The following is a 57,671-nucleotide window of genomic DNA, read 5'->3' on the forward strand; positions in this document are numbered from 1 at the left end:
AGTCATCCTAAGTGGAGCTGACTTACGCCAAGCGGCGCTGACAACTGCCAACCTCAATGAATCAGATCTTAGCGGTGCGTGTTTAAATGATGCAGACTTGTGTGATGCTAGTTTGCACATGGCATCACTCAGCGCAGCAAATTTGCAGGGTGCGAATTTGAGTGGGGCAAAAATGGGTGGAGTGAGGATGTGGAAAGCAAATTTGCAATGGGCAGATTTAAGTGGGGCTGACTTAAGCGAAGCAAACCTGAGCGAGGCAAACTTGACTGGGGCGAATCTCAATGCCACAGATATGAGTGAAACATTTATGACGGGAACAATTATGCCTGATGGCTTTATCCATCAGTAAATTATCCTTATTTAACACAGTGTCTATGGGTAGTTGCCAATTTCCGCAGTTTGGGTTTCTGCATTCACCTAGATTAACCAAGCGATCGCAGGTTCACTAGAGTAATAGTTAGTATTCTCCTAGGAGTTCGTAAATGCTTTGTGAACCACTAAGACACTAAGACACAAAGAAGAAAATAGTTTTTTCTCTTAAAATTTGGTTTATTGATTATCTTCACAATTAGTTACAAATAGGCGCTCAAAATTACACAGTTGATAGGAAGATATGTCAGAATTCTAAAATCATTAGACTGCTGGAACTATGAATTTGAGCCTGTGCATGATTGTGAAAAATGAAGCAGCGACACTGCCTAAATGTCTCAGCAGTGTGAAAAATGTAGTAGATGAAATTGTCGTTTTAGATACAGGTTCGAGCGATCGCACTCCAGAAATCGCTACAGCACATGGCGCAAAAGTCCATCACTTCCAATGGAATAATAACTTCAGTACGGCTCGTAATGAAGCTCTAAAATATGTCACAGGTGATTGGATTTTGGTGTTAGATGCAGATGAGACATTAAAGCCAGAAATTGTGCCACAGATTCGTTCTGCTATCCAAAGTGAAGAATACCTACTGATTAATTTAATTCGGCATGAGGTAGGTGCAGAACAGTCCCCATATTCTTTGGTTTCCAGACTTTTTCGCCATCACCCAGAAATTCGGTTTTCCCGCCCTTACCATGCTTTAGTTGATGACAGCATATCGGAGATTTTAAAGAAAGAACCTCACTGGCAGATCGGCTACTTACAAGGAGTAGCAATTCTGCACAAAGGTTACCAAAAAACTGCGATCGCTCAAGGTAATAAATATGCTAAAGCCCAAGCAGCAATGGAACAGTTTATTGCTAGTCATCCTTACGATCCTTATGTTTGTAGTAAGTTGGGAGCTTTATATGTAGAAACTGGGAAAATTAAGGAAGGGGTAGAACTGCTAAAAAGAGGAGTTAGGACTAGTCAAGAAAACTACGAGATATTGTATGAACTCCATTACCATTTAGGCATTGCCTACAGTAGGTTACACAATCCTCAACAGGCTAGCATCCACTATCAAGCTGCAATTAAGTTACCTATTTACCCCATTCTTAAGTTAGGAGCATATAACAATCTTGGTAACTTACTTAAAGCAGCCGGAGACTTAAAAAATTCCAAAAAAGCTTATCAAACAACTTTAAAAATTGACCCGAATTTTGCTGCCGGACATTACAATCTTGGGATGACATTGAAAGCTATGGGTTTATTTACAGATGCGATCGCTTGTTACCAAAAAGCAATCAAGTTAAACCCCAGCTATGCAGAAGCTTATCAAAATTTGGGTGTAGTGCAGCTAAAAGTTGGCAATCACCAAGCTAGCTTAACAGCTTTTAAAAATGCGATCGCCTTGCACCAAGAACATAACCCTGAAGAAGCGAAAAGACTTCGTCAGGGTTTGCAAGAGATGGGGTTAATGTGAGCAGGGAAGGGAGATGAGGGGGATGAGAGGGACAAGGAAGCAGAGGAGAAATAACTAATCTTACTCAATGCCGGCAGTTGCTACCCTGCGGGAACGCTTTCAGCGAACAAGCCGACGGCACTTCCTACAAGTCGGGGAACCCGCCCAACAGAGTGCCTTGGAAACCCGTCCAACGCACTGCCTCCCCAATGCCCCATGCCCAATGCCCAATAATACTAAATCCTAGATCTGACAAACTTTTCCAATCTATCCATTCCCTTTTCAATAGTTGCCATATCTGTGGCGTAGGAAAGACGAATGTTGTCATCAGCACCAAAGGCAATTCCAGGAATTACTGCAACTTGATGTTCTTCTATAAGAGCATCACAAAATTCTAAGGATTTTAGACCTGTTTTGCTGATGTCAGGAAAAAGGTAAAAAGCACCATCAGGTTTTGCAGTACTCAATCCTGGAATAGCGTTGAGTCTGTCTAGCATTACCTGTCGCCGTTTAGCGAACGCCTGGCGCATTTCTTCTACACAGTCTTGGGAACTTTCCAAGGCCGCGATCGCACCATATTGAGCAAAGGTGCACACATTAGATGTACTATGCCCTTGAATAGTACTTGTGGCTTTAATTATTTCCACTGGCCCTGCCAAATAGCCAATACGCCACCCTGTCATCGAGTAAGCTTTAGCAAACCCGTTGCTAATCAAGGTACGGGCGAAAATTTCCTTCCCTAAAGAACCAATGCTAATATGCTCTGCACCATCGTAGAGAATCTTCTCGTAAATTTCGTCAGAGACAACAAAGATATCTGCATCAACTACTACTTCCGCCAGTGCTTTAATTTCTGCTGGCGTATATACCATACCCGTAGGGTTAGATGGCGAATTGAGGATAAATAGCTTGGTTTTTGGCGTAATCGATTTTCGGAGTTGTTCTGGAGTAATTTTATAACCAGTTGAGGCATCTGTAGGCACAATCACCGAGACTCCACCAACCAAAGTCACCATTTCGGGGTAACTTAGCCAGTAGGGAGCCGGGATAATTACTTCATCTCCGGTATCGATCAGGGCCACGATCAAGTTGTACAGAGAATGCTTTCCACCGTTAGTGACGATGACATTTTCTGCTTTATAATCTAGACCATTATCAGCTTTGAGCTTGCGGGCGATCGCTTCCCTTAACTTTGGCTCTCCTGCGGCTGCGCCATATTTGGTTTTGCCTTCATCCAAAGCTTTTGCTGCTGCTGCCTTGATATGCGCTGGGGTATCAAAATCTGGTTCTCCAGCGCTAAAACTACAAACGTCCACACCCTCTGCTTTCATTGCCTTAGCTTTAGCTGCGATCGCTAAGGTTAAAGAGGGTGTTACCTGACTTACTCGTGCTGCCAGCTTCATTCTTAAATTTATTTGGCGAATCTCTAACTTATTTAACAATATCCCACAATCTTGATCGAGAATTGTCTTTTCAGAATTCCTTAGTCAGCCTAGTTAGCAAATGCTGGCATCTCAAAATTTCTTATAGAGTCTAGTTTGTAAATATTTGTACCAGTTAAATGTAACAGTTTTTTCTGGTTTAAATTTCCTAACGTACTTTGCTATCTACGGCTGTGGCTATGTTAGTAATATTTCAATAACAGTGAAAAAGCAAGTAAGTAAAACAAAATGCTACCGCAGTTAGTATATTCTTTACCTGAAATAGCAGCAGACTAACTAGCGATTTTCTAATTATCTAAATATTTCGGCTATTCTGGGATGGTTCTAAATAGTATCACTTTAGAAAGCAAAAGCTGGGGCACATAGCCTGATATAAATTTCTCGTTTTTCATCTGAGAAAGCTCTTCTTCCATGAAGTACTCTTGTATTATCAATCATCAAGATATCCCCTTTCTGCCACGCAATCTCTGTGGTTATTCTCTCAGCAATTTCATTTACTTCAGACATAACTTCCTCAGATATCTCTGAATCGTCTTCAAATCTAATAAGGTTTGAATATAACTGCTTGGCTGGCAATAAGCTATTGATAAAAACCCGATATTTTCTACATCTGCTGGGTATAATTGCCGGACTGATGTATTCAGTAAGTATTGATTTATCTTCGTATATTGTTAATTTAATATCATTATGTCTACATATTTCTTGTAGTTGATTTAGATTATCGATTTTGTATTTTTGCTGCCAAGCTTCTTCATTCATAGGCACAGTAAACTTGAGCTTCTTATTACTGAATAACTCTTTGGTAGAATTACTAAGCTCATTAAATAATTGCCTGCCATCACAAACTATTGTTTCACCTTTTTCTGCGGCTGGATTAGCACAGAAAAACCACAACATCAGTGGTACGTTTTTCTGATAATACATTTCTCCATGCAGCTTAATCTCAAAATTAAAATCATTTACGCTTAAAACTGTTTTATCATTCTTAATAATTCTTCTATTAAATGCTCCTCCTGAATAATCCATAAAATCAGTACTTAATAAGTTGCTAAACTCTGTAAATATTTCGGTATTCGTTTCAAATCCTCTAAAAAGCAATACTCCATATGATTTAAATAAGCTGATAATTTCTTCTTGAGCTAATTGGAAAATGCTATTACTATCAATACTAATAATTTGTTGACCTATACTGTTTGATATTGGCTGTAGCAGGAGGTTCATAGTAATTAATAAAAATTGACTAAACTTTTCATTTGTCTAGAATTAGCCCTATATAATTTAACATAAACTTATTTACTAAAAGTAGAATATTATATGGTAATTCCTACCAATAACATAAATATTATTAATATAATTTAAATTTATAGACATTCAATCTACTTTTAAAAGTCTCATTTAAATTAGGCTCTAACTCGATCAGTTAAGATGTGAGCTATAAATAAGACATCAGTGTTATTATTGGTGTCCTAAAACCGAAGCAGATTAGGACAAATAAAGTGAAGAATCAAGCATTGAAGCTAGCTACAGGATTAGCACTTATATGTACTAGCGTAGCTATCAATACTGGCATAGCTAATCAAATGGTCTTAGCAAAATCAAAAAATCCAGAAAAGTGTAATATTTATGCTTACGTGAATGTCTCAGCTTCGCAAGCTTTAAATGTGCGCAGTGGAGCAAGTAGCAACAATAAAGTTTTAGGGCAAGTACCTGTTAATGATACTGTTCAGGTTGTTGGTTTTTTGCCAAATTGGGCAAAGATTACTAATGCTAGTGGTGGTTTTAAAGGAACTGGGTGGGTATCTTTGGCAAAGTTAGGTCTATCGACAAGAGGCTATGGTACTAAAGGTGTGAAGCTTTATGCCAAAACTAATCAGAAAAGCCAGGTAATCGTACGAGTCCCACCTAATACAAATGTTAAATTATTAGGCTGTCAGGGAGGATGGGCATTGGTTGAATATAAAGCTATTAAAGGTTGGTTGGTAAGAGAAGATCAATGTGGTGCTGCTCTTACCAGTTGTTCTTGATATCTTACCAGTACACGCCAGTGATGATGGCGCTGCACTATCAAATTTTAGTTTGTTGTGGCGATCGCCATCCTGATGCAGAATTATATTTTGCATTCATTGCAACAGATGCGATCGCCTTTTTTCAAATCTGAACTAGCTTTAAAAAACCTCAAAAACGTTAGAATTTCCGTACCCTGACTTTAAACCACCGCCTGCAACCCAAATTTCCCCACCATAGACTACAGGGAAAATGCCATGCCTAGCGGTTGACATAGGTGTACCAACTCGCCAAGTATTGGTTTGTGGGTTGTAAATATCAACGCGATCATAAACATGATTGCTAGTTGCACCTCCACCATTTTGAGTTTCGCCACCCATCACATAAAACTCACCGTTGAGATAAGCAGCTTTACCTGTCCCACCTCGTGCTTGTGGCAGAGGTTTGAGAGATGAGCCAGCATCCAGGCTAGATATCCAGGTGTTCGTTGCAGGATCGTAGATTTCCACAGTATTGAAGCCATTGGCTACAACATTCGCGCCATCACGACCACCAAATACATATAGCTTACTGCCATCCGTACCTGATGCTGAGTGGTTAAGGCCCTGTTTCATAGGTGCTAACACCGTCCAAGTATTAGTTGACGGGTTGTATTTAGCTACTTGATTAGTCGTAGAAGAACCAATAATTCCACCAGCTACATATATTTCCCCATTAATTACAGCAGATGAACTAGAGCCTGCTGCAAAAGGCATATTAGCACCTAAACTCCACTTGTTAGTGGCTGGATCGTAGATTTGTACCTTGCCATCGGCACCACCACCTAACCCTCCTAGTAGATAGAGTTTTCCATTTAAAACTTCGGCTGCTTGGTGATTGCCTACGAATGGTCTAATAGCTACAGTACTCCAGGTTCCAGTCGCCACATTGTAAGCAAGGGTGGCATTATTAGCTTCACCTACAACATAAACTATGCCGTTAATTACTCCCGAACTCACTTCACCTAAGGATATGGGCATTTTTGCAGCCGAATCCCAAACACCTGGAGTTGTTGAAGGATTCCCGGAAGTAATGTTGACTGTAAATGTTCCTAAAGTGCCGCTTTGGAGATAGTTATTGCTGGTGTCGCTAACTTGATTAGCCTGTACTGACACAGTATAAGTTCCGTTATCAGCCGCGTCCCAGCTACCACCAGGAGCAGCAATTTGGTAGGTTGCTGTTCGCGGTGTACCGTTAGTGTTAGTATTTACACCCACCAATGTTACAGAAGGCTTAACTCCATTGGGTCCAGTCACTACGATATCTTGAGAATTCAGAGTAGATACATTTACTCCGACATTATCGGCATAGGACACCGTCAAGTTTTGACTTGTACCACCACTGGTAGTGATGTTTGTCGCAGATAAACTTGCCGTTGGTGGTGTCGAGTCTGTTTGGTTAGGAGAGAGAAATTCAATGTAATCAAACCTTGCGTACTCTCCCTGGTTCTGTGTACCTGCGATCTGAATTACATCTTTAGCATTGATTGCTAGCCCAGTCGCAACAGTTCGACGCACAAAAGTCTGGGTGGTGGCTGCATTACTGCCCAGATTCTGGTCAAGATTCCATGCATCTACCTGCTTACCGCCAATATTTACGGCAAAATTACCAACTCCGTCGTTCTCGTCATAGTAACCAACTACGACATTATAAGTACCAGCAGCACCATTAAACGTAGTCGTGGCTGTGCCTGTTGCAGCAACCGCACCAGAAAGACTAACGACCTTTCCACCAGAAGCAGTAGTATTTGACTCAACGCCGTAGTTAGTTAGCGTCATAGTTTCCGCTTCTAAACGAATCGGTGTTGCTTGTGGTGTTGGCTGTGAGCTAGGAATAACCTCAATATCGGAAACTTTTGCATTGTCTACACTAGCCAAAAAGTCTAGATTGAGTATCCCATCTGTAACCTGAACGTCTACTGATTTTCTCAGTGCCGTATTTACCCCAGCTTGAGCAACGATATCTAGGTTTTTGATGACAGATGCACCCTCAATATTGACATCAAAAACTCGTTGCCCTGGACTAGACCAAAAAATCTCTGCAAAGTCTAGATTTACTTTGTAAGTACCACTGGATATGGGGATATTGTACGAAAATTGTTTTCCCCAACGTTCTGTTTGATATAGTAGTGGGTCGCTGCTACCACTAATAGGTTTGTTTGTCGCATAAGTATTGCTAGTACTGTAATTAGCATCCTTTGCCCAGACATTGCCTGAGAGATCCGTATAAGTATCTCCACCAGCATTAATCCTTATTGGCATATTTTCCACAGGCATTTCTCCTTGAGATAAGTTGTTTTGACAGAAGAAGCGGTTCAATTACTCTTTAGTCATCAACACTGAGATGTGAAGAATTAAGCTTTTGATTTCCACCTGCCTTACAGAACCTTACTGTTCTATATACTGAAGTATCATGTAATATTAAAATCCTATTAGGTAATGATTTTGAAGATATAAAGAGACTATGTTTTTTTGGTAAAGCTTAAGTACAACTTTTAATAAATTCTTAGCCGCTTAACCGAATGCAAGGTAAGAGGCATAAACTTATTTTTTATTTAAAGAAGAATATCGCAGTGCCATACTTATATACTTTGGCAACAAATAAATTTAAATAACTAACTTAAAATGCAATGCTTGCTAAAACTCTATTTACAATTTCTGATAGGGTCTGAAGTTGAGCGTAGAGATAGTATTGTTTTCTCTAGATGTGGCAAAAAAAGGATAGATAGTACTGTGGATTTATTAATGCCTTTCTAAAAGAAATAGAAGAAATTTAATATTAAAAATCTCCTACTAGCAAGAACGAAATTTCTAATAAATACCCAGCTTTAAAGGATTGTTATTTATAAATAATCGCAATAAATTTATATACAAATTTTACTCTTTAGAGAGATGTATTGTTTACAGGATAATATTTTGATACATATTATTTGGGTTTTGAGTTTTAATTACAAACCCTATCACTCGATGTTACAAATTATTTATGACTTACGATAACCGCGCGGTGGTACGCAAGGTTCTAGTTATCACCCTACTGTTAAACCTGTTTGTGATGGCATTGAAAGCAGTAGTGGGTTACTCAACAGGTTCTCTCAGCTTGCTAGCTGATGCTTTACATAGTGTTACAGATAGTGCCAACAATGTTTTAGGATTGATTACTAGTAGGTTTTCATCCCCACAACCCGATCGCGAACATCCATATGGACACCAAAAATTTGAAGCTGTGGGAGCTTTAGGAATTTCTGCATTTTTAGGAATAGCTTGTTTTGAAATTCTTCAAGGAGCAATCGAAAGAATTCTTAAAGGTGGTCAATCTGTCACAATATCAGCGCCAGAACTGTGGTTATTACTAATTGTGCTGGGTGTAAATATTTTTGTAACTTTTTACGAACGTAGTGTCGGGAAGCGGGTTGGTAGTCCAATTTTGATTGCTGATGCTACTCATACTATGAGTGATGTCTGGGTAACTATTACTGTAATAGCTGGACTAATTGGCGTTTGGCTAGGTTATCAATGGCTGGATGTAGTTTTAGCTTTTCCAGTTGCTTTATTGGTATTTTGGAGTGGTTGGTCAGTTTTAAAAGAAAATTTGCCTTCGCTAGTTGATGAAATGGCGATCGCACCAGAAGCCATTCATGCGATCGCGCTTTCTGTTCCTGGGGTAATTAACTGTCATGACATTGCTTCTCGTGGAGTTTTGGGCCGTCAAGTCTTTATTGAAATGCATTTAATCGTAAATGCAGCAGATGTAGAAACTGCCCATCGCATCACTGAAGAAGTAGAAAGCCAACTAGAAGAAAGTTTCAGGCCTGTAAGGATTCTCATTCATGTAGAACCACCAGCCTACCAGTCTGAAAAAATTACCTTTGAATCTGGTTCAAAATAGCGTCACTCAAATCAGATAGCTATAATCTTTTTTTAATAAAGAGAATATCTTCAAATCATGAAATCTTCCTTTCCAAAAGCCATATTCTCTCAACACTCCTTCCTCGACAAATTGTAATTTTTTTAATAATTGCATAGAAGCAGTATTATCTAGCATTACCAATGCTTCAATTCGATTTAAATCCAATTGATCAAAACCCCATTGGATAATAGCGCTTAGAGCCTCTGTCATGAAACCTTTTCTCCAATGCTCTCTAGCAAGTTCATATCCAATTTCTGCCTGAAAGCGATTTCTAATGCTATAGCCACAGGAACCAACGATCGCATTGTCCTCTTTCCTCGCTATTCCCCACCGAATAGCCTCTTGGTTGTGAAAGCGTTCTGCACGGCGCTGAATAAGAAACTGGGCTTGCTTTACACTGATGGCGGTTTCTACGTCATGATACTTAGTTACTTCATCATCTGCAAAAATCTGAAAAACTTCTGGCGCGTCATTTATTGTTGTTTCCCGCAAAATTAAATTCTCAGTTATCAGTTGCGGAAAATTTTGGAAAGCAGCATTGATGCACATTAGACTTCTGGCATAAGTTAATTTTTAGGATATCTAACCCCAGATAAACACAGCGAAAAATCTCTTACGAGGCTTGCTCCGCTCAAAATTTTTCAAGATAGATAAACGCCGATATTTATCTGTGTCCATCAGTGTTTATCTGTGGTTTTTTATTCTTATTCCTATTTTTGTAAAAAGTTTATTGCTGAGTTTAGCTAAAATTCATCATAAAAGAGAGTTATGAGCTTTTAGTGCTTGCGACTTCAAACTCATAACTCGTAATTTCTCATTGAGACCTCTTGCATAAGTCGATTGTTTGGATATTGAACCATAGATAAACATCGGTGTGCATCTGTGGTTTTTTTATTCTTCTTGGGATTTTGCAAGCAGTCTATTCAGAACTTAATTATTCCCATTCGATGGTTCCAGGCGGCTTTGAGGTGATATCATAAACCACCCGATTCACACCTTTCACCTCATTCACAATCCGGTTAGAAATTACTTCCAACACATCGTAAGGTACACGCGCCCAGTCAGCAGTCATGCCATCTTCGCTGGTGACAATCCGCAAAACAATGGGGTAAGCGTAGGTACGTTGATCGCCCATCACACCAACACTGCGAATTGGTAGCAACACAGCGAATGCTTGCCAAACATCGTGGTACAAACCACGTTGGTTAATTTCTTGGCGAACAATCAAATCGGCATCGCGTAGGATGTTTAATCTGTCAGCAGTGACTTCACCTAAAATCCGAATTGCCAAACCAGGTCCGGGGAAAGGTTGGCGTTGAACGATTTCTTCTGGTAACCCAATAGAACGTCCCACTTTGCGGACTTCATCTTTAAAAAGTTTCCGCAATGGTTCTACTAATTTAAATCGCAAATCTTTTGGCAATCCGCCGACATTATGATGACTCTTGATTTTTACCGCTACTCGTTCACCAGTTTGGGGATCGACATTGGTATCAGCAGATTCAATTACATCTGGATATAGCGTACCTTGGGCTAAATAATCAAAGTGACCGAGGCGTTTAGATGTTTCTTCAAATACACTAATGAATTCGTGACCAATGCGACGACGCTTTTCTTCAGGATCTGTTACACCAGCAATTTTAGCTAGGAAGCGATCGCGGGCATTTACATACTCTACCGGAATATGAAACTGCTCTTGGAATAGCTTTACCAATCGCTCTGGCTCATATTTACGCATAAAGCCTTGATCGATAAACACACAAGTTAGCTGATCGCCGATGGCTTTATGTAATAAGAAAGCAAGAGTAGAAGAATCTACTCCGCCAGAAAGCGCTAACAACACTCGCTTATCACCGACTCTGGCGCGAATTTCCCGAACTGATTCTTCGACAAAAGCTGCTGTTGTCCAAGTGGGTTCGCAGTCGCAGATATGGTAAACAAAGTTGCGGATTAATGCCAAGCCGCCAAGGGAATGTACTACTTCTGGATGGAACTGTACACCATAAAGTTTTTTCTCGTGATCGGCGATCGCCGCACAAGGTGTATTTTCTGTGTGTGCTAGTAATTCAAACCCAGGTGGCATTTTAGTGACGGAGTCTCCATGACTCATCCACATCGTCGTACCATCTTCGACGTTCGTTAGCAAGTCTGTGGGATCATCTATATATAATGATGCTTTACCATACTCACCGCGATCGGCCTTTGCTACTTCCCCACCAAGCTGGTTCACCATCAGTTGCATACCATAGCACACACCCAAAATGGGAACTCCCAAATTCCAAATTTCTGGGTCACAATGGGGAGCGCTATCCCCATAAACTGAACTTGGACCACCAGAGAGGATAATTCCTTTAGGATTAAGTTGCCGTAAATGTTCAGCTGTCGTACGATAGGACAGGACTTCTGAGTATACTTGTGTCTCGCGGATGCGACGGGCAATTAGTTCGGAATACTGAGAACCAAAGTCCAAGATCACAATTATTTGGCGATTGAGCTGTCCCCAATTTTCATTTGCTTGGGGTGCTTGTTCAGTTAGTAGAGTCACCGCTGTATTCATGATGGTGAGATTGTGTCTGTTAGGATAAATCGTCGCTCTGTGGTCTAAGTGTTACCATTATCTCTGCCTAAGTTAGGTTCATAATGGTAAATAAATTTCCTACTAACGCGCTTGTTTAACGCGTCTGTTTAGCCTATGAATTTGGCATGGTATTAAAAAGACAAAATTACCCTAGTTGCGCTACTGAAAAAGTTATTTATTTGGATTATTTATGATTATTCATATTAAGTTAACATAATTTTCCGGACAACATACAAGCAGTTTTGCTCTTCATGATAATTTTGCGATCGCGGTCAAAAAGAATTGAGCCACAAACTATAGCAGACGTGCCATTTTTGCTATGGCTTTGAATGTATTTTTGGGAACGGTCATCAATAGCTTTGGCGATCGCACTATAAACTTTATTTACCCAATCACTGCCTGTTCTAGCATCTAGCGATCGTAAGTATGTGAGTGCAGCTTCAGCAGTGGGGCTGTCAAAAATTGCTTGTATATCTGACTGCTTTAATCCAGCTAAACTACAGTAAGTGGTAAGAATCTCCCGACGTCCATCAGCAAGGTGATGATGGGTATGAAAAATTCCCCCTGCCAATTTCATGAGTTTTCCATGATACCCAAATAATAAGATTTCTTTAACACCCAGAACATCAGCTTCGACTAACATTGGCCCTAGCCAGTTAGCAGTTTTTACCAACTGTTCGGGATTAATACCGATTTTTCGCGCTAAATCTAAGCCATTCTCACCAATACAAAATACCAAGCTGTCAAATTGACTGGCTTTGCGTTGTAAATCAGCGCGGAAAGCTGTCAGTTGCTCTGGTGTACTTAACGGTTGAGAAATTCCTGTGGTTCCCAACAGAGAAAGCCCTTCAACCACACCAAAAGCGGCATTAGAAGTACGAACAGCAAGCGATCGCCCGGAAGGTAAAATAATTGTGACAGTAATTCTTTCTTTTGGTGCTAGCGATCGCTGCAAGTTCTCTTGCAATAGCCTTTGAGCATAAGCGTAAATAGCCGCTTTGCCTTCACCATTCTCCTGCTTACCGATCCCTTCTCCCCCTTGAATAATTACCGCTTCTCCCTCTCCCTCCTGCCATTCCACCAATGCCCAAATCGGTGTATTTTTAGTTAAATCGAGATTATCACCAGGATCGCTGCGGGTAATTGCTAAAGCCATGTTCTCAGATAATCCTGCGACCTGTTCAATTGGGATTTCAGCGATTTGGGCTGGTTCGAGCAAATCTACCGAGACTACTGTTAAAGGTTGACGATGACGCAACCAATGTAAAGCTGCAATGGCAGAAGCACAGGCAAAAACGGGAAGAGTGTAGCCAGAACGGGACATTGGGAATAGCTAAAAGTTAAAAGAATAATTAAACTCCTACTTCTGATAATAGAGCTTGCATGTCTTCCCACAATAGTTCTTGTTGGATATAACGAGGTGCTTCCGGATTGTAAGGAGTAGCTACTCGGTCAATGCTGAGAATTTTAGCCTCATCTGGCAGCACAGGTATATCTGGATCAAATGCGGTTGGGCGCATAAGCGAACTAGAAAAGCCCTTGAATATGGCAATTGTGTCTTCTTCACTACCAACTTCCACCTTGACTAATAAAACTTCTTGGGGTCGTTTGGTAGTGTATTGTTCCAGTTGCTTACCAATAGAATTCATTTTTGGAAGTTTGAATCTTCTAGACGACCGTAGGAGACTTTCAATTTAAGCACAGCGAGGATTACTGTTGTGTAGCTGAACGTCCCTGCTTACCTAGCTTAATTAAGACAAAGTAGCTTAAATAAAGTACGTAAATCACTAAGCTCATAATGCCAAGAAAGCCTAGAAATGCAGGTTTGCTATTGGCATGAAAATATTCTTTAAATAGCAACGGAGCTTCTAACCAGACTCGACAATAGGAAGACTTGAGTGCAGTGGGAGAAAAAGCACAACCCAAAAAAGGTATAAAGGCTATGGTGCCTAAAATCCCATAAATCGTCATAGCCCAACGCCAAGAGGTAAAAATTAGTTTTAGCGGTCCGGTAGCTTGATACTCAATTTCATCATTTAGATCCACCCAGAACCACAAGGAAACGGGGATCAAGATCCGACCAATCAATCCAGAGAGAAAACTTACCCCAAACCCACCAATCATCAAGTAAATGGTAATGACCAGCAAACTGGATACTCGCCAGTAAATAGTTAATAAGCGTTGTATTCCTTCTGCTCTTTGCACAAACGCCCAAATCAGCAGAATTAGGGGAATAATCACCATAAATATCAGTGCTAGTCTATAGTCAAGCCATACAAACGGGCGAAACCAAACATCATTTTCCATAGTTTTACCAAACTATAAATTCAGCAATCTAACTAAGAACAACTATCCTTAATTGAGATAATTAACAGTTATTAGCCAGCTAATAGCTGTTATATGATAGCTAACAGTTTAATTAAAACAAAGAATTTAGGTAATAGCTAAGGCTAGATCTTTTTATACCTATTTACGGAAATTTCGACTACACTTAAAACACTTTGTTAGACTAAAAAATATCTGTGCCCTGACTACAGCATTTATTGCTACATAATAGGGTACTTAGATGTGTAATTTGCAAAAAAAACAAGCAACTCAAAGCTTATTTACTTAATATCTTGCACTAACAGACAACAAACTGAGGGTGAGTTTTGCAACTTACCCTAATGCTAGATGTCATCTAAACTCCCAAGAATCTCTAATAAGCCTCAAAGATTTCCTCTAAACTTCCTCAACCTCAGATAAATAAATGAGTTTCCTCAATCTTAAAAGAAGCTGAGTAAATAGAGATCGGAGTTGTTAAAGCTGCAAGATATCAGTAAATATGTCCTGGTTGCTTGCCCGTCCGTCAGACAAAAATAAAATTAGTCAATTTAATTTTTAGTCTTCGTAAACTCGACACTCAACTGCTTCTGGATTGTCATCACAGTATTTTTCTAAGGAATTTTTTGGCTTACTTTGGCGCTGATGGGAAGCTTCAGCTTGCAATTCTTCAACTGCATCCCAAGCCGCAGCACATTCAGCAGAGTTGCTACCTGAAACGTCACAGACAGCACGAGCTTGTTCAACTTCGTCTTGGATTTTTTCTTGGATGTCGCTCATAGATTTAGTCTCGTTGTGTGGTGTTAATACCAGTATAGAAAAATCTCAAAAATGACGGTTTTTTGTTCTATCGTTCACCATTCTAACCACTTAGCTGTTAAGTTAGTGTTTTAGTCTGATGATCCATAACTAATACAATAAACGATGGCATATATACTACATTTATATTTATCTTTTAAGATTTTGTAGGGCCAGTAGTACGAAAGTATAATCATACAATATATTTAATAAATCTAGTAGGGAATAACAACCCTAGCTTCCTGGAATGGATAGGCCACTGAAGTCAGAGAAATAAAGTTAGCATCAACTCTTATCGGATGCAATTCTACCCAGGAGCAAAAGTCAAAAGAACAGCCCAAAGAGAGAAAGAAGCCTAAAACTCATGGCAGATCAAATGCAGTGGGCAAATGCCCTGTCAACCCGTCCTTCTTTAGAAGCAGCTATTACAGATGTAGTAGAACGGGCTGTCTCATCGTTAAACGCACCGGCAGATCTGGGGCTGGTATTCATTTCGTCTGCTTTTGCTAGCGAGTATTCGCGGCTGTTACCTTTGCTGGCTGAGAAACTTTCAGTACCTGTGTTAATTGGCTGTAGTGGTGGTGGTGTGATTGGCACCACCGCCGAGGGACAAACCCAAGAACTAGAAGCAGAAGCATCTCTAAGTTTGACTTTGGCACATTTGCCTGGGGTGGATCTTCAAGTCTTTCATGTGATTGCTGAAGAATTGCCTGACTTGGATAGCTCACCAGATGCTTGGATTGATTTGATTGGTGTACCACCATCGCCAACCCCGCAGTTCATTTTGCTGTGTGGTTCATTTTCTTCTGGAATTAACGATCTATTACAGGGGTTAGATTTTGCTTATCCTGGCTCGGTAACGGTGGGAGGACAGGCTAGTGCTGGAGCTATGAGTGGTCGCATGGCTCTATTTTGTAACGATCGCCTGTATCGAGAAGGGACAGTAGGATTGGCTTTAACTGGCAACATTGTACTAGAAACAATCGTGGCTCAAGGATGCCGACCGATTGGTCAACCATTACAAGTAACGAAAGCCGAACGCAACATTATTTTGGAACTAGATGAGCAAGTCCCGTTAATGGTATTGCGCGAAGTGATTGCCAATCTCACCGAAAAAGAGCGGATACTAGCACAACATTCTCTGTTTGTTGGGGTAGCAATGGATGGGTTTAAGCCTTCTTTGCAGCAAGGAGACTTCTTAATTCGGGGTATCCTTGGGGTAGATCCCTCCGCAGGAGCGATCGCTATTGGCGATCGCGTTCGTCCCGGACAACGTCTCCAATTCCACCTCCGCGATGCCGAAGCCTCCGCAGAGGATCTAGAATTTCTCCTACAGCAGTATCAAACCCAACGAGCTAGTGAAGGCGCTGCCGCAGCTGCTTTAATGTTTACCTGTGTGGGACGTGGGGAAGGACTATACGGCAAACCCAATTTTGATTCTGAGCTATTTAGGCGCTATATCAAAGATATTCCTGTAGGTGGTTTTTTCTGTAACGGCGAAATTGGTCCTGTTGCTGGTAGTACTTTTTTACACGGTTACACCTCAGTATTTGGGATTTGCCGGGCATTAGATCTTGAGGATGAGAAGATAGGGTAATAGTCATTAGTTATGAGTCAAGGGTCAAGAGTCAAGAATTATTAGTTATTTCTCCCTTGTCCCCCCTGCTCCTATCATCACCCCTTCTTCAGCAGAATACTGCTGTTGTTATCAATTAGAGTTGGAGTGCCACCAGTGGCGATCGCACTATATTTTTGAATGTAGCGGCGCACTTTGCGAGGAAACTCAGGAAAGTCTAATAAAGCATCTCCATCGGCAATAGTTGCCCAGAAATCGCGCAAACTAGGTGCTAGTTCTTCTGCCTGGTCAGTTGGTAAGTTTAAGGGGGGTAGAGTGAGCAACTTCATCAAGAAGGGAAAAGAGCGATCGCCCATCCATTGTCTGGATAACTGTTGCAAATTGGGAAAATCGGGTACTGACTCTACACGATGAGATAAAATTTGCAACCATTGCCTGCCGTAGTTATCGCGATGATACTCTAAAACTCGATAAGGGTGAGGATAACTGACTAAAGAACCAGTCGTAATATCGTATACCCCTTCCGCACAAGCAACATCCTGAACGTGCAAATGCCCCGTAAACACTAAATTAACTCCGTAGCGCTGGAGCAACTGCACTAGTTCCCCTGAATTTTCCAACATATAGCGATTCGCCATTGGATGACACGATTGATTGGGCAGATGTTCAACAACATTGTGATGCACCATGACCAACACCAATTCATTTTTGGCTGCTGCTAGCACCTCTTCTAACCACCTTAACTGTTCGCTATCCAAACGCCCTATCTGCTGACCTTGGTCATTAAAAGAGTTGGAATTTAGTCCAATCAGCCGGACTCCAGGCATTAACTGACTACTATAGTAAAGTTGCTGTGGATTTTCATAACCAAACTTGCGGTAATAGTAAGGAAAATCGACAAAGGCAATAGATTGCTGATCTGCCATCAACACAGGAACATCATGATTGCCAGGGACAACATAGACGGGAAAAGGTAACTTTGCTAAACGTTGTTGCAACCAAGTGTGGTTATCTGGTTCACCGTGCTGGGTTAAGTCTCCTGGAATTAAAAGGAAATCTAAATCGAGTTGTGCTAAATGTTCTAATACACTTTCAAAAGCTGGGATGCTTACCTCAACCAAATGAAAACGGCTGGGGTGATTCCAGATGGTGTGAGGAAGTGCGATGTGTAAATCACTAACTATGGCAAAACGAAAATTTAGAGCCATTGATTTCAGGATACTTTTAAAAGTAGGGTTAAAACAAGTCTTTTCCAAAGAGTATAACCCTTGCTTTGTAACCCTGCGTAGGATTGCTTGTGCTTAACATTCGTACATATTAAAGGTCGAGGTTCGCAATATTATATCTATCTTAAAAATTTAGCAGCTATCCTGTTCGACATACCCTGTTTGCCTAAAGCGGTTTTATATAGTATGCAGAATCAGAAAAGACTGCATAGATATTTTTGATAAAAATCGGCATAATCGCAAATTATAGATTGGGATATATGTTGATATATAGACTTAATAATTGAGCAAAAATTTGGTGCAAAATAATTAGTTGAGCCTTTGAATTTCCCATGAATTCATTCTGAGTTTAGGTTTCTCAATCTAGAATCAACTTTTTATTTTCCTTTGAATTATCATTTAAGTTAATATATTATTTACCCTCATCTCTCAACAAGGTGGGTGCAACCTAGTTATTTCTTGTTATTTGATATTTTTACGTCAAGGAGAGTCTATTTTGGCTGCTGTGCGAGTACGTCAACATGTTAATCCGCTTGCCCAAAAGTATCAAACACCAGTTAATTCCCTGGATTGGGATAAATTGTATACCCAGCCTCACCAACCACTACATCTAGATATTGGTTGTGCTAAAGGACGGTTTTTGTTAAATATGGCTCAGATAGAACCCAACTGGAATTTTCTCGGTTTGGAAATTCGAGAACCCCTTGTGGTAGAAGCAAATCATTTGTGTGCGGATTTAGGTTTAACAAACCTCCACTATTTATTTTGTAATGTAAATATATCGCTAAAAACACTTTTATCTTCTCTGCCCACAGGTACTTTACAGCGCGTCACCATTCAATTTCCCGATCCTTGGTTTAAAACTCGCCATGCTAAACGGCGAATAGTGCAACCAGAATTAGTGTCAGACTTAGCAAATTATCTTGCTGTTGGTGGTGTTGTATTTTTGCAATCAGATATAGAATTTTTAGCTTTAGAAATGCGCGATATCTTTGCCCAAAATCCAGCTTTTCAGAAACTTAGTGCAGAAGAGTGGCTGGCAGAAAACCCGCTACCTGTCTCTACAGAAAGGGAAATAGCTACTCAGAATAAGGGTGAACCAATTTATCGCGCTTTATTTATCAAAAGAAAAGTACCACCTGAAAACTTGTGACAACGCGATCGCATATTCTCAAACTTCTCTTGAGCGAGCAATTTCGGCAAGTAATCGTTCTTATGCCACTCAGGGGAAGAAACAATAATTGTAGATTTGGTTGAACTTAGACTTCCTTAAATGCTTCGTCTTTGGTTGTTACCACAGGCTAGCAGCTTCTCGCAGGGTGCTAAAACTCAACAATCATAAGGTTTTTGGTGTTGGGCTTCGTTTTTGATACTAGTTTGAGAATACTTGGTGTCTACCTGCGGGAAGCCACCTTGTGGGATTCTACATGCCTTTGCGTTAAAAAATCTTGAACCACCCTTCGGGCAACATTCTATGACTCGCTGACATCAGCCGCCTACAGTATTGGTTCACTAAAATACACAAAAAAGTAGAGATTTCATTCGTCCTGGTGTACGCAATTCATTACTGCGACGCAATAATTATGTTTATAAAAAACTTCTCACATTAAAATAGTATTACCGAAATTTATAAGAAAAAACTGATACAGACTTTTCGCAAAGTTCATTCAGATTTTTTTTCAAATAGCCTCAGAATAAACATTCCATCATTGCTAAACCTTAAATTAGGGTATCCAGAATGTAAAAAAATAGTCAGCAAGCAAATAAAGATTATCAATTCATTTTGTACGAAAATCTTAGAAGTAACTCTCATTACATTTTTAGGGCTGCTGAATATGAACTATATAATGAAGCCTTCACTTTCAGTGAAACCCTAAAAATGAACTTTAACTCGCAGAATGTTAGCTCAAACCGTAAGCCTAAAACTTTCAATAATCCAGAGCGTTTTATCGAGGGTTGGTATTGGGCAATCCCATCTGATAATCTGCGGTTAGGTGAAGTCAAGCCTATCACTTTATTAGGCAGGGATCTAGTAATTTATCGAGGTAAAGATAGAAAAGCTGTTACTATTGATGCCTACTGTCCACATATGGGCGCTCATCTTGGTGAAGGTAAAGTTGAGGGTAATGAACTGCGCTGTTTTTTCCATCAATGGAAATTTGATCGTGAAGGATTTTGTGTTGATATTCCCTGTTTAGATGAGCCACTGCCTGTAAAGTTAAAAGCTTGGCCCACCGCAGAGAAATACGGGATAATTTGGGTTTGGACTGGGGAAATTCCACTACAACCTCTGCCCTTTGTCCCAGAGTTAGAGCAAAAAGAGTGTAATGTCGCTCTTGTTTCTCATTTTGTAACTAACTGCCATCCCAATGTAGTAATTATTAATGCTATCGATACCCAACATTTCAATACAGTTCACAGATTGCCATTAGAAATTAGCTTTGAAAAACAAGAACTGAATCAAAATGCTATTACCTTTAACAACACTACCAGAGGTAGAGAAAGTTCTTTTTTAATCAAGCTCATACGTCGTTTCTACAAAAATGCTGTTACTTATAGTGTTTGTTATTGGTATGGCAGCACTAGCATGGTAACATTTGGCCCCGATTTTCTCCATTTGCACATTATGTTTACCCTCCGCCTCATAGCAGAAGGAAAGACAGAAGGGCATACCCTATTAATGATGAAAAAGCGTCAGGGAATTCTTGGTTGGTTATGCAATCGAATTGTGCTATGGCTAGCTAATATTTTAGGTCAAAGTTTTTTCAAAGGTGATGCGAAGCTTTTCGAGAAAATGCAGTTTAATTTGAAAACTCCTATCAAAGCAGATCAGCCAATCATGCAGTTTATCAACCATCTTGAAAGACAAACAGCTCTATGTTGGGGAACTTGGCAACAAACGCGCTCGCTTTATGATGGAGAAAGCAGGGAGAATCGAGATAAATGGCGAGATGCACTGAATGACTAAGAGCAACTCTTAACAATCTTGCTATAGTAATCCGTGTAGGAGTTGTGAAATTACTCGTTGAGCTAGGGAACAGGAATAGGGAAAAGGAAAGAAGGATCTACAAATGTAGTTTGTTTTTTCACAAATGAAATAGGACTGCTATATCCCCTAGTACTATTTTTCAGCTACAGCAGATAAAAGCTGAAATTTAAATAAATTTATGGTGAAATTTTTGTATTTTGTTTTTAATTATTTTTTAGGCTACCATTGACATAAAAAGAAGTGGCTTTGCCACTTCGTAATTCCCAGGTAGAACCTAGAAACGAGTATAACCATTCTAAAAACTGGAAATCGTATAAATCGACACTGATTAGCTGTATCTAAATATTTCAGTGCTCATCATTGCAATCCCGACTCAAGCCGATCCAGCTCATCACCAAGATGAGCCAGTTTTGTCTCTTCATTAAGTAGCTGCTGTTCTAATTGAAACTTAATTGCTGTTCCAGCCTCAATTGCTAAAGCTTGCCGCATCTGCTTTACTTTCTCAGTACGGATATTCCATTCTGCTTGTAGTGTATGTAATTTCTGCTGCGATCGCCTGCGTTGTCCAGCCGTTAAACCCAAAGGAATTGGGATAGTTGGTCTAGTTGCAACTTCACTAGGTAAAAATTTACTCCCACCAGCGTAGTAACAAAGCGGGAAATTATCACCCAAATCCAGTACTTTATTCACAAACGGATGCTGTGGCCCCGAAGCTCTTTTCGGTACTTGGTCAAATAAGTACACTAAAATATCCAGAATCCGAGCATAGCCATCCTTATTAAATGCGGCTTTTCCTTGCAAGGCTTCTAACAAGCAATCGGTAAAAGCACTATAAGGTTGACCCGTGTAAGAATATTCATCTTCTCGTGAGGAAGCAACCACAACTCTACCGCTTCCTGTTCCCAGCACATCCAACAATTCTGGCGGTAAAGGTGATTTGACAAACACTTCCCCTGGTTCCTTCAAAGCCGGAACGCCACCAGCATGACAGCAATCTAATAAAACTACCAGCTTACGAGCTGTAATTGCTTCAATTTTTTGAGTAAATTCTAAACCTGATATAGCAGTATTTGCACGTTGGCTGGGGTCGTAACCATACGGTACAAGGAAGTATTCATTGGTGCGCTTGATGCGTCCACCATGACCAGAGTAATAAATTATGACAGTTGCATCGGGATTTTGATGTACTTGAGTGATGATTTGGTCAAAAGCTGCGAGGATATTTTGCCGAGTTGCTGCGGTTTCGGTTAGCAGCGTCACCTGTGCGGGTGGATAAGCGGCGCGATTCGGGTCAATCAGTACATCTCTTAAGGCTGTTGCATCTTTGACTGTGACAGCTAAATCTGCGCCTACGCCAATAAGTAATGCATAACCGTTGGAGAAAGTTGCGTTTGTCATACCCTGTTTGATGATGTTAAATGCGTAGCTGCTTTTTAGGCTGTCGTTAAATATCGCCTTTCATACTCTATAACAAGCTGTCATTACTACATAGCAAAGCGATCGCCTGTTTTACTCGATAAACTTGTGAGGCGGTGCGATCGCATTTTGCTAATGTGGTTATTTACAGGGATCAAGTAGAGTTATCAGGTAATTGATCAATATCTATATCTGCCGATACCGTTTTTCTTGTCGTTTGCTGGGAATTATTTGTCTAATAAATCGATTTTCACTGCTAAGGTCTGAAAGTACTCGTTTAAATTTCTGCCACTCTAAATATTGAGTATGCTGCCTTGGAAGTAAATCCACATGATGGTATTGAGCGAATCGCCACTAGATAATTTAAACCCAGCCCATCTCATACTGGTATGAAGTTTGTATCACTCTCACCATATTTAGAATTTAGATGAATTTAAGGTGCTGAGTTGCAGGCATAAGACCTTATATCATAAGGTATAGGTTGTAAAGGGACAAGACCTACTTTACTAAGTAAACACTGGCCCTGACGAGTAGTTAGTATCTCAGCAAATGTAGACCCGGCTTGGCGACTTTTGTCGTTAGGGTACACCACAAATATAGGGTATCTCAAAGGATAGCTTTGAAAAGTATTAACATCAAAAAAATAATTATCGTGTTGACACAGGTCATCTGCGGTATTGATTGGGCGACGTTCGCGCCGTTGAAATAACGGTTGACTAGCTGGTTTGTTACCATCAACGATCGCTAGGGGATAGCCCGTACACTGCGCCCAAGTTTTAGCAATAATCCCAAAACCAATGATGCCAGTATTTCGTCCTTCGAGAATTTCTCTGCGTATCTGATTTTGGGTTTTTGTTGTATCCAATTTCTCTACATTGGCTGCAAATAAAGCTTTATCTTGAGGATTATTTTTTAATACTATTTCTTGAAATTTTTGTATAGCTTCCGGTTCCGTAGGGGCAAAGGGTTTAATCTCTAAATTAGGAAGATTAGAATTAATTTGCTGCCAATTAGTAATTTTACCTGTATAAATTTGGCGCAATTGCTCAAGGGTAATTTGTCCTTGCAGAGCATTCGCTAGATTTGAATCTTTCTTATTAAATGCTACATATACAAGTAACCCATCATTAATAACTGGTTTTTGCTCTAATTTATCTGTTATTTTATCTACTAAACTAGTAATTGCAAAGTCTTTCTTACCAATTGCTACTTCTTCTAGCGGTTGATTAAGATTATCTACATTTATGGAAACAACTGGCTCGTAGTTGAATTCTGCTTTTACTTCTGGCTTGGGATTGATTAAGTAATTTTCTATGTTATTATTTTCAACTTGTTGTTTTAAAATGAAACTCCAGGTTCCATCTCTTTCACCTGTATAGATAAATTTACCTGAAGGCACGTTATTGACTTCAGAGAATTTGCCTACAAGTGCAGACCAAGTTATATATGTGCTATTATTTTCTAGCCTATAACTTTGCCAAATATAATTCCAAATTCCGCTTCCTATTATCAGTAAAGAAATTATTCCTCGGAATAAAACTGAGGTAGGAAGAAATGAACTATCAGGCTTATATAAAAGCTTTGTCTGTATCTGTTCGGGTATAGGTAAACTAATGCCTGCTGCTTGTATTTCATCTCCTGCCTCCAGAACTTCACCTAACTGAGATTTTGCTGCTTCCAAGTTACCAAGGGCAAATTTTCTTATTCCACGCGCATAAATCAGTAGAGGTTGGAATTTGGTCAGTGGCTCGGCAAATGTTTCTGTCAATGATGACATTCGTAATAATTCCGCTTTATTCTTATGATCCAATTTTGAAAATGCTAAAGCTAGTTCATGAGCAACCTGAGTAGGTCGCGTATATGCTAGAGCTACCCACCTTTGAGTCTGCGCAAAATCCTGAATATCAGGATCATCACTTTGAATCTTCTGCCTTACATACTCAAGCAAAAAATTTGATAGTTCATTTATCCTTTGTTGACCGAAGTTTTTATCCTCTTGCAAACGACTTAACAGCAAATTGCGCAATGCTAAATCCATTTGATATAGTTCATTTCCAACTTCATCGCATAAGTTAGAAAGCAGTAAATCGGCTACAGCTACCCAAGGAATATTTAACACCTCGCCGTGAATATCCCGTTGGAAGTTAGCCCACAAACGATATAAAAGATCCGGTGTGAGTGCTAAAGGAAAAGCAGCGTGATAAGCCAAATACAGGTGCGCTTTGCCAAAGCGTTTTGCAAAAGATTCAATGCGTCGGTTGACAACTTCTGGTCTAATTTTGTTCACATTTTCCGCCCCTCAAAGTTAGTTGGTCTTCCGCGCAGCACACCAATAGCATCTAGCAGACCTCGGCGGCTAACTTCAAACATGGGAACAAGACTAGCAATATCGTCGGCTGTTGTACCGAACCAACGTTTTCTTGGCATAGGATTCAACCAAGCAATGTAACGCACTTGTTTGTTCAGCTTCTCAAGAAATCCTTTAGTCAAATCGTAGCGTTCTTCGCTGTATCTACCACGGGCAGCACCAGCATCACTAAAAATCAATACAGTAGATTTATTTGTGCAAACATGGGTAACAATATCACTGACTAACTCTGCTTGCTGATGATAAGGGTCGTGGTAAAGATATTCGATAGGGCAATTGTGAAAGTAGTAAATCCCAGATTTGCCCAAACGACCACCATACAAAGCTGTTTCTGACAAACGCCGTGATAGTGCGTGAAAAGGCACCATTGAACCATCTTGGTCAATTAGTAACAACAATTGTGCTTTATTCACTCGATGCGGAACTAAGACAGGTTCAAGCAATAAACCTTGGCTAACAATCTGGTTGATCGTTGCTTCTACATCTAACTCTGTTGGTGAACCTTCACGTACTGGGCGACGTAAATAGCGCCAAATTTGCTTCATTTGCCGTTCGGTTACAGGAAAATATTCAGTGGTTAGGATGAAGCAACTATGAGGAATTTCCTCATTTCTGCTGGTAGCGTTTAGGACTGCTTGAGCTACCTGTACTTCATCTTCTATTACCTGTATAAATTCTGGCGAAATTGGCAAATTAGCCTCATTTAAAGTTACTTTAGAAACAGAGCTACTGCAATTAATGCGCTTTTCCTCAATCTTAAACTTAGCTGCCCATTTTAAACATATATATAGATAACTAAAACGTGTGATAAGTAGTAAATTCCAAGCAATCCAATCTGGTTTTTCTGTGTTTGTTGTGTCAGGTGGTTTAGAGTTGGTTAATGATGTGGGGTTTGTTGATAGATTTTGAGTTTTTGTGGGCGTAGATTGTGGTGATGGATTTTGGCTTGAAGTTTGGATTAGAGGTTGGGTTTGCTGATTTGAAATAAGACCATAACCTAAAATAATTGCTACTCCAAAACTACCTAAAATAACGTAGTCAATAATCTGAGAAATTTTTGACTGCTGAGTAGCCGGAGACAATTGTGCCTTTTGAATGGAGAACTTACCATCAATAAATTGTTTAAAGTGATATTCAAAAAGCTGCTTTTCCTCAAGAGATTTAACCCACAAAGTCTGACACAAACGCTTCAAACCAGCTGTGTCGCTCATCCCAAAGCCAGCTTGCATAGCTTGCAACACTAACTGATACTCATCAATGCCAAGTGGTAAGCCTGCTTCGCGCAGCCTGGTGAACAATTCTAGTAAAGGTAAATCATTCCCTTCCACGGTTTTGACTCAAATAACGTACATGATCATCCCAACTTTTCAGCAACACACCAGCATAAGGAATCTTACCTTCAAGTTTTGCCAGCACTTCATCTTCGGGATAGCGACGCAGAACGCGAAACCAGTCAATTAATTCGCTGGTGCTTACCTTTTTACCTGCTTCCCCTTTAGATTTCCCCATTTCCTGCCTTAATAATAAGAAGCGAGTCACAGCTTTATCTAGCAAATCTTGCGATGCAGCCGGAAAGTGAGAATTGACAATTTCTCTTAACCGTTCACGGCTGGGAAATTCAACATAGTGAAACAAGCATCGTCGCAAAAATGCATCTGGTAAATCTTTCTCATCATTGCTGGTAATCAAAACAATCGGTGCGGCTTTGGCTTCAATTTCTTGACCAGTTTCTTCAACAATAAATCTTTTTTGATCCAATTCCAGCAGCAAATCGTTAGGAAAGTCAATATCAGCTTTATCAATCTCGTCAATTAGCACCACTCTACGCTGTTCTTGCTGAAATGCTATGCCTAAAGGCCCCCAGCGCACATAAGCAGTTGGGTCATCAATTCGCTGAATTTGTTGTGCTGTCAAACGACCGGAAGCCGCAAGTTGAGCATCACGCAACCGTCCAACTGCATCGTAAGTATACAAGCCATCCCGCGCCCGACTGGTGGATTTGATGTACCAGGGTTCTAATTTTAAATCCAGTTCATAAGCAACTGCACTCGCCAGCAAAGTTTTACCACATCCCGGTTCCCCTTTCAGCAGTAGCGGACGTTCTAAGTAAATCGCCAAGTTTACTGCTTCTACCAGTTCAGGATGAGGTAAATAGGGATACAAAAGCTGACCATTCGCCCCTTTTTCTCCTAGCTGGGGCTGAACTTTACCTGTATATTCCAAGAATTGTCTACCTATAGTCTCAACCATTCTTCCTCTTGTTCATACCAATCACAGCCAGATAGGCGACAAATTTCTCCCAAGGCGGGTTCTGGAATTCCATTATCACTATTATTCAGTATGATTTGTACTGTTTCATCCACCTGGTCTATTAGTTTACTTGGTAGTTCATCCGCTTCATACTCTAGCCAATTAGTCAGTTCATCACCAGAAAATTCTTCAATCTTCGCTAGCTTCACAGGTTTATTTGGGTTCCAGTTAAGGTCAAGCTGTTCTGCAAAAGAAAAATTCCAGCTATTTGTACAGCCTTCATAGTCTAATAAGAACATGAGTAATTTAAATTGGTTACTTGGTGAAGCAACTTCCCTTATTTTGGTTGTTAATGGTAGCCAAAAATCTTTGATGATCTCGTGTACAAAATCTTCCGGTAAGCAATCGACATCGTGGATAATCAATAGGACATCTTGAGTTCGCCACCATTGATAAACTCGTTCAGCAATTTCCAACTTTGAGCTTTGTCTACCTAAACCAGTTCTACCACCAAGTTCACGCCACAAAGCTGCAATGTCACTCCTCCGACCAATGCGGCTTAATTCAATTCTGATAACTTTTCCAGTGATGAGACTAGGAACGTATTGAACTACTAACCGATTCAACAACCAGCGCTGACCATATTCTGGTGAACCGTGGATTAGGAAGGCTCCTAAAGAGTGTGCTTCAACAAATCGCCGAAATGCTCGCGTCTGTTGTCGATAGCCTAATTTCAATAAAGCACGATACACCCTTTGAGTAGATGAAGAACGCTCTAATTGATCGAGCTGCTGGGCTAATTTATCCAGTTCTGCTTCAGTCTGCTCAATTTGCTTTTCTAGTTGAAAGCGAACGATCGCACTTGCTTCAATTCCATAACCATAGCGCAGCTCTTTTAGTTTGTCCGCTTCCAGAGCATACTGTTGCTGTAATGCATCATGTTTGTGCTGTAGGTGCTGATCTAAGGACATCCACTTCCTGTTTTAGGTAAAAATCCTTACTCAAAACGAATATCCAGATTATCGAGGTGGCAATTTAGTGACTTGCGCTCTGTTTCACAATCTGAAACATCCCTCTGTGGCTAGATGTCATTTATATAGTTACTTCAATCAGTAATTTACCATTTCCAGACAAAAGTATTACGGGGCACCTACAAGCTGCTCGATGTCTTCATGAAGCTAGGAATCTGAGTATTTCCATTTCTCTGTGTTTAAGCTTGCATAAATTCTTGATCCCCGACCGATAAATATACAGGTTGGATGTTTTAACTTTTTTACAAAGAAGTACTAATAACACCAATTCTCTCAAATTTGGCAACAGATTCAAACTTATAAACCTAGATGCTGCCGGATTTAGGTAATTAAGAATTATGAAGTAAGAATTACGAATTACGAATTGGGATCGCTTGGGCTTGATTGCAATTATATGGAATGCAGCCGCATTTAGCCGATAACTACTTCCAACCTGAATCACGCTTATCTATATACGAAGAGAATATTATGTTAGCTAACAACACTGATGAAGTTATCCAATATCTAGATGCTATTATTGCCGAAGCTATAGAAGAACGTAGTCGCAGAGGATTTTTTGCTGCACTCTATCGTCAAGTAACTTTGAAAGTGAAGATAGGGATTAAACATGGCTTTTTTGACGATGCAGCCAGAATGGAGGAATTCACTACGCAATTTGCTAATCGTTACTTTCATGCTTTGGACGATTATCAAAAAAATATAAAATCAACCCGCAGCTGGCAGATAACATTCGACGCAGTGCAAAAACCAGATTTACTAATTGCGCAACACTTACTGCTGGCAATTAACGCTCATATTAATTTAGATTTAGGTATTGTAGCTGCCGAACTTTGCCCTGGTGATAAACTTCAAACTCTCCAAGATGACTTTATTAAAATTAACGCCATCCTCAGTGATTTGCTTGAGCCTGTCGAGTTAGTTCTTGGGCAACTGTCACCTCTAATTGAGATATTGGACAAGTTTGGCGGCAAAAAAGATGAAATCATCTTCAATTTTAGCATTCGGAAAGCTCGTCAGGAAGCTTGGAATAATGCGAAAATTTTGGCTTATCAAACGTTTGATGTCCAACAAGCGATCATCAAATTAATGGATAGCAAAGTTGCATTTCTCGGTCACGCGATCACTAATCCAAGTCGTACTTTTGATCGAGCGTTAGACCTGATTAAAAAATCTGAGAGTGATGATATTATTACTATTATCAATGCTTTGAATAGTATTGTTGATTGAATATATTACAAACAAAAATATAGTGGGCATTAAGGTGAATTTACATACCCGACTGCTTGAAGAAGTCGGGTATCTGAACAGCCATTTCTGCTTAAGTAGTAATATCTAGTCATTCATACACCAAACTAATAAAATTGGTATCAGTCTGACAATAAAAAATGTCTGGTGTATAAAAAGATATTTAAATGCTGCCAACAGTTCGGGAAAAAAGCTTTTATTCCCATATCGGGAAATTTTAACACAGGAGTTATTTGGGCTAAAACCATTACCAAAGAAAAGTTTACAGCATTTACATCTATTATCTCACTAGTGTTATATCTTAGAGCGATCGCCACGGTAAGCTAGGCTAATGCTTGACGAACATTTATTGAAAATATTTTACTGTTTCATTAGACATGAGAATAAAAAATTAAAAAAAACTAGGTATTACGCATTTTGAACTGAATTACCTGTATGTTTGTTGTGTTTAACAATGCACAAACAAAAAAATTTATGAATCTTAGAGAAATTGGTCAGGTTACTGTTCAACTGTTAACGCAGTTTGGGCTGAAGTTGATAGGCGCTATTGTATTGTGGATTATCGCCCAGCGATTGATTGACTTTGGGCTGAAGTTAGTACGACGCGCTTTCCGCAACCAAAATGTTGAGCCAACACTGATTAACTATCTTCTAAATATCATTTCAGTAACGCTGAGAATTGTTCTAGTTGTAGCAATTCTCGGTTTCTTCGGTGTTGAAACCACCTCTTTTGCTGCATTATTAGCAGCAGTAGGTATAGCTATTGGAGCCGCCTGGGGTGGGCTGTTGGCTAACTTTGCAGCAGGTGCGTTTTTAATTGTTTTTCGACCATTTAACGTTGGTGATTTTATCACTGCAGCAGGTGTGACGGGAACTGTTACAGATATAGGGCTGTTTACCACTAATATCACTACACCTGATAACGTCTTGACGATTGTCGCAAATAATAAAATCTTTTCTGACAATATCCAAAATTTTTCTGCCAATCCTTACCGTCGAGTTGACCTAGTAGCCCAACTGCATCACACTGTTAATCATAACGATGCGATCGCACGGTTGAAAGCCAAAATCAGCACAATTCCTAACGTTCTCTCCAGCCCAGCACCAGATGTAGAAATTATCGAGTTTAACATGGCAGGGCCAGTACTAGCAGTACGTCCTTATTGCAATAATGCCCATTACTGGCAAGTGTACTTCGACACCAATAAAGTTATACGTGAAACCTTTGGCGAAGCCGGGTATCCAGTTCCCGAACATCGGTATTCAGTTAGCAGTTTATCACCCAACGGAATCGATCCAATAATTCCAGCATCTATTAATAGTTGAGACTGCGTTACAAAACCAAAGAATATAAATGAGAAAGTAGGTAAAGAATAATACTTTACCTACTTTTTTATCTCAAAAATTTAGATTCCCGGCTTCTTCAAGAAGTCGGGAATCTGAGCATTTAAATTAGAGTAAAATTTACTACTATAATTTTAAGTAATAATCCTTAATAAGGTGAAGTTTGTGTAAACTTGGTTTCCATTTCTGAAACGAACCTGACAAAAGGTGTAGAGAGAGGTTAGCTTAACTGTAAATCACAAGCCGCAACCAAGCAGCTATGGTAAAAGAATTAGCAATTCGTACCTCTGGACTGACTAAGCAATTCGATCGACACGTTGCCGTCAATGAAGTTGATTTGGAGATCCAAGCAGGTGAAGTATACGGATTAATTGGGCCGAATGGCGCAGGTAAAACAACTCTCATCCGTATGTTAGCAGCCGCAGAGGAGCCAACTACGGGTGAGATTTATATTAATGGCGATCGCTTAGTACGTGACAAAAGCAACCCCACCCTCAAGCGTCGTCTTGGCTACTTACCTGATGATTATCCACTGTATGAGGATCTGACAGTCTGGGATTACCTAGATTATTTTGCGCGGCTATATCGCTTGCGGGAACCTCGGCGCACTCAACGTCTGCATGAAGTGTTGGAACTGATACAACTTGGTAATAAGCGTAATAGCTTAATTTCTACACTGTCGCGGGGGATGAAGCAGCGTTTGAGTTTAGCGCGCACCATTATTCACGAACCGATTTTACTGCTGTTAGATGAACCTGTGTCTGGTCTTGACCCAATCGCCAGAATGCAATTCCGTGAAATCATCAAAGCTTTGCAAGAAGCTGGAATGACAATATTGATTTCCTCCCACGTCCTCAGTGACTTAGCAGAACTTTGTACTTCTGTGGGAATTATGGAACTTGGCTTCTTAGTAGAAAGTGCCTCACTACAACAACTTTACCAGCGGCTATCTAAGCAACAAATAGTGTTATCAACTTTGGGGAAACTAGAGGCACTTTTGAGTGAATTAAAAAATCATCCTTTGGTGGAAGAGTGGGAAGTAATACCAGGAAAAAACAGCGCACGAGTGAACTTTTCTGGCAAACAAGAAGATTGTGCAGAGTTATTGCGATCGCTTATTCAAGCTGGTATTCCAGTAACTGATTTTCACTGCACTCAAGAAGACTTAGAAACTATCTTCCTGAAATTAGGGCACAAACAAGCATCTTGATTTGATATCACTTCCCCGCTTGGAGAATTTTTCCTATGACATTCAATTTTATAGACAAACTTGGTGACTGGAATCCTCAATTATTCCGGGAACTTAAAGGACGCCTCAAATTTTTTAATGTATTAATTGCATTAACAATATCAGTAGTTACTCAACTGGGAATTTTTCTGTATCAACTTGCCGATTTCCCTGGAAAAAAATACCTAATGTCTGGGACATATTGTAATCTCAGTAAAGGTTATCAACAACAAATAAACTTTCTTAATCAGAGCATTGACCAAGTTCAGCAAAAAATCAATTTATATAGTGGGAATAAAAACTCCGATCTTACGAGAGTTCAGGAATTAAAAGCACAACTTTCATCCCTGACAGATAAGCGGTCTAATCTTGATGATATTTTATATCAGTGGCCTTGTCCGCCCGATCAAGTAAATATGCAACTATGGTGGCAAGACCACTGGAAGTATATATTTATGACGTTAAGTGTGATGTTTGTATTCACACTTTTAGTTTCGGGTACTTATTTGCTAATTAGTAACTTAGCTCAAGAAGAACGTCGTGGTACGCTGAATTTTTTGCGTCTCAGCCCCCAATCAGAAGCAAGTATTTTGACAGGCAAAATGCTAGGAGTTCCAGTTATAATCTACCTCATGGTTTTAGCTGCATTGCCTTTAAATATATGGGCTGGAATTTCTGCCAATATCTCTGTTATCTCCATTTTTAGCTTCTATGCAGTTCTGCTTGCTAGCTGTATATTCTTCTACAGTAATGCACTTTTATTTGGCTTAATTAGTCGTTGGTTTAGTGGGTTTCAACCTTGGTTAGGTAGTGGCTTAGTTCTCTTCTTCTTATTTATATCTCTACAGACATTAGCTTATAGTGGAGACTTTCACAATACAGCTACTTGGTTGAGACTGTTAAGCCCCTTTGAGATGATGAGCTATCTGTTGCCACGCACTAATGAGTCATCTTTACAACAATTGCAGTTTTTCTTTATACCAATAGGTAAAAGCACTTTTGGTATACTAGCCATACATTTATTGAATTATGGTGTATGCATCTACTGGGCTTGGCAAGCAATGAAACGCCGCTTTCGTAATCCTGATGGGGCGATTCTCAATAAAGTTCAGAGTTATTTTTTAGTAGCGAGTTATCAAGTCATCTTTTGGGGCTTTACTCTGCAATACTATAAAAATTATTGTCCCTCTTATAGAAGAGATAGCTCTAATGTTTGCTATTATGATTTGAATTATCAAATAGGGCAAAATTGGGTGTTTATAGCATTCTTTAATATAGTGCTATTATTTGCTTTACTTGTAATTATCTTACCTCATCGGCAAACTATACAGGATTGGGCAAGGTATCGACACCAAAAAATTTCTCATTTCCAGACTTTTTGGCGTAACTCGTGGTTACAAGCTTGGATTTTAGAAGAAAAAAGTCCGGCATTAGTAGCAATATCCATAAATTTAGCGATCGCAACTACGCCACTAATAGTTTGGATTGTACTTGCACCTGTTTTGAATACTCACCATAGCAACACCATAAATTGGGTTAATGACCTAGGAAGATTAAAGGCCATTATGGCTGTGGCTTTATTTATTAGCTTAATGATGATTTATGCCACGTTAGCTCAATTAATGCTGTTGATGAAAACTCATAAGCGTGCTTTTTGGGCATTTGGCACTGTAGGCGCAGCCATATTCTTACCACCAATCTTTCTCGGAATACTGGGCATTAAACCCACAGCTTATCCTGTAGCGTGGCTGTTTTCTACTTTTCCTTGGGCTGGTTTAGAATACGCAGCAAGCTTCACAATTTTTAAGGCACTCATATTTGAATTGGGCGTCATAATATTGTTAAACATCCAATTAACAAAGCAGGTGAAGTTAGCAGGGGAGTCGGCAACAAAAGCATTGTTGGCTGGACGCTAGTAGTAGAGTGGGCAATGCCCACCTTAAGAGGTTTTTACTACATAATATGTGAGGTTAAAATTATTAAATAGTTCAATTTTAAGATGTGTAATTCTTATCCACAACAGCGAATACATAGAGAGCTTTGACTATGAATCTGAACTGGATTAATCAAGTAGGAGAATGGAACCCACAATTATTTCGAGAACTCAAAGGCAGACTGAAAACGCGCAACTTATTACTTTCTGTGGCAATCTCGTTGCTGGGCCAATTCCTACTATTTATGTATTTTCAAACCCAGCTACCAACTAAGCTCGATCTGCTATACAATTACACTCATAAATATTGCACGGGAAGACGTGTATATGAGGCGCAGGAATGCCTTGCTGATGGATTTGGTAATGTTATTATCAACTGGCAAGTCTGGTCTTTAGACGTATTTACCTGGCTGAGCATTATTGGCTGTTTTACTCTTTTAGCCGCAGGAACTTATCTCATCATCAATGATTTAACTGCTGAAGAACGGCGTGAAACACTCAATTTTATTCGCCTGAGTCCGCAACCACCCCAAAGTATTTTATCGGGCAAAATGTTGGGCGTGCCAATTTTGCTATATGTTGGGGTACTGTTAGCTGTTCCTCTGCATTTATGGTCAGCTTTCGCTGGTCAAATTCCCATGCATGAGATTTTCAGCTTTTACATAGTTGTGGTTGCTGCCTGCTTTTTATACTATAGTGCTGCACTACTATTTGGCTTAGTTGGTTCTTGGCTAGGAGGGTTTCAAGCTTGGTTAGGTGGTGCCGTAGTTCTAGGTTTTCTCCTAGTAACTATGCGAGTTGCCCTCACAGAAATAACAGATGATTATCCCGTGGTTTTTGCTAGGCTGATTAATCCTTGCTATTTAATTCCAGATACTGCCATTAGCGCCACATTTACATCTGCTAGTTCCAGACTTACGAATTTTCGCTGGTTTGCATTTCCTCTAGGAGATAGCTTATTTACAACAGTTGGCTTTGCTCTATCTATTTACGGACTAGGAACATACTTTATTTGGCAATCTTTACAACGTTGCTTTCGCGATCCTAATACCACTATGTTGAGCAAGCGTCAAAGTTATATATTAACAGCTTGCTTTGCATTGATTACTTTAGGATGTGCAAATTGGCAAAGATTAGTTTTAGAGACTGAGCCTAGTTCTTACATGCTAGCTGAAAATGTTGTGTGTTTGTTGTTCTTAGATTTTTGGCTGTTTTTATACTTAATTGCTGCACTCAATCCTCATCGTCAAGCACTGCAAGATTGGGCACGTTACCGTCGAACTTCTCGTTCTAAAGGATTGGCTGATAGCAAGCTAGTTCAAGATTTAATTTGGAGCGAAAAAAGTCCGGGCTTATTAGCGATCGCCATTAATGCCGCAATTGCTATCATTGCCATTAGCACATTAATATTACTCTCCCAATACCCACTTGATAACAAAATCAATGCTCTTTTTGCTCTAGCTCTATCTGGTAGTTTAGCTCTGCTGTATGCAGCTTTAGCTCAACTGCTTTTATTCACCAAAAATCAGCATAGAGTATTTTGGTCTGCGGCTACTGTCGGAGCAGCAATGGTATTACCAGTAATAATTGTAGCTATATTTGCCTCTTCTTCTAGAAACAACAATGTTCTCTGGTTATTTTCAATAGTGGGGCCAATTTTTGCTATCTCTCCAGAAGGAAAGTCACTATCGCCCATAACAGCGTTGCTCCCAATTCTCAGTTACTGGAGTTTTATGAGCTTTTTAGTCTTTCAATTGCGGCGGAAGTTGCTCAAAGCTGGGGAGTCTGCTACCAAAGCAATGCTTGCAAGCAATTAACTCAGTTCTAAAAATACTTTTGATAAACTTTTGTGAAGTCTGGTCAATCTGGCCGGACTTTTTTATGAGCATTTGTGATTATACAAGCAACAAGCTAACTGAGCAAAATTCGATTTTAGCAGTACACATAAAACTACATTCGCCTGCAAAAATTTTAAGGAGGCTAAATTGTCATGACAATTTCCATTTCTGACTTATCACCTGTCACTTCTGATTTTCTATTAGGATTTGTTGAGCGAGAAGAAGGAGGCGTGATTAAATCTGCCGTTGCACGTACTATCGCAGCTCGTAAAGTTGTGGGAGGGCTAGCTCGCACTCAAACTCAAAAACCCAGTCATTGTAACTGGGTTTGAGTTGGGGTATGTCCCCGTACTTTTAGTTATATAAGTTAGTTATAGTTTGCTTGTCTAGTAATGATTACAACGCTGCGCTAGGTGATTTCGGAAAATTATTAATTATCTTTCTTGTTTTTCTGGCCTTTTTTCCCACATAGTGATGAAAGTTTTTCACTGGGATTGCCTTCTGCCTCCTACAAAGTGAACCATGACACAAACTAGCCCAATCGCCGTTGAATTCCACGATGTTACCTTTAGCCGCAACCACCGTCCTTTGGTGTCTCATCTCAATTTCTCAATTCCTCAAGGAGAAGCACTAGTATTGCTGGGACGCAGCGGTAGTGGCAAAACTACAACAATGAAACTAATTAATCGCCTGTTCACGCCTACCCAAGGGGAAGTTTTATTTGATGGCATTCCCACAACTCAATGGGATGAAATTAAGCTGCGGCGTAAGATCGGTTATGTAATACAAGAAACTGGTTTATTTCCCCATTTCACAGTGGAACGCAATGTTGGCTTAGTCCCTGCTTTAGAAGGCTGGAAACCAAAACAAATAAAAACGCGGGTTTATGAATTGTTGCAATTGGTAGGTTTAGAGCCAGAACAGTTTGCTGGGCGTTATCCTCATGAACTTTCGGGAGGGCAAAGGCAACGAGTTGGTGTAGCGAGGGCCTTAGCAGCCGATCCGCCTGTATTATTGATGGATGAACCTTTTGGCGCACTCGATCCGATTACACGCTTGGAACTTCAACAAGAATTTCGGCGTTTACAACAAGATTTAGGCAAAACCGTTGTGTTTGTCACCCACGATATTCAAGAAGCTTTCGTTTTAGCATCGAGAATTGGTTTAATGTATGGCGGAGAATTGGTAGTATTAGGGACAAAGGATGAATTTATGCGATCACAACATCCCGAAAGCCTTGCTTTTCTGCAATGTCTGCGTTCTCTGCAAGACAGCTTATGAAAGACTTCTTTCTCATCAAGTATGCCCCAGAAATTTTTCAGCATACGCTGGAACATTTATTTATGGTGGGCATTGCAATTGGAATTGCCATCTTAATCGGCATTCCTTTAGGAATTTTAATTACACGCCAAACTCAACTGCGCCAACCTATTCTAGGTATTGCCAACATTCTGCAAACTATTCCTAGTTTGGCTTTGTTTGGTTTATTAATTCCTGTACCTATAATTGGCGGTATTGGCGTGGTACCAGCAATTGTCGCTTTAACTTTATATTCTTTATTACCGATCATTCGCAATACTTATACAGGAATTACTGGCGTCGATCCAGCGATTCGAGAAGCTGGGCGAGGTATGGGGATGACAGATAAACAATTGTTATTCCAGGTGGAAATTCCCTTAGCGATGGGAGTAATTTTAGCAGGGGTGCGAGTAGCAACTGTAATTGCTATTGGGATTGTAACTATTGCTGCTGCGATTGGTGCTGGGGGTTTAGGTGTATTTATTTTTAGGGGAATTGCGGTAGTGAATAATCAGTTAATTTTGGCTGGGGCAGTTCCTGCGGCAGTAATCGCATTAATTGCTGATTTAGTAATTGGTTGGATTGAAGGTAAATTAAAAAAAGGTAGTGAACAGAAGACACATTGAAAACCTTGAAAATCCCCGAATATTAATATGAAAAGATTTTTGGTTTTTTGCCTAGTAACATTTGCTTTAGTAGTTGCGATCGCTAGTTGTAGCCCCAATGCTAGTAACAGTAGCGGTGGTGATATTATTGTGGCTTCTAAAGATTTTACTGAACAAGATATTTTAGGTGAACTTTTAGCACAACAAATTGAAGCAAGCACTAATTTAAAAGTAGCTCGTCGCCCCCGTTTGGGTGGTTCCTTTGTCTGTCATAGTGCAATTACTGCTGGCAAAATCGATGCTTATATTGAGTATACAGGTACAGCCTTTACAGGCATTTTAAAGCAGAAGGCTCTTAACGCTCCCAAAATAGTTTACGAAAAATTAAAACAAGCATACGCCCAAAAATTTAATTTAGAAGTAATGCCAAGCTTAGGTTTTGAAAACACTTTTGCAATCATAATCCGGGGTGAAGATGCTAAACGCTACAATCTTCAAACTCTCTCGGAAGCTACTAAATATACACCACAGTGGCGTGGCGGTTTTGGCTATGAATTTTTGGAAAGAGAAGATGGGTTTCCGGGTTTAGCGAAAACCTACGACTTACAATTTGCTAAACCACCTCAAATTATGGATTTGGGTTTAATTTATCGGGCTTTAATTCAAAAACAGGTAGATATGGTGGCGGGAAATTCTACTGATGGACAGATTTCTCGTTTAGGTTTAGTAGTGCTGAAAGATGATAAGCAATATTTTCCTCCTTATGAAGCTACGCCAATTGTCCGGCAAGCAACGTTAGATAAATATCCGCAATTAAGAAAAGCGATCGCTCAACTTGCTGGACGAATTACCGCAGATGAAATGCGGCAATTAAACTATTTAGTGGAAGGTGAATTACGTGATATTAAAGAGGTTGTAAAAGATTTTCGTAAATTCAAAAATTTATAGTAATAAAATTCTTATTAAAACGTTGTAATTATTGTCTATTGCTTTTATTGAGTTGTTTTAAAATCTAAATTAACTATTGTCTAAATCTAATATATATACTACTCACATTTTCATAATTATAACCGTTCGTTAATTTTATTAAAGATTATTTGGCTGAATTAAATATAATTTTAAAAAACAATCGTACAGATACTTTTTAGAGTTCTTAAAGTACTCTATTGCCTGTTCATGTTTCATACAAATTTTTCAAAAAATTATACCATTTTGAAAAAAGAACGCGACACATGAGTAGGGGCAAGGCAGCCACAATCTTTTGGTATATCAAATTATTTTACTGGTGCCGTGCCCCTACAAAGAATTTATCTGTCGCAAACATTATTTGAATTGGTATTATTAACTAGAAAGTTTTATACAAATCATAATTTCTATGCCAGAATATACGCTGTGCCAAAGCTGAATATATTACCCATTGGCTAAGTATATTTACTAATAAATATTAAGAGCAGTGAACAAGTATTGACTGATGACAGACACTTATAGACATTCTCTTTCCGTTTTTCGGCAAAGTATACAAGTTAAGTTTATTTTAAGTTGGCGATCGCTTCCAATAGCTATAATCGGTAGCTTGATGATTTGGTCTCTATTCCCAGCGAAATTATATGCTGCTGAAACAGATGACAACTGGAATTCATCTTCACAATTAATCCCATCAGTTACCTCAGTTATAAATTGGGAGAATTTGCAAGAAATTCCAAAAATACAGCCTTTTATTTCTAGTCAAATCGATGACAACTGGAAATCTTCCTCACAATCTACTGAACCAATGATAACTCTTGCTAGCCTAGACGCAATGGGCACAGTTATCAACAGCAATATCGAAAGTTTTGTGGGTGGATTTTCATACCGATTAGAGCCAAAACCTATTTTGATTGCTGCACCCGAAAATTTTAATCCTGTTCTTGAATTACCACCGCCACCACCACCAAAATCACCGACACAAGAATCGTTACCAACATCTACAAAACCCCAACAACCAGCGTTACTTTTAGAAAGTATTCAAACAGATTGGCGCGACGAGCGCACTAATTTCCAACAGCATAATCAAATTATTGAACCTAAGTTTCAATTTATTATGCCAAACGGAGAAAAAATTACGTTCAAGACGGGATTTAATACATTTGAACAACCATCAGTTGCTACAGTCACTAATATTCCCCTCCAGTTTGGATGGCAAGGAAAAACAGGTCAATATACTATACAAGCATCTGGTGGTATTGATGTCTTCAATCGATTGCCAATAGCATTAAATTTTAATGCTCAGATAGATAGACCGATTTTCATGAATTTAACTACCGATTATAAATTAAAATCAGCTTTATTTTTATCATTAATTATAGAGAATGGTCCTTATAAAACGAATGCCAGAACCTTAGAAAGTCAAATTACATCTTGGCGTTCTGGACTAAACGCATATTGGCAGATTGATCCAAATACAAGCTTGTTTTCATCCTATCGTTTAGGCTTATATAACGATGGTAACTTTGAACAACAGTCTTTTAGTAGGCTAGAGCATAAATTTGGTCAGTTTTGGATTGCTGGTAACTTATTCGCGTGGAAATATACAAGCGATCAACAAGAAATCAGCGGCTATTTTTCACCCCTAGGTTTTCTAGTTTATAGCGCTGAAGTAGGTTGGGAAGGAAATATATTTTCGTTTCTGCGCTGTCGAGTAAACGCAAATTTAGGACGACAGCAACTTAATGGAAAAATTACTGGAGGTAATACCTATCAAACTCGTTGCACAACTCAAATAACACCAAATATAGATTTTGATTTTGGTTATGCTTTCAGTAACGTCCGTAATCTAGATACAGGGGATAGTCCTTATAATAATCAGAATTTTACAGGTCAACTACGAATGAAGTTTTAATGTATTTGCACAGCTTTAGATGCAAAGACAATTATCTAAAGAGATAAATTTTGCGAAAAATGATTTTTGCTAACAAAGTTGAGACATTGGTATAAATGTACCTATAAAATTTTAACAACTTTCTCCTGATTGCTCACAAGCACCAATACTCACCCAGCTACTCGAACCATCTTGCCAGTGTTCTTTCTTCCATATGGGAGCATTGTGTTTTAGGGTATCAATAGCATAACGACAAGCTTCAAAAGCTTCGCTGCGATGGGGACAACCTACTGCTACCAAAACGCTAATTTCCCCAACTTGCAAGCGTCCAATGCGATGATGAATCACCACGCGATTTACATCAGGCCAAAGGGAGCGAATATCTGCTGCAATTTGCGAAAATACCCGTAATGCCATCGGTTCGTAGGCTTGATACTCTAAAGAAACGACAGGTTTACCATCAGTTTGATTACGAACCATACCACTCATCACTACAACAGCACCATTTGCTGGATCGTTAGCTTTAGCGTAGATTTCGTCAATAGACAATGGTGCAAGAGTAATACCAAAGTTATCTTCGGCTTTTTGTTTCAAGAGAGAGTTTAGTGTATTATTTGTCACAAAAGAGTTCATATAAATATTCTTTGTTGATCGTATCGCTTGATTGCTAGAAAACTACTACCAACTAAGGAAGTAAATCTTGATTGGTGAGTAATAAATAGAGAGTGTAAAAAAGATTACTATGCTTTCAGTAGACTCAACGGAGAGCATCTATTTTGAAAATAAGGCAGTCTGAGGCATGATTTCTTGCATAGTAGGCACAAGGAGAAAAACAATTTTCAGGTGTGCTGATGTAGGCAGCTCATAATTGCTAATTAGAACTGATAAATTTTTGCTGCTGTTCTCCTCAAGAGATGAACAGCAATTTACTTTATGGGATTAATTCTAGAAAATCAATAGCGAATTTGAGGTTAAGAAGCTAAATCTTACGTAAATTTACGTCAACCTTAAATTCTACAGTCATCTTTCTAAAGGCAGATTACTATAATTAAAGGTAATTAAAGTTATTTGCTGGATTTGTTAGACAGTCCTCTAATCAGTGGCTTCATCTAGATTAAATGTATTGCAAGGCTAAATAGCAGAAAACTTGCTAATGGAGGCTACCAAGTAACAAATGTATATATCTCAGTTGAAAGCGAATTCGCATTAGGCAGGCTTTGACTGCTGCCATCGTTACATCTTCCCTGCTGATGAATTTAAAAAATCGTGAAAGTAACACGAGGATAAGTTGTAATTCACTATGCAATAGGAAAATTTAATGAAATCTTTAGTGTTTAACCCCGAAGCGGCGAGGCTTGAAGCTCTCCGTCAGTATCAGATTCTTGACACTGGCCCAGAACAAGCATTCGACGATATAGCGTTTTTAGCAGCGCAGATTTGTGACACACCGATCGCGTTAATTAATCTCATTGATACCAATCGTCAGTGGTTTAAAGCCAAGGTGGGGTTGGACATAGAACAAATGCCTATAGAATTGGGGTTCTGTCCACTTTGTATCAAGCAATCCCATATTTTGATAATTCCTGATACTTTGGCAGATGAACAGTTTGCCAATTCCCAGGTTGTGATTTCTGAACCTCATGTAAGATTTTACGCTGGCGTACCTTTGATGGCGCCAGGAGGAGAAGCGATCGGGACTATATGTATAGTTGATCGCGTACCACATCAAATCAGCCAGAAACAGATAGAATCACTACACGCTTTGAGTCGCTTGGTTATTAGACAACTAGAACTGCGGCGGAATTTAGCAGAATTAACCAGTATTAAAACAGAATATAAACAGGCACAACAAGCGTTACATCAAAGTGAAAATACTCTCGGCAGTTTTTTTAATAGTGCGCCGATGATGATGGGAATTGTGGAGTTGGTAGATAATGACATCCTGCATATTTCTGATAATCTGGCTACAGCGAAATTTTTTGGACTCACCCCAAGCGCGATGCAAAATGGTTTAGAGCCAGAAATGGGTGTACCGCAAAAGCACTTATTTGAGTGTATAGATTATTACCATCAAGCAGAACACAGCCAATTACCAGTCAGATTTGAATATTCTTACGATACTCCCCAAGGTAAAACATGCTTGTCAGCAACAGTCTGTGCAATTGCGGAGAGTTTCGGTAAGCGTCCACAATTTGCTTATGTAATTGAGAATATTACAGATCGCAAGCAAGCAGAAGAAGAATTACGTTGGAAAGAAGCACTTTTACGTTCAATGGCTAGTGTTTCTGGGCTAGCATTTTATGTTGTAGACAACCGCACTGATGAAATACTTTATTTTAACGATCGCTTTTGTGAAATTTGGGGTATTGAACAGCTGAAAAAGCAGATGGAATGTCGAGAATTGAAGAATCGGGATATCATCCCCGATTGCATGAAATTAATAGTAGATATTCCCGCTTTTGCAGCCTCATGTCAACCTCTGCACAGCGAAGAATGCCGTCGCGTTGTCGAAGATGAGATTGCATTTAACGATGGACGGACTATCCGGCGCTTCTCTACCCAAGTTCGCGATCGCCAAGATAAATATTTTGGACGTTTATATATTTTTGAAGATATTACTACACGCAAACAGGTAGAACAACAAATCTGTGAGCAAGCGGCATTGCTCGATATTTCTACAGATGCAATTGTCCTGCGCGATTTATCTAATAAAATTTTATTATGGAATAAAAGTGCAGAGCATCTTTACGGCTGGAAGGCGGAAGAAGCTATAGGTCAGAATGCCAATCAACTTTTTCTCAATGAGACTTTATCGCAATATTCAGAAATTTGCCAGATTGTTCTAGATAAAGGCTGTTGGCAAGGGGAATTAGATAGAACTAGTCAATTGGGAAGAGAACTCATCGTTGAAAGTCGTTGGATGCTTGTACGCGATGAGCATTTACAAGCTAAATCAATTCTAATTGTTGATACTGATATTACCCATAAAAAACAATTAGAGAAGAAATTTCTACGCGCTCAACGCATGGAAAGTATCGGCACTCTTGCTAGTGGTATTGCTCACGATTTAAATAATGTATTATCACCGATTTTGATGTCGGTGCAAATACTCAAAACAAAATTTCACGATCAGCAAATTGAGCAAATGCTATCGATACTAGAAAACAACACTAAACGTGGTGCTAATTTAGTTAAACAAGTACTATCCTTCGCGCGAGGAATTGAAGGCGATCGCCAACTTATACAAGTTAAGCAACTCATATTAGAACTACAACAAATTACTCAAGAAACATTTCCCAAAACAATTGAATTTATTACAGAATTAGCATCAGATTTATTACCTGTTTATGGTAATAGTACTCAATTACATCAAGTACTGATGAATTTATGTCTTAATGCTCGTGACGCCATGCCTGATGGTGGAGAAATTACCATATCTGCTAATAATATTTACATAGATGAAATCTATAGCCAGGCCTATTTTGACGCTCAAGAAGGTTATTACATAGTTTTGACAGTTTCTGATACAGGACTTGGCATTCCTAACGAAATATTAGATAAAATTTTTGAACCATTTTTTACAACCAAAGAATTTGGTAGTGGTACTGGACTTGGTTTGTCTACAGTCATGGGAATTATCAAAGGACATGGCGGTTTTATTAACGTATCAAGTTGTGTAGGTAAAAGTACACAATTTAAAGTTTACTTGCCAGCAGTTCATACAGTTGTAACTCAGATGACAGACGATAATGAAATGCCGCTCGGAAATGGAGAATTACTTTTAGTTGTAGATGACGAAGCTGCCATTAGGGAAATTACTACAACGTCTCTTGAAAGCTATAATTATCAAATTATCTCTGCTAGTGATGGCATTGAAGCAATAGCACTTTATGCCCAAAATCAAGATAAAATTAAAGTGGCGATTATCGATATGATGATGCCAAAAATGGATGGAGCAACCACCATTCATACTTTGCAAAAGATGAATCCCAAACTACCTATTATTGCTGTCAGTGGATTAGCCACAAGTGAACAAGTGTTTATCGATAAAACATCTCAACACACGGCATTTTTGTCTAAACCATATACTGTGCAAGAATTATTGAAAACTCTCCAATTAGTTCTAAGCCACAAGTAATTAGATATGTATTTACAAGCAAATCAATAATAACTGAAATCCTCCATGACATCTGAAGTTTTAGCCGTTAATACAGCCTTTTATCGAGCTTTTGAAAAGAAAGATATTGAGGCAATGAGTGCCTTATGGTCACAAGGAACAGGTAGTACTTGTATTCATCCTGGACGCAGTTTACTGCGGGGTTGGAAGGAGGTTCACTCCTCTTGGGAACAGATATTTAGAAATACCGCTTACATAGAAATTAACTTAGATATCATGACTACAGAAGTAGCTGATAATACAGCTTATGTTGTGCTGATAGAAAATGTTCTCCAAGTTGTTAATGGTAAAAGGCTGCAAGCACAATCAATAGCTACAAATGTGTTTCAATTCCTCGGTGGAAAATGGTATTTAGTTCATCATCACGGTAGTCCTATTATGCGCTAAACGACGAAATCAGGAATTAAAAACCTGCTGAAATAAAAAGCCCGTTCAACGTAAGTCTAACGGGCTTTTTTCAAAATTAGTTTTATTTGTAGAGTGGGCAGAAAAACTAAATGTAATTATCAATGCCCACCTTACAGAAAATCGAGTAATTGCAAATAGTGCAAGCTATGAATTTACCGTTGCTATCCGATTACAAGTCAGGAGGTAAAATAACTTGATCGATTGCATGGATAACACCATTGGATCCTGTAATATCTGTTTGAGTTACGTTGGCTTCATTGACCTTCACGCCAGTTGCAGGATCAACTTTGACATTAATCGTACCACCTTCAACGCTTTTAACTTCACCAGATTTCAAATCGCTGGCTAGTACCCTACCAGGTACGACATGATAAGTTAATATCTTGACCAAAACTTCCTTATTCTCAGGCTTCAATAAATCTCTGACTGCATCTTGGGGCAACTTAGAAAAGGCAGCATCGGTGGGTGCGAAAATAGTAAAATTATCTTTGCCTTCTAAAGTTGCTGTTAATCCAGCTGCTTTCAATGCTTTAGTTAGCGTTGTAAAGGAGGCATTTGACTCAGCCAATCCTACCAAAGTCTTGCTTTGGGTATTGCTTGAACCTGCTGGTTGAGTTTGGGTAGGTACGGTTGTTGAAGGTTTTACAGGTGTTGCAGGTGTGGTAGGTGTGGTTTCGGGGACAACGGTTGGGGATGGTGTAACTTCACCGCCTGTAGTGCGACTACCACGGTTATATGGAGGCTCATTGAAAATACTTGGGCTAGGATTAACCGTCCTCTTTCTAGGCTTCTGTGCTACAACATTTCTCTTTGGAGTTGTGCCTTTTGCTGCATCTTGTGTAGGCTGAACAGGTGTGTATTCAGCGTTAGCCTCTATACGTTGACTACGGTTATAGGGTACTTCGCTAAAAATGGTGGGGTTAGGATTAGTTGCCTCTTTTGCTCCAGAAGGTAATGTAATTAAGAGGCTGCATCCTGCTATTCCGATTATACCTGCCAGATTGGTTAGCAATTGGCTGTAATTTGCCTTCATAAATTTTGTTTGTTTTTAATTTGCACAGGTTACATAAAGACTTATAACATTTTGCTACGCGCAAAATCTCACCTAAGAAGTAAGAAATTTCCCCGAAAATTATCCACAATCCTGCTGCGTGGGGATGATGGATTTAATCAAAAATTATGGTAGCAAAAGTAGCAAGGTAGCTTTGAGATTCAGGCAATGTCTATTAAGTTAACTTACCAAGTTGACTTACTCATGTAGAACGCCAGCATGTAGAAAGCGTCAGTTAGTCGTGGGAGAAATTTTCCAAACAAAAATCTTGCGACTCTATGTTGCAAATCACTTTCAAAATCAACATAAATTGTATTTTTTTATACTAATTTTTTGAGAGAGTTAAGTTTGCAGCCTGCTCATAACGCTTCTCATTTTGATCCAATACCTGATGTAGAAAATTCTTCCTTGGTGTCTACTTAAGCTAGGATTCTCGACAAATCTCACTTCCCCGTTATACAAGAGACTTCTTGCAGAAGTCGGTAAAAGGGAAAGGGGAAAAGGGGAAAGAAACTCAAAACCCTTTCCCTTTTACCTTTCCCCCCTCTTGCAAAAATATATTTTTGCAAGAGACCCCATGAGCTGCGTTCACAAGGAACAATGAAAATCTTAACCCTTCCTTTTCTTCTGCCTCCTGCCCTATTTTCAAGGCAGGTCTAAGGAAATGCATACTTGGCTGTGCTGCTATCCAGGTATGCGGATTTCTTAATCACTATTCTTAGTTAGAAACCAGGGAAGAGGTAAAAATGGCTATACAATCTGTGTTTATTCGATAAAATCCTAAAATTCAAAATATGTGCTATTTTATACTAAATTTTTAAGCTTATTAAAATTACGAAAAATGAAAAGAATATATGCAAATTCAGGAATAAGATGTTAGGTTAAGTTATGCATAACTATTGAAACAATATAATTATTTGATAATTGCATCCATTAGGAAATAATTTTTTGCTAAGCTAACAAGTTGCCCAAAAAACGCCTAAAAATTTAACTATATTGGCAGTTAAGTTAGTACTGAATCAATTGAATTATCAAAACGATTACTGAAACTGAAGATACAATTAGTAAAATTGCTCAATTCACTATTTATAAGGTATGCAAGATGCTGGAATTATACCAATGGGAGTTATCTCAATATTCAGAAAAAGTGCGGTTGATTTTGGATTATAAAGGGCTAGATTACCGCAAAATAGAGGTTACGCCCGGAATTGGACAGGTAGAACTGTTTCGCCTGACTGGTCAAAAGCAAGTGCCAGTCTTGAAAGATGGTAGTAGATATATTGTTGATTCTACAGAAATCGCTAAGTATTTAGACTTAGAATATCCCGAACGTCCACTCATACCGACAGATCCGAAGAAAAGGGGTGCATGTTTATTGATAGAAGAATTGGCAGATGAGTCAATAGGTGTTAAAGGTCGCAAAGCACTATTTGCTGCTATTAGTCAAGACCAAAATTTTCGTAAGTCCTTATTACCCACCTCTACACCAGATATACTCAAAAATCTAGTTGAAGGAGTACCCCGCGATATTTTGACAGTGTTAGGTTTTGGGGTAGGTTATAGTCCCGATGTCATCAAGTCTGCGATCGCAGATTTAAAGCAAGACTTAGAAGCGTTGACCCTGCTGTTAGCAGATAGCCCATATTTATTAGGAGATGAACCCAGTTTAGCTGACTTAGCAGTAGCAGGTTTATCGATATTGCTGAAGTTTCCTGATGGGCCTTATTTGAATTTACCAGCAGGTCTGCAAGGTAAAGGAGTGCCTGGTTTAGCAGATAATCCAGATTATGCACTATTCTTTGAGTGGCGCGATCGCCTTTATGCCCAATTTCGTAAACCGTTAATTGGGAATTCTCCATCAGCAAGCAGACCAACTTCAATTCAAATTGAGTAATTAGTCATTGGTCAAGGGTCAAGGGTCAAATAACAAATAACTAAGGACAAATGAAAAATGACTTTTGACCAATGACAATTTGTGCTAAAATTTCGTCGCAAGCTTGAACTCTACAACTAAAATGCAACATAAGCTCAGCCCAACATTGATGTAACTAATCAAATGAATTCTGGACAACCTTTAGGTTCAGTTACCCAAGGCTCTCTGACTGGGGGGTTAGAAGTAAGATTACACCCTGATATTTCTGTTGAAGATATGCGGGTGGGTAAGTTTTTAGTTGTGCAAGGAATGCGATCGCGCTTTTTCTGTATGCTGACAGATGTGGCGCTAGGAACTGCAAATGCACGAATTATTGCCGATCCTCCCAATTGGGAAGACACTTTTTTACGCGAAGTTTTAGCTGGAAGTGGTACATACGGCACGATTAATCTCGCGCCCATGTTAATGTTTACCCCAGAAGTAGAGGAATCTTTTTCACCTACAAATGGTAAATCTGTAAATCCTTTCGTACCATCAATGACTGGTTTGGCATCATTTCAACCACAAACCAGTACCACAATAGAATTGCTCCCAGTTAAAACTATTCCCAGCCATTTTAGCCAAGTTTATGAAGCGAGTGAAGAAGATTTTCGCAAAGTATTTGGTTGGGAAGATGATACCCACAGAAAAAACTTTTCCATCGGTAAACCTCTGGATATGGATGTGCCGGTGTGTCTTGATTTAGACCGTTTTGTGGAACGGAGTAACGGAGTTTTTGGTAAGTCGGGAACTGGTAAATCCTTTCTGACACGCTTAGTCTTAGCAGGGATAGTCCGGAAAAACGCGGCGGTAAACTTGATTTTTGATATGCACTCCGAGTATGGCTGGCAAGCTGTATGCGAAGGAAAGCAATATAGTACAGTTAAAGGTTTAAAACAGCTATTCCCCGGTAAAGTTGAAGTTTACACCCTCGATCCGGAATCGACAAAGCGTCGGGGTGTGCGGGATGCACAAGAACTATATCTTAGTTACGAACAAATAGAAGTTGAAGACGTTAAGTTATGTTCTCGCGATTTAGGACTGTCGGAAGCCGCCTTAGATAATGCAAATATTCTTTACGCTGAGTATGGTAAGGCTTGGATTCTTCAGTTATTGAACATGACTAATGAAGAAATCAAGCTGTTCTGCGAAGAGAAGCGGGGACATCAAGGTTCGATTATGTCTTTGCAGCGGAAACTTTTGCGGTTGGATAACTTGAAGTATATGCGAGCCGCTTGTCCGCAGAACTACATCAATCAAATTTTGCGATCGCTGGAAGCTGGTAAGCATGTAGTTATCGAGTTTGGTTCCCAGTCAGATATGCTGTCTTATATGCTGGTGACTAATATGATCACCAGAAGAATTCACGGGCATTACGTCAGCAAAGCCGAAAGATTCCTGCACAGTGGCAATGTCAGCGATCGCCCGACGCAACTGGTGATTACTATTGAAGAAGCTCACCGTTTTCTTGACCCGGCGATTGTCCAAAGTACGATATTTGGAACAATCGCTAGAGAGATGCGGAAATATTTCGTAACACTTTTGGTAGTTGATCAACGCCCGTCTGGCATAGATAATGAAGTTATGTCCCAAATTGGGACTCGCATCACAGCTTTGCTCAACGACGAAAAAGACATTGACGCGATTTTCACAGGAGTCTCTGGTGCTGGCAGTCTGCGATCGGTATTGGCAAAGTTAGATTCTAAGCAACAAGCCTTGATTTTGGGTCATGCCGTCCCCATGCCAGTTGTAGTCCGTACCCGTCCCTATGATGCAACTTTCTATGCAGAAATTGGCGATCCAGCTTGGGAAGAAAAGCCAGACGAAGAATTATTCGCTGCGGCTGAACTAGCTAGGGCTGATTTAGGATTTTAGTCATTGGTCATTTGTCCTTTGTTCAATCACGCCACTTGCTACCCTGCGGGAACGCTTACCCTAGCCTTCGGCAACCCCTTTGGGGAACGGGAACGGCTCCGCCGAACAGCGAACAAGCCGACGGTACTTCCTACAAGTCGGGGAACCCGTCCAACACAGTGGCTCCCCAATGCCCAATGTCTATTTCGTAACATCCCACCATTACAACAAAAAATCAGTTCGGTTATCTCGCTACTTCTCGGCAACTGAACCGGAGATTTTAGCGTCACTATAGATATAGTTAGCACTCAAAGGAAATTGATTTTTTTGCCAAACATTCCACTTTGCCCTATAATTAGAAGATTTATCTGGGCTACTTTACTATCCAATAGATTTGTCGTATCATAATAAAAGTAGAACTCATACTGACTTCATATTTTTACAGTTACTGCCAGTGACTGACGACAAGAAGAATTCTTGAAACCAGCCAGTGTATTTCTAAGAAACTACAAAATTTAGGAAGGGTAGGGGAACCTATCTCAGGGATGTACCGTCTTTTCAACGGCTGTATAAATTGCTTGCTTATGGTGGTTCCCTATGTTCCGTGATAGATGTAGTGCCTTTCCAAATCCGACTTAATTATTAAAGATTCATTGTGTTTACGGAGTAGAGGACAACGCACCAATGCCTACTGTTAACACCCAAACCGAAAACCTAAACACCAAATTCACGGCTGATATGGTGCGAACCTATCTGCGGGAAATTGGTCGTGTGCCACTGTTAACCCGTGAGCAAGAGATTGTTTTCGGGAAGCAGGTGCAACAAATGATGACACTACTAGACGCTAAAGAGGCTTTGGCGAAAAAACTGCACCGCGAACCGAGTTCATCAGAGTGGGCCGACCATGTTCGCCAATCAGAAACCGATGTGAAGCAGACAGTCGCCCAAGGTAAACGGGCAAAGCAAAAGATGATTGAGGCGAATCTTCGCTTGGTAGTCGCTATTGCGAAAAAATACCAAAAACGGAACATGGAGTTTCTGGATTTGATCCAAGAGGGAACTCTAGGATTAGAAAGGGGTGTAGAGAAATTTGACCCGACACGGGGATATAAGTTTTCTACCTATGCCTACTGGTGGATTCGTCAAGCAATTACTAGAGCGATCGCTCAACAAGGGCGTACAATTCGTTTACCGATCCACATTACTGAGAAGCTCAACAAAATCAAGAAAGTACAGCGAGAACTAGCACAAAAGTTAGGGCGATCGCCCAATCCTGCGGAAATTGCCCAAGAACTAGAGCTAGAGCCTGTGCAAATCCGCGAGTACTTGAATATGGCACGTCAGCCAGTTTCTTTGGATGTGCGAGTGGGTGATAACCAGGATACCGAGCTGCAAGAAATGCTAGAAGATGACGGCCCTTCACCAGAATATTACACCACCCAGGAATTCTTGCGGCAAGACCTAAACACCTTATTGGCAGAACTAACTCCCCAACAGCGAGAAGTTTTAGCTCTGCGTTTTGGTTTAGAAGATGGCAATGAAATGTCATTGGCAAAAGTAGGCGAAAGATTAAATCTTAGCCGCGAACGTGTCCGCCAGTTAGAGCATCAAGCGCTAGCTCATCTACGTCGTCGTCGAGCCAATGTCAAAGAGTATGTTGCCAGCTAAAAGCCAACTGCTTTTAATTAAAAGTGAGCCTCCTGAAATCAGGGGGCAATTTTTTTGTCATTTGTTATTAGTCATTTGTCATTAGTCATTTCTTCCCCTGCTCCCCCTCATCTCGCTTAAGCCAGAGTATGTTGGTCAACTTGTGTGTCATGACCAGGAGCAAATTCCACTGTGCGGAATCCCAACGCCGCTAGCAAGTTATTTTCTGGCAACTTGACAGGAGCAGGCTGTTCTCCATTTCCGGGAGCAGGTAGTGGATAAGCTGTCGATGCAGCAGTAGAAAAGCGGATATTTCCTTCCGAATGCTGAATGACTTGATGGATATGACCATTCAGTACGGTTACAGATGAGAACCGGGACAATAACGAAAGTGCTTTAGCCGAATCTGCTGTTGCCCAACCCCACTTGGGGTAAAGGTCATAAAGGGGAATATGACTAAATATAACTAAAGGAGTGTCGCGTTTTTGTGCTGCCAGGTCTTTGGCTAGTAAGTCTAGTTGTGCTTGACCAAGTTTACCTTTTCCTGTTTCACCAAAATCAAGCACGTTAGTTAGAGATACAAAATGCACACCAGAGTGATCCCACGACTGCAATCCTTCTTTTTTATCCCTTTGGTTGAAAGCTTCAGAGTAAGCTTTACCGCGATCGCCTATTGTATCGTGTTCCCCTGGCAGTGTGAACAGTGGTGCTTTCAGTTGTGACAGAATTTGTTTAGCTTGATCGAACTCCGCAGGCTTAGAAAGGTGGCTTATGTCACCTGTATGCACTACAAATGCTGGTGGTGTCGGTAATGAATTGATCGCACTGATTGCTTTCTGGAGAGTTTCTGTAACATGCTCGTTTGCTGGCTTATGAAAACCAATGTGAGTATCGCTAATTTGTACAAATGATAGCGAGGTGGAATTTAAGCGTTTTTTATCTGTAATTTCGCTGATATTACATGAGCTTAATAAGCCATTGCCACCAACAGCCCACAAGATACCCAGACCAGTCCAACCGACATGATTAATGAAGTTTCTACGTTTCATTTTTCCTCTCATTGCCTCCGGCGGAAGTTACAGTAACTGTCCCTTTCATGAAGGGATGAATGGCACAAATATAAGGAAAGGTTCCAGACTTAGCGAAGGTATGCGTCCAAGCCTCTTCTGTATCAAGCGCTTTAGAATCAAAGGAGCCATCTGTTGCCGTGACGGTGTGCGGTTCTTCATCGCTGTTGGCAAACTTTACGGTTTCGCCAACGTTAATTTTTAGGGTTGTCGGTTCAAATTTGAAATTGTGAATTTTGACATTTGCATTTGCTTTTTGGGTACTTACTTTTTCTGATTCTAGAGGTTTATTAGTTGTTACCTTTGGTTGATTCAGAGGCTTTGTAGATTGAGGGTTACAACCATAGAGATGCAACAAAGTCACTAGCAATGCAGAAGCAAATGCTACTACTATGTATGAACGATATTTCATAGCTGATAATGAGGTAAATAGAGTTAGCGATAATCACGCCAAAAGCGCACTACCCTTTGGTTAATCGCCCACTTTTCTTGGCTTATAAAGTTGAGAAAATAGACCAGTCATACTCAGACCAGTCACTAGTAAGCCGATTAATCCCAAGCCATGCAAGATGGGATAAATTCCTGCCAGTCCAAAGATTTCGCCAGTATGAACTTTGAGGAGAAATCCAGTTAACTCTGGTTGATGGAACCATTGGTCTGTTAATGTCATGCTGATACCAGTCACGATGGAAACAGTCAAAGGTAGAAAGACTGCGATCGCGATCGTGCGATGATATTTACGAAAGGCTCGTTTCATGGGCAAACTCCTTTGAAAGAGTGAGTAAGGAAAAGAACTCAAGCTGATCGACCGGATTCTTAATTCCCCAAAAGTCTTTTAAAAAATCGATTCTCTAGTCTCGATCGAGCATCGTTAGATACCCTTCAACTGCTCTGAGATAGCTTTTATCGGCTAGAGTCTGTTCAGGGAGCCGATTAGTCTTGACTGCACTCTGAACAACATCTTTAGCGCTAATTCTCCCCAATTGGTAAGCCAATATGAGGGAATTGTTACTAGGAATATCTTGGGCGCGGAAGTAACCTCGATAAGCTAGATAAACGAGATCGAAAGGTGTTAACTGACTGGTAGAAGCTTTGTTTGTCACGTTAGCGTTAAATGTCGTTAACTGAGGCTGCGATAACGTTTGAGCGTTTACAGCAGGTGCGATGGCTGTAGACATAAATACAGCCGATAAACTAGCAAGAATAAATTGTTTCATTGCTCAACTTCCTATTTAAATCAAGTAGGAGTTACGTAGTAGTCTGTCAAGATAAAAATGATGGACTGTAGTGCGGGCATCTTGCCCGCGTGAGCGAGACGCTCACACTACCAAAAATCTCTCAAAACAAAATTGACAGACTAGTAGTTAAATTTGTAGTAGCCAAGCTGTTAACTTAAATCTCTAGATAATGTTCAGTTAACTCAACTTAGTCATCTCTATCTTTAAAGACGAATGTGCTGGGATTTTGGATTTAAATTGGATTTAAATTATTTGGTAGTATTTATTCAGGCAGGTTCGAGATAAATCCAATCCACTCCAGCAATCGTCTTAATAGATAAAGGGAATTCCGTTATGTTTTGAGAAAGACGCTGTGAAACAAGGATTGGAAGCGACTCTAAAATTACCTGCTCAGGTTTATTATCAAAAACGCATGGAGCCTAGTTCTTTTCATGACAAGCCTCAAGCTCCCCCGTCGTTAACGGATGCAGAGCTATTTCAGGCACTGAAAACCAGGCAACCTTCGGCGTTGGCTATTCTTTACGATCGCTACGGTAGTCTTATCTATGGGGTAGCACTCAAAGTTTTGAAAAATTCTCAAGAAGCAGAAGACTTGACCCAAGAAATTTTTCTGGCTCTGTGGCGTAATCCTAGCTACAATCTCGACCATAACTATTTCATCAGATATCTAATTACCATGACTCGCTCACGAGCGATCGACAAACTTCGTTCTCGTGGGAGAAACTTAAAACTCCTGGAACGCTGGGGTCAAATAGAACGGCAAGAAACAGACTCTTCTACTCCTTTTGAGCAGGCTTCCTATCAAGAGCGTTCCCAGCACGTTCGCTCTGCCTTAGCACAACTTCCCCAAGAACAACGTCAGGTATTAGAGATGGCTTATGATGAAGGACTCAGCCAATCGGAAATCACCCAAAAACTAAATATCCCTTTAGGGACAGTCAAAACTCGAACCCGTCAGGGTCTGCTGAAACTGAAGCAAATCCTACGAGATTCAATTGGATAGTTGCACTATGAATAAATCTTCAACTCCTGAGTACTTAGAAGAATTAGCAGCAGGTTATGTCATAGGTGACCTCGACCCCGAAGAAGCTGAGGAATTTAAGCGACTGCTCGCAGAAAATCCGGAATTGCTCGCAGAGGTGAACCATCTACAAGAAGTAATGGGACAGATGGTTTATGGGCTAAATGAAGTAGAGCCTCCGCCACATCTTCGTTCAGCTATCCTCGAAGCTGCGGAAATTCCAGCTAACCCTACCCCAGTAGTCAAACGCTCTCCTTTACCGTGGAGTAAAATTGTTGCAAGTATTGCCGTGCTGTTAGTTCTGGTTTTAGGCTGGGAAAATTATCGCTTGCGCCAAGATCTGAGTATTGCCGAAAACGTAACTACACTACTCGAAAGTTCTGAAACTCGTCTTTTCTCCCTGAGAGGCATGGACATAGCAAATACTGCCTCTGGCAGGATAATCATGAATCCTGAGCAACAAAAAATCGCTGTATTCATCCATAATCTTCCTGCTCCGCCTGTAGGACGTGTTTATCGGCTCTGGGCAGTGGTTGACAATGAAAAGATACCTTGCGGACAGTTAAGCTCTCATCCGCAGTTCATGGTTTTAGACAAACTTTCTATTCCCCCCGACCTTTATTCGGATATATCAGGGTTAATTATTACCTTAGAATCATCCCCAACCAACTCAGATCCTGTAGGACAGGTGGTGATGAAAAGCATTCTGTAGCTATCCTTATAGTCCTGCTACCCGATCTACTTGGCGTTATTAATTATCAAGTTGGTCATGGTATCAATCAAGCGATCGCTTGCCATCGGTAAAATATCCTTACCATGCATCACATCTTGAGTGATATGGAAATAAACCAATGATCCGAGCATAATCCTGGCTGTAGCTTCTGGGTCAGGTATATTAAGTTCTGGATGCGTTGCCAAGTATTGACTGAGGGTTTCAAGTACAGGCTTAGTCATGGCACGCACACAAATCTGCGCTAACTCCGGAAAACGACCAGACTCCCCTATGATCACTCGCATAAATGCACAGTGTTCATCGTCTTGAACCATTAAATCTAATGCTTTAGTTCCTAACTGGCGCAATACATCTTTTGGTTCTCCTTCCAGGGGTACTGTACCAAAAATTAAGTTGAACTTCTTGCGTGTCAGTTGTTCGATTAAGACTTTAAATAGCCCTTCTTTATCTTGAAAGTGGCTGTAGACTGTTGCTTTAGAAACACCCGCAGCTACCGCTACCTTATCCATGCTTGTGCCAGCATAGCCATGTTTGAGGAACTCCTGCATCGCTCCTTGCAGAATTTGTTCCACTTTATCAACGGAATTATCTCGATCTACTTCGTCAACTTTTATGCGTGCCATTTATTAATTAACCTTTTTTATAAACAATTCTATAGATAATTCCAAATACTCTACGCTATTTCGGCTTTGTGAGGAATGGAGGATGAGGGGGACAAATGACTCTTGACTAAACTACTCAGTTTAGTTTAGCATAGATTGAACTAGACGGTTTAGTTCAAGATACCGCCAACAAAGGGGAATACTATGGCGCAAAACTGGAATTTAGCAGGTTTTCGAGCTTCCCAAACTATTTTTAAGTCACCAGCTATCCTGGCAATAATTACAGCTTTGGTTACAGCAGGAGCTAGTGTTTACGCGGTAACTAAGTTCCAGGCTGATTCTGGGAAAAAGCTAGAATCAGCAACGCCTATTCAACCAGTGGTAAAAACAGTAACCGCGTTGGGGCGCTTAGAACCCAATGGTGAAGTCATCAAACTATCTGCACCAACTGCTAATGAAGGAAATCGAGTAGAGCAACTGTTGGTGAAAGAAGGCGATCGCGTGAAAGTTGGGCAGGTAATTGCGATTATGGATAGTCGCGATCGCTTGCAAGCGAGTTTGGGTGAAGCACAAAGACAAGTACAAGTAGCTAAATCCCGGTTAGCGCAGGTAAAAGCTGGCGCAAAACAAGGAGAGATTGCAGCGCGTCAAGCTACTGTCAACCGTCTGCAAGTAGAACTAGAAGGAAGCATCAGAACCCAGCAAGCCACAATTAATCGCTTAGAAGCAGAATTACAAGGACAACAACAAAGTTTACAAGCAACCGTAGCACGTGTCGCCGCCGAAAAGCGCAACGCCCAGGCTGATGTGCAACGCTATGAAAGTTTATATAAAGAAGGTGCAATTTCCAATCAAGAAGTTGATCGTAGACGGCTGAGTGCAGAAACTTCTACCCAGCAGTTGATTGAAAGCCAAGCCACCAAAACTAGAACTGTCGCCACTTTACAACAGCAAATTAACGAAGCCAAAGCTAACCGCGACAAAACGATCGCCACTTTGCAACAACAAATAAACGAAGCCAAAGCTACCCTTAATCAAACTGCGGAAGTTCGCCCCACAGATGTAGCCAACGCCCAAGCGGAAGTAGACAGCGCGCAAGCTAGCGTGGAGAAAATTCAAACACAACTAAATCAAGCATATATTCGCGCTCCTAAAGCAGGGCAAATTCTCAAAATTCATACACGTGCAGGAGAAACCGTTGGTAATGACGGGATTGTGGAATTAGGCCAAACCGACCAGATGTATGCAGTAGCAGAAGTATACCAAAGTGATATTCATAAAGTGCGATCGGGGCAACGGGTAAGAGTAACTAGCGATTCTCTCCCTGGTGAGTTGCAGGGAACCGTTGATTGGATCGGGATGCAAGTACAACGGCAAAATGTAATTAACGCCGATCCTTCTAGCAATATTGACGCCAGAGTAGTAGAAGTTCATGTCCGGCTAGATCAAGCATCCAGCGCCAAAGCCGCCCAGTTTACTAATTTACAAGTCAAGGCGGTGATTGAACAATGATTGGATTTATTTCTCAACTACAACGCCGCACACCTCTAGGATGGTTGCAATTAAGTAAGCAGAGGAGTCGGTTCCTCGTGGCGCTCTCTGGCGTAGCCTTTGCAGATTTGCTAATGTTCATGCAGCTAGGCTTTCAGTCAGCATTATATGACAGCGCCACCAGGCTGCATCAAGTATTACGTGCAGATGTAGTAATTATCAGTAACCAAGCCCGCAACCTCTCCTTTATGTCTTCCTTTCCTAGAAGACGACTGTACCAGGCTGCCGATGTACCTGGTGTAAAATCGGCAGAAGCCATGTATACCAACAACGTTACGTGGAAAAATCCCCAAACCCACC

The 57,671-nt window shown here is 40.1% G+C and carries 51 protein-coding genes and 1 pseudogene (2 of these 52 cut by a window edge); 29 read left to right on the plus strand and 23 right to left on the minus strand.

Annotated features, from left to right (window positions below; all coding sequences use genetic code 11):
* The 3 genes from BV375_RS22350 to BV375_RS37735 form a co-directional block, all read left to right on the plus strand.
* Positions 1-349, plus strand: the 3' portion of a protein-coding gene (locus tag BV375_RS22350) for a pentapeptide repeat-containing protein (RefSeq protein WP_086764342.1). The gene continues 221 nt to the left of window position 1, outside the view; only the last 349 of its 570 coding nucleotides appear in the window; its start codon lies beyond the left edge, outside the window; it ends in the stop codon at positions 347-349.
* A 300-nt stretch (positions 350-649) separates the two neighbouring features.
* The gene (locus BV375_RS22355) at positions 650-1,837 is read left to right on the plus strand and encodes a glycosyltransferase (protein ID WP_086764345.1); all 1,188 of its coding nucleotides are present in this window, start codon (positions 650-652) and stop codon (positions 1,835-1,837) included.
* A 67-nt stretch (positions 1,838-1,904) separates the two neighbouring features.
* The gene (locus tag BV375_RS37735) at positions 1,905-2,063 is read left to right on the plus strand and encodes a hypothetical protein (protein ID WP_208099168.1); all 159 of its coding nucleotides are present in this window, start codon (positions 1,905-1,907) and stop codon (positions 2,061-2,063) included.
* On the opposite strand, the gene BV375_RS22360 is transcribed toward BV375_RS37735, so the two are convergent.
* Together BV375_RS22360 and BV375_RS22365 are read right to left on the minus strand one after the other, a co-directional pair.
* Positions 2,053-3,219, minus strand: a complete 1,167-nt coding sequence (locus tag BV375_RS22360) for a pyridoxal phosphate-dependent aminotransferase (protein ID WP_086764349.1) — start codon at positions 3,217-3,219, stop codon at positions 2,053-2,055. The genes BV375_RS37735 and BV375_RS22360 overlap by 11 nt on opposite strands.
* Before the next feature lie 378 nt (positions 3,220-3,597).
* Positions 3,598-4,479, minus strand: coding sequence for a TauD/TfdA family dioxygenase (locus tag BV375_RS22365; protein WP_086764352.1), 882 nt, complete (start codon positions 4,477-4,479; stop codon positions 3,598-3,600).
* A gap of 275 nt (positions 4,480-4,754) precedes the next feature.
* Between BV375_RS22365 and BV375_RS22370 the strand changes: the two genes are divergently transcribed.
* Both BV375_RS22370 and BV375_RS37100 read left to right on the plus strand, forming a co-directional pair.
* Positions 4,755-5,282: an SH3 domain-containing protein gene (locus BV375_RS22370; RefSeq protein ID WP_243714012.1), complete on the plus strand. Its 528-nt coding sequence runs from the start codon at positions 4,755-4,757 to the stop codon at positions 5,280-5,282.
* The gene (locus BV375_RS37100) at positions 5,279-5,416 is read left to right on the plus strand and encodes a hypothetical protein (RefSeq protein ID WP_166507504.1); all 138 of its coding nucleotides are present in this window, start codon (positions 5,279-5,281) and stop codon (positions 5,414-5,416) included. The genes BV375_RS22370 and BV375_RS37100 overlap by 4 nt, the downstream gene beginning before the upstream one ends.
* A gap of 7 nt (positions 5,417-5,423) precedes the next feature.
* On the opposite strand, the gene BV375_RS22375 is transcribed toward BV375_RS37100, so the two are convergent.
* A complete protein-coding gene (locus tag BV375_RS22375) occupies positions 5,424-7,577 on the minus strand; it encodes a malectin domain-containing carbohydrate-binding protein (protein WP_086764355.1) in 2,154 nt (717 codons plus the stop codon).
* 706 nt (positions 7,578-8,283) lie between these two features.
* On the opposite strand from BV375_RS22375, the gene BV375_RS22380 reads away from it, so the two are divergent.
* Entirely contained in the window at positions 8,284-9,186 is a 903-nt protein-coding gene (locus tag BV375_RS22380) for a cation diffusion facilitator family transporter (protein WP_086764357.1), read from the plus strand.
* A 6-nt stretch (positions 9,187-9,192) separates the two neighbouring features.
* Here the strand turns inward: BV375_RS22380 and BV375_RS22385 are convergent, their stop codons facing one another.
* The 6 genes from BV375_RS22385 to BV375_RS22410 all read right to left on the minus strand — a co-directional run bounded on the left by BV375_RS22385 (position 9,193) and on the right by BV375_RS22410 (position 14,887).
* Positions 9,193-9,756 (minus strand): GNAT family protein, encoded by a 564-nt coding sequence (locus BV375_RS22385; protein WP_086764360.1) that lies wholly within the window; start codon positions 9,754-9,756, stop codon positions 9,193-9,195.
* Between the two features lie 385 nt (positions 9,757-10,141).
* Positions 10,142-11,764, minus strand: a complete 1,623-nt coding sequence (gene guaA, locus BV375_RS22390) for a glutamine-hydrolyzing GMP synthase (RefSeq protein WP_086764363.1) — start codon at positions 11,762-11,764, stop codon at positions 10,142-10,144.
* Positions 11,765-11,993: 229 nt separating this feature from the next.
* On the minus strand, positions 11,994-13,109 hold the full coding sequence (gene cbiD / locus BV375_RS22395) for a cobalt-precorrin-5B (C(1))-methyltransferase CbiD (RefSeq protein ID WP_086764364.1): 1,116 nt from the start codon (positions 13,107-13,109) through the stop codon (positions 11,994-11,996).
* Between the two features lie 28 nt (positions 13,110-13,137).
* Positions 13,138-13,434 (minus strand): hypothetical protein, encoded by a 297-nt coding sequence (locus BV375_RS22400; protein WP_086764367.1) that lies wholly within the window; start codon positions 13,432-13,434, stop codon positions 13,138-13,140.
* A 61-nt stretch (positions 13,435-13,495) separates the two neighbouring features.
* Positions 13,496-14,092: a DUF3177 family protein gene (locus BV375_RS22405; protein WP_086764370.1), complete on the minus strand. Its 597-nt coding sequence runs from the start codon at positions 14,090-14,092 to the stop codon at positions 13,496-13,498.
* Between the two features lie 573 nt (positions 14,093-14,665).
* Positions 14,666-14,887 carry a Calvin cycle protein CP12 gene (locus BV375_RS22410; RefSeq protein ID WP_086689390.1) on the minus strand — a complete coding sequence of 74 codons (222 nt, stop codon included), beginning with the start codon at positions 14,885-14,887 and terminating at the stop codon, positions 14,666-14,668.
* Positions 14,888-15,269: 382 nt separating this feature from the next.
* Here BV375_RS22410 and BV375_RS22415 point away from each other — a divergent pair, with 382 nt between their 5' ends.
* Positions 15,270-16,502, plus strand: coding sequence for an FIST N-terminal domain-containing protein (locus BV375_RS22415; protein WP_086764373.1), 1,233 nt, complete (start codon positions 15,270-15,272; stop codon positions 16,500-16,502).
* A gap of 77 nt (positions 16,503-16,579) precedes the next feature.
* On the opposite strand, the gene BV375_RS22420 is transcribed toward BV375_RS22415, so the two are convergent.
* Positions 16,580-17,689, minus strand: coding sequence for a metallophosphoesterase (locus BV375_RS22420; RefSeq protein ID WP_086764376.1), 1,110 nt, complete (start codon positions 17,687-17,689; stop codon positions 16,580-16,582).
* 514 nt (positions 17,690-18,203) lie between these two features.
* On the opposite strand from BV375_RS22420, the gene trmB reads away from it, so the two are divergent.
* Entirely contained in the window at positions 18,204-18,860 is a 657-nt protein-coding gene (gene trmB / locus BV375_RS22425; protein WP_086764545.1) for a tRNA (guanosine(46)-N7)-methyltransferase TrmB, read from the plus strand.
* 726 nt (positions 18,861-19,586) lie between these two features.
* Positions 19,587-20,675, plus strand: coding sequence for an aromatic ring-hydroxylating dioxygenase subunit alpha (locus tag BV375_RS22430; protein WP_086764378.1), 1,089 nt, complete (start codon positions 19,587-19,589; stop codon positions 20,673-20,675).
* Positions 20,676-21,053: 378 nt separating this feature from the next.
* On the opposite strand, the gene BV375_RS22435 is transcribed toward BV375_RS22430, so the two are convergent.
* From BV375_RS22435 to BV375_RS22455, 6 genes and pseudogenes are all read right to left on the minus strand, one after another.
* Positions 21,054-22,094: a caspase family protein gene (locus BV375_RS22435; protein ID WP_086764381.1), complete on the minus strand. Its 1,041-nt coding sequence runs from the start codon at positions 22,092-22,094 to the stop codon at positions 21,054-21,056.
* A 175-nt stretch (positions 22,095-22,269) separates the two neighbouring features.
* Positions 22,270-22,536, minus strand: a pseudogene (locus BV375_RS38260) (IS701 family transposase); the annotation flags it as partial.
* Between the two features lie 9 nt (positions 22,537-22,545).
* Positions 22,546-24,399 carry a substrate-binding domain-containing protein gene (locus BV375_RS22440; RefSeq protein WP_243714013.1) on the minus strand — a complete coding sequence of 618 codons (1,854 nt, stop codon included), beginning with the start codon at positions 24,397-24,399 and terminating at the stop codon, positions 22,546-22,548.
* The gene (locus tag BV375_RS22445) at positions 24,396-25,808 is read right to left on the minus strand and encodes a hypothetical protein (RefSeq protein ID WP_086764383.1); all 1,413 of its coding nucleotides are present in this window, start codon (positions 25,806-25,808) and stop codon (positions 24,396-24,398) included. Before BV375_RS22445 ends, BV375_RS22440 begins: the two co-directional genes overlap by 4 nt.
* Complete coding sequence (locus BV375_RS22450) at positions 25,795-26,730, minus strand: MoxR family ATPase (RefSeq protein ID WP_086764385.1); 936 nt, start codon at positions 26,728-26,730, stop codon at positions 25,795-25,797. Before BV375_RS22450 ends, BV375_RS22445 begins: the two co-directional genes overlap by 14 nt.
* Positions 26,715-27,701, minus strand: coding sequence for a hypothetical protein (locus BV375_RS22455; RefSeq protein WP_086764388.1), 987 nt, complete (start codon positions 27,699-27,701; stop codon positions 26,715-26,717). Before BV375_RS22455 ends, BV375_RS22450 begins: the two co-directional genes overlap by 16 nt.
* Positions 27,702-28,160: 459 nt before the next feature.
* Between BV375_RS22455 and BV375_RS22460 the strand changes: the two genes are divergently transcribed.
* The 10 genes from BV375_RS22460 to BV375_RS22505 all read left to right on the plus strand — a co-directional run bounded on the left by BV375_RS22460 (position 28,161) and on the right by BV375_RS22505 (position 40,131).
* On the plus strand, positions 28,161-28,988 hold the full coding sequence (locus BV375_RS22460; RefSeq protein WP_086764391.1) for a DUF5995 family protein: 828 nt from the start codon (positions 28,161-28,163) through the stop codon (positions 28,986-28,988).
* Positions 28,989-29,480: 492 nt separating this feature from the next.
* Positions 29,481-30,332 (plus strand): mechanosensitive ion channel family protein, encoded by an 852-nt coding sequence (locus BV375_RS22465; RefSeq protein WP_086764551.1) that lies wholly within the window; start codon positions 29,481-29,483, stop codon positions 30,330-30,332.
* A gap of 277 nt (positions 30,333-30,609) precedes the next feature.
* Positions 30,610-31,560 (plus strand): ABC transporter ATP-binding protein, encoded by a 951-nt coding sequence (locus tag BV375_RS22470; protein ID WP_086764393.1) that lies wholly within the window; start codon positions 30,610-30,612, stop codon positions 31,558-31,560.
* Between the two features lie 35 nt (positions 31,561-31,595).
* Positions 31,596-33,494 carry an ABC transporter permease gene (locus BV375_RS22475; RefSeq protein ID WP_086764396.1) on the plus strand — a complete coding sequence of 633 codons (1,899 nt, stop codon included), beginning with the start codon at positions 31,596-31,598 and terminating at the stop codon, positions 33,492-33,494.
* A gap of 130 nt (positions 33,495-33,624) precedes the next feature.
* The gene (locus tag BV375_RS22480) at positions 33,625-35,328 is read left to right on the plus strand and encodes a hypothetical protein (RefSeq protein ID WP_086764398.1); all 1,704 of its coding nucleotides are present in this window, start codon (positions 33,625-33,627) and stop codon (positions 35,326-35,328) included.
* A 173-nt stretch (positions 35,329-35,501) separates the two neighbouring features.
* Positions 35,502-35,681 carry a hypothetical protein gene (locus tag BV375_RS22485; protein WP_086764400.1) on the plus strand — a complete coding sequence of 60 codons (180 nt, stop codon included), beginning with the start codon at positions 35,502-35,504 and terminating at the stop codon, positions 35,679-35,681.
* 190 nt (positions 35,682-35,871) lie between these two features.
* Complete coding sequence (locus BV375_RS22490) at positions 35,872-36,630, plus strand: ATP-binding cassette domain-containing protein (RefSeq protein ID WP_086764403.1); 759 nt, start codon at positions 35,872-35,874, stop codon at positions 36,628-36,630.
* Complete coding sequence (locus BV375_RS22495; RefSeq protein ID WP_086764406.1) at positions 36,627-37,274, plus strand: ABC transporter permease; 648 nt, start codon at positions 36,627-36,629, stop codon at positions 37,272-37,274. The genes BV375_RS22490 and BV375_RS22495 overlap by 4 nt, the downstream gene beginning before the upstream one ends.
* A gap of 27 nt (positions 37,275-37,301) precedes the next feature.
* The gene (locus tag BV375_RS22500) at positions 37,302-38,201 is read left to right on the plus strand and encodes a glycine betaine ABC transporter substrate-binding protein (protein ID WP_086764409.1); all 900 of its coding nucleotides are present in this window, start codon (positions 37,302-37,304) and stop codon (positions 38,199-38,201) included.
* Between the two features lie 523 nt (positions 38,202-38,724).
* The gene (locus BV375_RS22505; RefSeq protein WP_143842173.1) at positions 38,725-40,131 is read left to right on the plus strand and encodes a hypothetical protein; all 1,407 of its coding nucleotides are present in this window, start codon (positions 38,725-38,727) and stop codon (positions 40,129-40,131) included.
* Positions 40,132-40,242: 111 nt separating this feature from the next.
* On the opposite strand, the gene BV375_RS22510 is transcribed toward BV375_RS22505, so the two are convergent.
* Positions 40,243-40,731 carry a molybdenum cofactor biosynthesis protein MoaE gene (locus BV375_RS22510; RefSeq protein WP_243714014.1) on the minus strand — a complete coding sequence of 163 codons (489 nt, stop codon included), beginning with the start codon at positions 40,729-40,731 and terminating at the stop codon, positions 40,243-40,245.
* A 697-nt stretch (positions 40,732-41,428) separates the two neighbouring features.
* Here BV375_RS22510 and BV375_RS22515 point away from each other — a divergent pair.
* Together BV375_RS22515 and BV375_RS22520 are read left to right on the plus strand one after the other, a co-directional pair.
* Complete coding sequence (locus tag BV375_RS22515) at positions 41,429-44,248, plus strand: PAS domain S-box protein (protein WP_086764417.1); 2,820 nt, start codon at positions 41,429-41,431, stop codon at positions 44,246-44,248.
* Positions 44,249-44,293: 45 nt separating this feature from the next.
* Positions 44,294-44,674 carry a nuclear transport factor 2 family protein gene (locus tag BV375_RS22520; protein WP_086764420.1) on the plus strand — a complete coding sequence of 127 codons (381 nt, stop codon included), beginning with the start codon at positions 44,294-44,296 and terminating at the stop codon, positions 44,672-44,674.
* Between the two features lie 190 nt (positions 44,675-44,864).
* On the opposite strand, the gene BV375_RS22525 is transcribed toward BV375_RS22520, so the two are convergent.
* Positions 44,865-45,728: a fasciclin domain-containing protein gene (locus tag BV375_RS22525; RefSeq protein WP_086764422.1), complete on the minus strand. Its 864-nt coding sequence runs from the start codon at positions 45,726-45,728 to the stop codon at positions 44,865-44,867.
* Between the two features lie 1,120 nt (positions 45,729-46,848).
* Here BV375_RS22525 and BV375_RS22530 point away from each other — a divergent pair.
* The 4 genes from BV375_RS22530 (at position 46,849) to BV375_RS22540 (ending at position 51,180) form a co-directional block, all read left to right on the plus strand.
* Positions 46,849-47,640, plus strand: coding sequence for a glutathione S-transferase family protein (locus BV375_RS22530; RefSeq protein ID WP_086764425.1), 792 nt, complete (start codon positions 46,849-46,851; stop codon positions 47,638-47,640).
* Positions 47,641-47,802: 162 nt separating this feature from the next.
* Positions 47,803-49,533: an ATP-binding protein gene (locus BV375_RS22535; protein ID WP_086764427.1), complete on the plus strand. Its 1,731-nt coding sequence runs from the start codon at positions 47,803-47,805 to the stop codon at positions 49,531-49,533.
* 3 nt (positions 49,534-49,536) lie between these two features.
* On the plus strand, positions 49,537-49,782 hold the full coding sequence (locus tag BV375_RS36175) for a hypothetical protein (RefSeq protein WP_143842174.1): 246 nt from the start codon (positions 49,537-49,539) through the stop codon (positions 49,780-49,782).
* A 414-nt stretch (positions 49,783-50,196) separates the two neighbouring features.
* On the plus strand, positions 50,197-51,180 hold the full coding sequence (locus tag BV375_RS22540) for an RNA polymerase sigma factor, RpoD/SigA family (RefSeq protein WP_086764430.1): 984 nt from the start codon (positions 50,197-50,199) through the stop codon (positions 51,178-51,180).
* Between the two features lie 116 nt (positions 51,181-51,296).
* Here the strand turns inward: BV375_RS22540 and BV375_RS22545 are convergent, their stop codons facing one another.
* From BV375_RS22545 to BV375_RS22560, 4 genes are all read right to left on the minus strand, one after another.
* Complete coding sequence (locus BV375_RS22545) at positions 51,297-52,208, minus strand: metallophosphoesterase (RefSeq protein ID WP_166507505.1); 912 nt, start codon at positions 52,206-52,208, stop codon at positions 51,297-51,299.
* Positions 52,198-52,638 (minus strand): cupredoxin family copper-binding protein, encoded by a 441-nt coding sequence (locus BV375_RS22550; RefSeq protein ID WP_086764435.1) that lies wholly within the window; start codon positions 52,636-52,638, stop codon positions 52,198-52,200. The genes BV375_RS22545 and BV375_RS22550 overlap by 11 nt, the downstream gene beginning before the upstream one ends.
* Before the next feature lie 60 nt (positions 52,639-52,698).
* Positions 52,699-52,983, minus strand: coding sequence for a peptidase (locus tag BV375_RS22555; RefSeq protein ID WP_086764437.1), 285 nt, complete (start codon positions 52,981-52,983; stop codon positions 52,699-52,701).
* Between the two features lie 94 nt (positions 52,984-53,077).
* Positions 53,078-53,443, minus strand: a complete 366-nt coding sequence (locus BV375_RS22560) for a hypothetical protein (RefSeq protein WP_086764440.1) — start codon at positions 53,441-53,443, stop codon at positions 53,078-53,080.
* Positions 53,444-53,816: 373 nt separating this feature from the next.
* Between BV375_RS22560 and BV375_RS22565 the strand changes: the two genes are divergently transcribed.
* Together BV375_RS22565 and BV375_RS22570 are read left to right on the plus strand one after the other, a co-directional pair.
* The gene (locus tag BV375_RS22565; protein ID WP_339376857.1) at positions 53,817-54,467 is read left to right on the plus strand and encodes a sigma-70 family RNA polymerase sigma factor; all 651 of its coding nucleotides are present in this window, start codon (positions 53,817-53,819) and stop codon (positions 54,465-54,467) included.
* A 7-nt stretch (positions 54,468-54,474) separates the two neighbouring features.
* Positions 54,475-55,197 carry an anti-sigma factor gene (locus BV375_RS22570; RefSeq protein WP_086764443.1) on the plus strand — a complete coding sequence of 241 codons (723 nt, stop codon included), beginning with the start codon at positions 54,475-54,477 and terminating at the stop codon, positions 55,195-55,197.
* A 26-nt stretch (positions 55,198-55,223) separates the two neighbouring features.
* Here the strand turns inward: BV375_RS22570 and BV375_RS22575 are convergent, their stop codons facing one another.
* Positions 55,224-55,841 carry a TetR/AcrR family transcriptional regulator gene (locus tag BV375_RS22575; RefSeq protein ID WP_086764446.1) on the minus strand — a complete coding sequence of 206 codons (618 nt, stop codon included), beginning with the start codon at positions 55,839-55,841 and terminating at the stop codon, positions 55,224-55,226.
* A gap of 183 nt (positions 55,842-56,024) precedes the next feature.
* Here BV375_RS22575 and BV375_RS22580 point away from each other — a divergent pair, with 183 nt between their 5' ends.
* On the plus strand, positions 56,025-57,332 hold the full coding sequence (locus BV375_RS22580; RefSeq protein ID WP_086764448.1) for an ABC exporter membrane fusion protein: 1,308 nt from the start codon (positions 56,025-56,027) through the stop codon (positions 57,330-57,332).
* Positions 57,329-57,671, plus strand: partial view of an ABC transporter permease DevC gene (gene devC / locus BV375_RS22585; RefSeq protein ID WP_086764451.1) — the start only. It continues 836 nt past the right edge of the window; the window shows 343 of its 1,179 coding nt (coding positions 1-343); the start codon lies at positions 57,329-57,331; the stop codon falls past the right edge of the window. Before BV375_RS22580 ends, devC begins: the two co-directional genes overlap by 4 nt.

Origin of the sequence: Nostoc sp. 106C (assembly GCF_002154725.1) — a bacterium.
Taxonomy (GTDB): domain Bacteria; phylum Cyanobacteriota; class Cyanobacteriia; order Cyanobacteriales; family Nostocaceae; genus Aulosira.

Excerpts from the sequence above, each read along its gene's own strand:
- BV375_RS22355 (WP_086764345.1), top strand. The coding sequence starts at position 650 with ATGAATTTGAGCCTGTGCATGATTGTGAAAAATGAAGCAGCGACACTG.
- BV375_RS37735 (WP_208099168.1), top strand. The coding sequence starts at position 1,905 with ATGCCGGCAGTTGCTACCCTGCGGGAACGCTTTCAGCGAACAAGCCGA.
- BV375_RS22360 (WP_086764349.1), bottom strand. The coding sequence starts at position 3,219 with ATGAAGCTGGCAGCACGAGTAAGTCAGGTAACACCCTCTTTAACCTTA.
- BV375_RS22365 (WP_086764352.1), bottom strand. The coding sequence starts at position 4,479 with ATGAACCTCCTGCTACAGCCAATATCAAACAGTATAGGTCAACAAATT.
- BV375_RS22375 (WP_086764355.1), bottom strand. The coding sequence starts at position 7,577 with ATGCCTGTGGAAAATATGCCAATAAGGATTAATGCTGGTGGAGATACT.
- BV375_RS22380 (WP_086764357.1), top strand. The coding sequence starts at position 8,284 with ATGACTTACGATAACCGCGCGGTGGTACGCAAGGTTCTAGTTATCACC.
- BV375_RS22385 (WP_086764360.1), bottom strand. The coding sequence starts at position 9,756 with ATGTGCATCAATGCTGCTTTCCAAAATTTTCCGCAACTGATAACTGAG.
- guaA (WP_086764363.1), bottom strand. The coding sequence starts at position 11,764 with ATGAATACAGCGGTGACTCTACTAACTGAACAAGCACCCCAAGCAAAT.
- cbiD (WP_086764364.1), bottom strand. The coding sequence starts at position 13,109 with ATGTCCCGTTCTGGCTACACTCTTCCCGTTTTTGCCTGTGCTTCTGCC.
- BV375_RS22400 (WP_086764367.1), bottom strand. The coding sequence starts at position 13,434 with ATGAATTCTATTGGTAAGCAACTGGAACAATACACTACCAAACGACCC.
- BV375_RS22405 (WP_086764370.1), bottom strand. The coding sequence starts at position 14,092 with ATGGAAAATGATGTTTGGTTTCGCCCGTTTGTATGGCTTGACTATAGA.
- BV375_RS22410 (WP_086689390.1), bottom strand. The coding sequence starts at position 14,887 with ATGAGCGACATCCAAGAAAAAATCCAAGACGAAGTTGAACAAGCTCGT.
- BV375_RS22415 (WP_086764373.1), top strand. The coding sequence starts at position 15,270 with ATGGCAGATCAAATGCAGTGGGCAAATGCCCTGTCAACCCGTCCTTCT.
- BV375_RS22420 (WP_086764376.1), bottom strand. The coding sequence starts at position 17,689 with ATGGCTCTAAATTTTCGTTTTGCCATAGTTAGTGATTTACACATCGCA.
- BV375_RS22430 (WP_086764378.1), top strand. The coding sequence starts at position 19,587 with ATGAACTTTAACTCGCAGAATGTTAGCTCAAACCGTAAGCCTAAAACT.
- BV375_RS22435 (WP_086764381.1), bottom strand. The coding sequence starts at position 22,094 with ATGACAAACGCAACTTTCTCCAACGGTTATGCATTACTTATTGGCGTA.
- BV375_RS22450 (WP_086764385.1), bottom strand. The coding sequence starts at position 26,730 with ATGGTTGAGACTATAGGTAGACAATTCTTGGAATATACAGGTAAAGTT.
- BV375_RS22455 (WP_086764388.1), bottom strand. The coding sequence starts at position 27,701 with ATGTCCTTAGATCAGCACCTACAGCACAAACATGATGCATTACAGCAA.
- BV375_RS22460 (WP_086764391.1), top strand. The coding sequence starts at position 28,161 with ATGCAGCCGCATTTAGCCGATAACTACTTCCAACCTGAATCACGCTTA.
- BV375_RS22465 (WP_086764551.1), top strand. The coding sequence starts at position 29,481 with ATGAATCTTAGAGAAATTGGTCAGGTTACTGTTCAACTGTTAACGCAG.
- BV375_RS22470 (WP_086764393.1), top strand. The coding sequence starts at position 30,610 with ATGGTAAAAGAATTAGCAATTCGTACCTCTGGACTGACTAAGCAATTC.
- BV375_RS22475 (WP_086764396.1), top strand. The coding sequence starts at position 31,596 with ATGACATTCAATTTTATAGACAAACTTGGTGACTGGAATCCTCAATTA.
- BV375_RS22480 (WP_086764398.1), top strand. The coding sequence starts at position 33,625 with ATGAATCTGAACTGGATTAATCAAGTAGGAGAATGGAACCCACAATTA.
- BV375_RS22485 (WP_086764400.1), top strand. The coding sequence starts at position 35,502 with ATGACAATTTCCATTTCTGACTTATCACCTGTCACTTCTGATTTTCTA.
- BV375_RS22490 (WP_086764403.1), top strand. The coding sequence starts at position 35,872 with ATGACACAAACTAGCCCAATCGCCGTTGAATTCCACGATGTTACCTTT.
- BV375_RS22495 (WP_086764406.1), top strand. The coding sequence starts at position 36,627 with ATGAAAGACTTCTTTCTCATCAAGTATGCCCCAGAAATTTTTCAGCAT.
- BV375_RS22500 (WP_086764409.1), top strand. The coding sequence starts at position 37,302 with ATGAAAAGATTTTTGGTTTTTTGCCTAGTAACATTTGCTTTAGTAGTT.
- BV375_RS22505 (WP_143842173.1), top strand. The coding sequence starts at position 38,725 with ATGACAGACACTTATAGACATTCTCTTTCCGTTTTTCGGCAAAGTATA.
- BV375_RS22515 (WP_086764417.1), top strand. The coding sequence starts at position 41,429 with ATGAAATCTTTAGTGTTTAACCCCGAAGCGGCGAGGCTTGAAGCTCTC.
- BV375_RS22520 (WP_086764420.1), top strand. The coding sequence starts at position 44,294 with ATGACATCTGAAGTTTTAGCCGTTAATACAGCCTTTTATCGAGCTTTT.
- BV375_RS22525 (WP_086764422.1), bottom strand. The coding sequence starts at position 45,728 with ATGAAGGCAAATTACAGCCAATTGCTAACCAATCTGGCAGGTATAATC.
- BV375_RS22530 (WP_086764425.1), top strand. The coding sequence starts at position 46,849 with ATGCTGGAATTATACCAATGGGAGTTATCTCAATATTCAGAAAAAGTG.
- BV375_RS22535 (WP_086764427.1), top strand. The coding sequence starts at position 47,803 with ATGAATTCTGGACAACCTTTAGGTTCAGTTACCCAAGGCTCTCTGACT.
- BV375_RS22540 (WP_086764430.1), top strand. The coding sequence starts at position 50,197 with ATGCCTACTGTTAACACCCAAACCGAAAACCTAAACACCAAATTCACG.
- BV375_RS22545 (WP_166507505.1), bottom strand. The coding sequence starts at position 52,208 with ATGAAACGTAGAAACTTCATTAATCATGTCGGTTGGACTGGTCTGGGT.
- BV375_RS22550 (WP_086764435.1), bottom strand. The coding sequence starts at position 52,638 with ATGAAATATCGTTCATACATAGTAGTAGCATTTGCTTCTGCATTGCTA.
- BV375_RS22555 (WP_086764437.1), bottom strand. The coding sequence starts at position 52,983 with ATGAAACGAGCCTTTCGTAAATATCATCGCACGATCGCGATCGCAGTC.
- BV375_RS22560 (WP_086764440.1), bottom strand. The coding sequence starts at position 53,443 with ATGAAACAATTTATTCTTGCTAGTTTATCGGCTGTATTTATGTCTACA.
- BV375_RS22570 (WP_086764443.1), top strand. The coding sequence starts at position 54,475 with ATGAATAAATCTTCAACTCCTGAGTACTTAGAAGAATTAGCAGCAGGT.
- BV375_RS22575 (WP_086764446.1), bottom strand. The coding sequence starts at position 55,841 with ATGGCACGCATAAAAGTTGACGAAGTAGATCGAGATAATTCCGTTGAT.
- BV375_RS22580 (WP_086764448.1), top strand. The coding sequence starts at position 56,025 with ATGGCGCAAAACTGGAATTTAGCAGGTTTTCGAGCTTCCCAAACTATT.